Below are 57671 nucleotides of genomic sequence, written 5' to 3' on the forward strand. Positions count from 1 at the left end.
ATATTCAGTATTATAACAAAGAAAGAATTAAACTTAATCTAAAAGGAATGAGCCCCATACAATACCGAGCGCATCATTCTAAAACTTAATAATAATTTTGTCCAAAATTTGGGGTGCAGTCCAATTATTTCCGAGTTCCTGCCACTCAAGCAGCAGTGGAAAAGGTGACCGATACGGTGGGAACCTTTTTGAATGAGGACAGCAATGTTTAAAAGTTCCTGTCACTAAAGCAGAATCGGAAAAGGTGACCGATACGGTGGGAACCTTTCTGAATGAGGACAGCAATAGTTCCTAGATTATCAAAGTATTACTAAGGCGGTAGTTTCGGACATCAAAGCTTTCTAAAACTACCAGCTTAAACTTTGGTCGAACAAATTCTTAATAAAACCCTCATTTTATCTCTTTAAATTAATATAAAAATAATATGTCTATACAGGTCTTTAAGTTTTCTTCATAAAATTTAAAACGTTTTTGATTTTATCAAAAAGTCTTCGTAATTTTGCACCCCGAAATGGAATCCTATTTTAGCTTGGATAAAAGTTTCTAAACAAAATTGTCTGGTAATCAGACTTTTAAACATTTTGATAAAAATATAAAACAATGGCACGCGATTTAAAATTTACAAGAAACATCGGTATTGCTGCCCACATTGACGCAGGTAAGACTACTACCACTGAGCGTATCCTTTATTATGCTGGCGTGAGCCACAAAATTGGTGAGGTACACGATGGCGCTGCTACGATGGACTGGATGGAGCAAGAACAGGAGAGAGGTATTACCATCACATCTGCAGCAACAACCGTTGACTGGAATTATAGAAATGATAAATATCACATCAATATCATTGACACACCTGGTCACGTGGACTTTACCGTAGAGGTAAACCGTTCGTTACGTGTACTAGATGGTCTTGTATTCTTGTTTAGTGCGGTTGATGGTGTTGAGCCTCAGTCAGAAACTAACTGGCGTCTGGCAAACAACTACCATGTTGCCCGTCTGGGTTTTGTAAATAAAATGGACCGCTCAGGTGCCGATTTCCTTAATGTGTGTAAACAAGTAAAGGAAATGTTGGGTAGCTACGCTGTACCTCTTCAATTACCAATCGGTTCTGAAGATAATTTCAAAGGTGTGGTTGACCTAGTAAACTTCCGTGGTATCGTATGGAACGAAGAAGATAAAGGTATGACCTTTACTGAAGTTCCGATTCCTGCTGATATGATGGATGAAGCAACTGAATACCGTGAGAAATTATTAGAAGCAGTAGCTGAGTTTGATGAGACTTTGATGGAGAAATACTTCGAAGATCCGAATTCAATCACTGAAGATGAAATTTTAGCGGCGCTTCGCGCTGCAGTTGTTTCGATGAAAATCGTTCCTATGCTTTGCGGTTCATCTTTCAAAAACAAAGGTGTTCAAACCATGCTTGACTATGTGATGGCTCTGTTGCCTTCACCACTAGACAAAAAGGCGATTATTGGTACAAACCCTGAAACTGGTGCTGAAGTAACCCGTAAACCTTCTGAAGATGAGCCTTTTGCAGCTTTAGCGTTTAAAATCGCAACTGACCCTTACGTAGGTCGTTTGTGTTTCATCCGTGCTTATTCAGGTGGTCTTGATGCAGGTTCTTATATTCTGAACAACCGTTCAGGTAATAAAGAGCGTATCTCTCGTATCTTCCAGATGCACGCCAACAAACAAAACTCAATCCCGAGATTGGGTGCTGGTGATATTGGTGCGGTTGTAGGATTTAAAGATATCAAAACTGGCGATACGTTGTCAGATGAGAAAAACCCTATCGTTCTTGAATCAATGGTATTCCCTGATCCGGTTATCGGGTATGCAATTGAGCCTAAGAAAACAGCTGACCAGGATAACTTCTCTAAAGCAATCACTAAGTTGATTGAGGAAGATCCAACATTGACAGTTGAATCGAACGAAGAAACAGGTCAGACTATCATCCGTGGTATGGGTGAGCTTCACTTGGAAATCATCATCGACCGTATGCGTCGTGAGTTCAAAGTAGAAGTAAACCAGGGTGCACCACAGGTAGCATATAAAGAAACTATCACCAAAACTGTTGAACACCGCGAGGTTTACAAGAAACAGTCAGGTGGTCGTGGTAAATTTGCCGATATCGTGTTCGAACTAGGACCACGTGAAGATGGCAAAACTGGTTTAGAGTTCGTAAACAACATCGTGGGTGGTATTATTCCAAAAGAGTTTATCCCTGCGGTACAGAAAGGTTTCGAATCAGCTATGTCAAATGGCCCATTAGCAGGTTTCCCTGTAGATTCAATGAAAGTTCGTTTATTCCACGGTTCTTACCACGATGTCGATTCAGATTCATTGTCTTTCGAGATGGCTGGTCGTTTAGGCTTTAAAGAAGCTGCACGTCAGGCTGGTCCTAAGATTCTTGAACCAATCATGGCTGTAGAAGTTATTACTCCTGACGAATATACAGGTCCTATCACCGGTGACTTAAACCGTCGTCGTGGTATGATGAAAGGTATGGACACAAAAGCTGGTTCACAAGTAATCAAAGCTGATGTACCTCTTTCTGAACTATTCGGTTATGTAACTGACCTTCGTACAATGTCATCAGGTCGTGCCACTGCAAACTTGACGTTCTCTCACTACGAGATTGTTCCTCAAAACATTGCAGACGGTGTAATTGCAAAATCGAAATAATAAGATTTAGCTTATTAGTTTATATTAAAAGCACCTGCTTCGGTTTCGAGGCAGGTGCTTTTGTTTTAGAACCAATATCTATTTATCTATCTTATATACAACCAGATATAAAATCCATTCAGACATAAAGATGCCAGCAGGTTGAGCCACATGACATGCCGAAAATCGGCCTGTCCATTATCCTTTAATACCTGTAAAAACCACCAGCTAAAATAGGCCAGGGTTGGCAGGTTAAACAGGAGAAGTAATATAAAATCTGATTCTGGAAAATAGAGAAAGAACAAGCCAAAAGCTAGGGTAAAAACAGTTGCTGTAAAAACAAAAGTACCTCTTATACCCAGCAGCATGCTCATTGTGCGGTCTCCCCTCCTGCGGTCTTCGTCATGCTGATACACCTGTGTAATCGGGTAAATGGCCCATAGCATTAATGTACTGATAATCGCAGGCAATAGATGGTGTTGTAAAGGTTCGTCGTTATCGCTAACTGCAAGTACAATGGTATAATAGGTGAATGCTCCCTGAAACAAGCCCACGATGAACCAACTCAGAACAGCGTATTTTTTCAAACGTACTTTATCATCACTATAGGCTTTTGATACCATACTATAGACAAAAATCAACAAGGCAAAAAGCGGATTAACAAATAAGAAACCCAGAATAACCGCAATGGTATCAATACCCCAAGCCACCCAGAAGAGTTTGTCATCTACCGCAGGAGGGTTTTCTAGCCCACCAATGCTGCCCTCATCTTTATCAAAATAACTATTATAGGCATTGCTGGCAGTATAAATAAGTAAATGCAGAATAACAAAAACCCAGATGGCTTTGGTCTTATCGACGATGGTTGACTGACTTATGGCAAACCAATAGACAGGCATCAGAAAAAAAGAAAAGGGAATGCGCAGGTGTAAGAGAATATCTTTAGCGGTCATGGGTCTATCTTTTTTTGTAAAGATATTAAAATCTATCCTGGATTTGTACTTTGCGAAAGATTTATTAGAATCAATACAAACGATTTTACTTCATTTTGCAGCCAAAGTAGTATAAGTTTTATAAAATCGCTTTGCTGAATATTTGTTTCATAGCCTCAAAATTTGTTTTTTTGACTCTATTTTTAGAACTGGATTGTGTTTTACTTTCAACCTTGATGATTTATGAAAGCCAAAATTCTTATTTTATGCTTGCTATATGCATCTGTTTTAGCATATGGGCAGAAAAACAACAAAACTACTGATAAGCTATCTGACGAAGCGCTACTAGACCTGGTACAAAAGCAAACCATACGTTATTTCTGGGATTTTGGGCATCCTAAAAGTGGACTGGCCCGTGAGCGCAGCAATGTTACTTTCGGTTACGGGCACGAGACCTGTACCATTGGTGGAACCGGATTTGGTGTAATGGCTATTATTGTTGGCGTTGAGCGAGGCTGGATAAAACGTGAAGAAGGTGCCGAAAGAATCAGAAAAATTGTCAATTTCCTTTTTAAAGCACAGAGTTATCATGGCGCATTTGCGCATTGGATGGATGGTGAAACAGGTAAAACTATTCCGTTTGGGCGTAAAGACGATGGCGCTGATCTGGTGGAAACGGCTTACCTTTTTCAGGGTCTTTTATGTGCCAGAGAGTACTTTACTAAAGATAATAACACAGAAAGAGATATACGCCAGAAAACCACTTGGATGTGGGATGAACTGGAGTTTGACTGGTTTACCCGTGAGTCTGTCAACCAATTATACTGGCATTGGAGCCCGAATAATGGATGGGCGATGAACTTTGAATTGCGTGGCTGGAATGAAACCCTGATTACTTATATTCTGGGAGCTTCCTCTAAGCGTTATCCTATCACACGTGAGCATTATATCAAATGCTGGGCACAAAGCGACCATTTTAAAAATGGCAAAGAGTTTTACGGAATCAAATTACCTTTAGGCTTTGATTATGGTGGGCCGTTGTTTTTCTCGCAATATTCGTTTCTGGGTTTGGACCCTCGCGGTTTAAAAGACCAATATGCCGACTACTGGCAGCAAAACCTGAATCATACGCTCATTAACTATAAGCATTGCGTAATTAACCCGAATAAGTTTAAAGGTTATGGTCCAAATTGCTGGGGATTAACAGCTAGTGATAATCATGAGGGCTATAATGCACATGCGCCTGATAACGATTTAGGCGTTATCACCCCTACAGCTGCCTTATCGGCATTCCCTTATACACCAAAAGAATCAATGGCCGCTTTGCGCTACTTTTACGAAGAAAAAGGTGATAAATTGTGGGGAGAATATGGCTTTAAAGATGCCATGAACGAATCAAAAAACTGGGTTGCAGAATCGTATCTTGCCATTGACCAGGGTCCGATAGTGGTAATGATTGAGAATCATAGAACCGGCTTATTCTGGAAGTTATTTATGGGTATACCTGAAATTCAGCAGGGGTTGAAGAAATTAGGATTTGAAAGCCCGCAGATGAAATGAAGCATGGAGCAGAGAGCATAGGGCAAAGCGTTTGCTAGCCCTATACCTCTTGCCAAGCTCTACTTTAATAACTTTATAATGCTCTTTGTAAAATCCTCCACCCTTTGCAAAGTTTCAGTATGAGTAATCTCTCCCTGCTCGTTAATCTTTCCTTTGATACCGCTGATTAATAGTAAAGTATCCTCATTAAAATCAGCACCCAAGGTTTGCATAATTAATTGCAATTGCTCATGTCCTTTTTCGCCAGATGCTGAGGCAGTAATAATGCCTAAAGGCTTATCTGTGAAGACTATTGTTGAGACTGTCCATTCCAGAGCATTTTTCAAACTTCCCGGAATACTGAAAACGTATTCGGGCGTACAAATCAAAACTCCATCAGCCTCTGTAATTTGCTGTCTGAAATTGGTTACAATAGAAGCTACCTCCTCATTATCCAAATCCGGATTGAAATGTGGGAATTCGGCTATCTGATTAAAAATAGTCAGGTCTATATGCTCTTGCATTAACTCGCCTATTTTCTTCAATAATCGCTCATTATTTGAGTTCGCTTTAGTACTACCTAAAATACCCAATACTTTCTTTTTTGCTGGTATCATTACATTTTATCTCCTTTTACCAGAAGCATTGACTGAACCGAGTCATTTTTTAAATGAATAAATTTCAGACGGCCATCATCTTTCATATATGCCTGCAAATCACTTTCTGATTCAAACGTCACAAAGTGTATTTCATAGGGTTTTTCTCCATCAGCCATTATATAAGCTGAATCATCGGGGCGAACTCTATATAATAGCTTCCCATTGAATTTCTCTATCAAAGGAATTACGTTATCTTCAAACTCATGAAAAATGGCTTCTTTGCCTTCTTTTACAAAAATCAGTTGGGTAATGTAAATCATAGTTTTATGTTAGTTCAAATTATTAATAATGAATATTACTATTATTTCACCACAAACTCATGCCTCCCCCCTTCTCCCTCAATCCAGGTATCTTTTACCGCACCTACTCCCTCAAAACGGTATTGTAGTCCCACTATTCCGGTAGGATTATGCGGAAATTTGAATGAATGCGCTTTCTTGTCATTTACAAAGAAAGTCATTTCTTTGTTTTTAGTTTCCACTCTTAGTTTTGTCCATTGAGTTAAATCGCAACCGAAGCCGGATAAATCTGCTGCAGAACTTTCTGCATTTGCGCCACAAGCGTACAAACTGATATTGCCAACACAAGTTTTAGCACTCAGTGGTATAATAATAATATCGTCTTTACACTGAATCAATACCTGTACTTTCTGGCAAGTGCCTGTTCCTTCCGAAAAATCATTTTTTAGCATGGTTTCAAAAGTAAAATTATCGTTCATCAATTCTCCCAAATCAGTCTGATTAAAAAACCTGATTCTTGGCGCTTCCGGATGAAGTGGGAGACTGTATTTTTTCAGTAGACCTCTGTCCACGCTTATTTCATTGCCTTTCAGCACTTCCGGTTTAGCAAAGTACAAAGGCATTTTCGCATCATTTCTGGGTTCGACCAAAGCCAGCCAGTTATCGGTTTTAATCTGCAAATCATGTGTTTTTACTACTTCCTGATTCACAAGCAGCTTTGTTCTGAAATAACCCGGATAATAATAGATTGCAGAATGATTATGCAGATTTTTATCTACTTTCTTTTTCCGTCTGCTATCCCATGTTTGTATGATAAACACTGAATCCCTTAGATTAGCAGCCGTAGCATCATAGGTAAATACAACCGAATTAGGTAAACCCTCTGTAACCACTTTATCTGCTTTAAAAGCAAATTTGGAATAGTCTAAGTTCGGCCGTTCCTTTTTCTGCGCCATAAAGGCAATTAAGCTAATAATAAACAATGTACTTATGATACCATAGATAAAATATTGTCGCTGGTTCGTATTAACCGATAAGGGTTCATTATTAGTAACGGGAGGCTTTGGAAGGTCTTGGGCAGTTGACTGAGGAACAATACTTTTGGCAAAATCCCGCCAGTTTGCAAAACCAATAAACTGAGCTAATGTATTAAGGGTGGTTAGTGATGGTGAGCTATTATAACTTGCTTTACCAAATATTCTTTTCAGGGTAGAAACACTTATCTGCACATTGGTCTCGGCAAATATCTGTTCATTAAGCCTTTCAAAATCATAATTCAACCATGCCGCACTACTGCCCCAATTGAGTTTATCTTCAATCGCTTTTTTGCATTTTTCAAGGTTTTCTACTTCTGAATGCTCCATTTTATGAGTCGTTATAGGGCTTGTACCAAAATGAACCTGTTTTGACATAGGTTTGGACAAGCCTTAGCTTTTTCTTTTCTACAAATTTGCCAAAAAAAATCAATCTATCACAAATCCTTTCAAGACAATTATTATCTATTTAAAACCTCAAAAATTATGAAAAACTTTTTGATCCTGCTCCTGCTTATTATTGGAGACTATAGCTTCGGGCAAACTAAAACACTAAAAGTAGATTTGAAAAATCCTGGCTTATGGACAGTCTATAGAAGGCTGAGTCCTGCCTGGAAAGATACCATTGTGCTCAACAAAACCGAAGATGAGGGCATGATGGTTCTGAATAATTTTGAAATGGGCAATGGTATTATAGAATTTGATTTAAAGGGAGAGAATATTCCTCAGCAAAGCTTTATTGGTATTGTGTTTAATGTTCAGAATGATAGTACATTCAAAAACATCTACTTCCGTCCTTTCAACTTTATCAATCCTGATACCGCTCGCCGAAGCAGGGCTGTGCAATATGCCAGTTTGCCTACTCATACTTGGTTTAAATTGCGCGACAACTTTCCGGGTAAATATGAAAACAAAGTAAAACCTGTACCCGACCCTAATGGCTGGTTTCATACCAGAATAGTAGTTAATAAGCCTTTCATAAAAGTATTTGTAAATAATAGTGACGAACCTTGTATGGTAGTAGAAAGTCTGGCGGCTAATTCAACAGGTAAAATAGGCTTGTGGACCGGGCCAATGACTAGAGGAAGTTTCACAAACCTGACCGTAACACCAACCGCCAAATGACTTGTAAGTTTTTAATCGCAAACATAAGTCGGTTAGTCAATTTAACAAATTTTAACAGATGCAGATCCCATCATTTGTGCAACATTGCGCCAACAGTCTTTGTCTTTGCTTTAAAACCTTACAAAAATTCTATGAAAAAACTATTACTAATTGGGTTATATCTCTTAACACATCTTTTACATGCACAGGACTTTAATAATTTTTCAAAAGATATTCAAACTTATACCCAACTACTAAAAATACCAGCCATGGCCATTGGTGTAGCTAAGGGCGATAGCTTGATTTACTTCAAGGGAATCGGCTTTGCCAATCCGGATACGAAAGAGCCTGTTACAGCCGACCATATATTTGTCATTTCTTCGCTCACCAAGAGCATGACCTCGGTAATGATGCAGCAAATGGAAGCGGAGGGCAAACTCAGGCTGAATAATTTAGTAAATGATTACCCGAATCAATATTTTACAAAAGAGCGCTGGGATAACAAAACTACCTTGGCACATATCTTAAGCCATACCTCAGAAAGCAAACCTGTAGGGCAAGGCTTTGTATATAATGGCGGTAAATATAATGTGGTTTTTAATGCTATTAAGGGCATTAATAAAATTGATGTGCCTAATGATATGACCAGAGCCTTTACTTATGAAGTAGAAAAACGCCTGATTGAGCCTTTTAATCTTACGCATACCATTGCCCGATATGATTCGGTGAAACACAAAAAATTAAGTAGCAGCGTAGCAACATTATATAAGTTTAATAAGGATCAGAAGTTATACACCAATTCCAGGCTTAATTTACCTAATATGCAAAGTGGGCCTGCCTATGGTATGATGAGCAGTGTACATGATTTAATAAAATACAGTGCGGCACTTGATAAAGGGGTTATTATTTCAAAAGAACGTTATCAGAAAATAACCACCCCTTTCTACAAGGGCAGCCCGCAGGGAATGGGATGGTTTGTTACTACATTTGAAGGTGTTGAGATTCATTGGGCTTACGGATACGGCGATGATGCTTCTATCTTATTGAAAGTTCCGGCTAAGAATCTTACTTTTGCCATGCTGTCTTCAACAGATATGGCATCGGCTACTACTCGTCTGGGTTTTGGTAACCCATTCAATTCTCCTTTGATTTGTGCTTTTCTAAAAGCTTTTGTGCTGAATAAAAAAGAGGGCATCTCTTTTGGCACAGATATTTCAGCCATCGAAAATCAGATAAAAAGCAAAAAATCAACTTTCAATTTTGAAGAGCTTTTTGCTTATGCAACTGTGATGAGATTTGCGCCTGAATCATTAACTGAGAGCTATCCATCCAGTGATGATTTATTAAAATTATTGATTAAATATTATCCGGTCCAAGCTAAATGGGATACGCCAACTGCTTATGAGATAATCGCCAAATCAAACGATAAAACAGTTTTAGACTTTGGCAAAAACCTTATAGTAAAGTTCAAACAAAGCCCGCAGCAACACCCGGGTAAGTTATACTTTGGAGGATTGATTCTGGATCAGACTCAACAAACTGCAGAATCTATTGCTATATGGAAAAACCTCGCCGATGGTGATGACTACCAGGAACAAGGTTATAAATTTGACGCAATGATGAAACTGGCTAAATATTATTTGCCTACCAATGCTACTTTAGCCAAGCAATACCTAAGCCGATTGATTAAGTACAAAGAATATATGGGTGGCAAAGACAGACTATATAATGAGGCAAAAGAGTTGTTGGAAAAGAAGTGAGTAATTATTAATCACATACGCTATAATTTACCCATCTATCCTTTTCCCATCCAGAAACTGGAATCTGGTTATAATCACTAATACAGATGGTAGAGAAATTGTTTTTGTAACATAGCAGGTATACCAGCTTAGGATTATGGCTGATGTTTAAGTTAGTCAGATAATTAGAGGAGCAGTTTAAATAAAATAAATTCTGGTTTTTATATAAACTCAAATTCGTAAGGTTATTTGATTGGCAGTACAGATACAATAGCTTCGTGTTTTTGCTTATATCCAGGTTTCCCAAAGAGTTTTTAGAACATTGCAGATGAGCTAATTCAGTATTCCGGCTTATATCTAATGCCATTAGCAGATTAGACTGGCAAAATAGCGAATTGAGTATTGTGCTTTTGCTTAAATCCAAAGCACTTATCAAATTATCGGAACAGTATAGATATTGCAATTGTGTATTTTTACTTAAATCCAATGTTGTAAGTTTATTAAATGAGCAAGACAATTCAGTGAGAAAAATGTTTTTACTCACATCTATACTGTTTAGTTGGTTATAAGCAACACTTAGTTTCTTTAGATGTATGATTTTACTTATATCTAAATATCCTAACGCGTTTGAGAAACACCATACTTCTGTCAGAGCCATGTTTTTTGTAATATCTAATCTACCTAATTTATTAATCTGGCAATACAATTCCTCCAAGCCAGCGCATTGGTCTATTTGCAAGTCCGAAATTTCATTACTATGGCAGTCTAAGTATTTTAATGCCGTATTACTATTTAAATGAAGTGCAGTTAAACGATTCCCCTGGCAATCCAGATAAGTTAGATTCGTGAAAGCTTCTATACCACTCAGATTTCTGATTAGCTTGCCTGCCACTACTAATTCGGTCACTCTTAATGTGGCACTTCTGGCTATTTGTCCATCTTTTTTATCATCAATTTTCTGTCTGATTAATTCGTTTTCAAAAGCAGAATCAGGAATAGCAATATAACCTGAAGCAGTTTGTGTGATAAATTTAGTTGTGGAACTCCCTCCCTTGCCGTCCTGTGCAATTACGCTGCCCTCAATATTACTATCAAATGGCAGATTCTTTAATAAATATTGGGTGTTTTTGATTCCTTCAATGTGTTTTCCCCGATAAGCTACAGTATAACTTATTTCATCATTGTCAGGGTCTTGGGCGGGTGACCAACTCAAAAGGACTGTCTTACCATCACTTTGCAAAGCAGTATTCACTACGAAATCACCTGGTGCATGATTCGGCGCTAAATCCTGTTCTTGTTGGCAGGCAGTTGTTATTAGTAATATTATCAGCAGACAATAAATAAATCTCATCAGTCATTGATTTTTATTTCTGACTGACATTGAGTTTTTCAGGTTGGATAGTTTTGGATGCTTAAGGGCAGAATAGTTATTATACGGCAAGTTTTTTTCACTCTTAAGCCACCATACTCTGTATCATATCTCGGCGGCGGCGAGATACTCCAATCACTGTTCCATCTGAAAGATATATGTTTGAACTGGACGAATCATAATGGTGAATATGATTACGGTTAATCAGATAGCTTCTGTGAACTCTCAGGAAATTTTCCTGCTCGAAGAAATCCTCATACTTCTTTAAAGTAAAACCGGAGAGCAGGGTTCGGCCACAACTTAAGAAAATTTGGGTATAATTGATATCGGCTTGGAGAAAGAGAATTTGCTCTAAAGGAATGTTAGCAATTAGTTTCATACGCTAATTCGTAGACATAAGTTTTCAACAGAAATTTCTGCACAAACTATTTTCTACTGATGAAATTTTATAATTTATTTCCTGACTTAAGTCGAAATTAACGACAAATCGAAGAAGTATATTGTTTTATCAGAATAAAATGCTTTCAAACGGTAGCATTACGAAGAGGAGAAACAGAAAAACAAGGAATGGTTTATTATGCTCATAAGCCATTCCTTATTTAGCAGTTTGACGGTTCTAGCCATTAGATAATTGCACGACAACACGAATTTGGCACAACCCAAATGCTGCCATGTCAGATTGTTAGACATGCCACAATCATATTTATTAGACGAACATAGAAGGTTGAGGTAACATACCTCTTTATATTTTTTATACTATGTTTTTAATAATAAACTCTTTTATCGTATCTATTATTTACTAAAAATCGTGGTATTCAATTATTGCGCCTCTCACTATTACAATAGGCCAGGTATTATCAGAAGATGTAACTTTAAGCGTATACAGATAGTTTTGATTGTCTAACTCTAAATTATTAATAGCTTGCTGCGCAACTACCGTCGGAGAATTAGTAGTGGGAGTTGTAAAACTAAAAATACTTTCTTCGTTTGAAGTATTGTCAATATGTGCTCTAATAATACTTATATTCAAAGTTCGGGATTGTGATAAAGTCAGAAAAGTTAGTTTGATAGAAGTTAGTTTGCTTTTGTGCGGTACCTGAATAGGAGCCAGCAATATACGCCCATTGCTAATGCTATAGAAAGTTAAGCCTCCCGCCGAATGAATCAAATAATCGTCTCCGGCAGGAAAGGGCAACAAATCTGTCTCATTTTCGTCATTGTAAAGTTGGTAATTTAAGACAAAAGCCGAACTTGGAATACTCAAATAACCCACTTTATAACCTGTAATTAAATCACCGGTTGCGTTTGCATATACTGGATATGCTAAGAAAGGATTACCCGTTGCCAAACCAGATGATTTTAAAGCACTCCCTTCTATTAAACCACTGGCTTTAATATTTCCTTTAACATCCTGTGTATTACTAGATGGGGTAATCGTTAAAGCATAAGAAGGAGGTGTTTGTGCTTGCAGACTGAATATGATAAAGTAGTACCAGAAAAAGAATGAGACATATTTCATAGCTTTAAGAATAGGTTTAGAAGAATAAAATAATTACCTGTTCTTACAAATTAATACAATAATCAACTATCTGTAAATAGCATAAAAGTGTTACTTTTTCCGAATGAAAATAGTATTTCTTACATACAATATACACTATTTTCATCTGGAAAAATATCAGGTAGAGACAATTTAATACTTGTGATTTTGATGGGTATAGCTTTACCTTTTTCCTGTTACTTGCAAAAATTTGAAGAAGGGCTCTTAGGGCAATATTAATTTAAGGGATTCTAACATTGCAGATTGTATTATTATGCAAAAAACTTTATTAGTCAAGTAGAAAATGCTAAAATCTCATTTTTTAACACAAAAAGCCCTTGTTTAAAGGGCTTTTTATCCTAAAATCTCTATTGATTTCGTTTTGTGTGAATTTTTATTGGTTTTTACGAATAAAAATTGTAAAATTTGTTGTCGATCTAGGGCATGTAGATTGACAAGCAAAAGTTATATTAAACTCAGAAAATCGTAGGATTCTATCTTACGATTTTTTTATATTAGCATATACGGAGATTCTGCAGCCTTGGATTTAATTTTTTTACATTTCTTTTGAAATTTTTTTTGGCTCCAAAAAATTCCTCCAATTAACTATTACTTACAAAATCACGGCAAACCGTGATTGATTCCTCTCTCAGTATCTGATACATTTACGGGCTCACCAGAGACAATTTTTAGCTATGAAATACTCTTTTATTTTTTTATTCCTGATAGCCTGCAAAACCTTTGCGCAATCTACCACGCTATTGCCCAATGCTACCAAAATAGGCAATGTAGCATCTTTAGGCACTTGTAATTCTGCTGCCAGAGGAACACAGGTTTTCAATACCACCGATGGCAAAATGTATTTCTGTAATGGTGCTGGCTGGGTAGATATGACAGGTGGTGGCGGAGGTAGTGGCTTTACTTTGCCCTATAGTGGAAGTGGCGCAACTTCAGGAAACCTATTTACGCTAACCAATACTGGTTCTGGGAGAGGAATATCTGTTACAACAGGCCTTGGTCGGGCAATTTTTGGAGAAAGCGATGGTAATGCAGGCATTTATGGGGTCAGTAATACAGGCGTTGGGGTATTTGGCTATGCCAATAGCAATTTTTCAGGATTCTTTAATAATAAAGCCAAAGTTGGGTTCAATCTGGCTGTAGGGCAACTTACTTATGAAGAGACTATTGCAAGATTACATATTAAAGCAGATGGTAATGGAGGTTGGGGGCAGCATATCAGAATGGAAAATGGAACAGATACAGGTTATGGTGAAATTTTACATGATACTGATGGCATGAAATTCAGAAATTTTCAGGCAAGTGAAAGTTTCATTTTCAGAAATTCACTTAATAATACTATTGCTTCCTTGAGCAGTAATGGTACTTTCTACCTGGAGGGTCCGGCTGTTATTTCAAGTGGTGCTACTATAGCAGGAACTGTAAATGTCAATAATAATTTATATGTAGAGGGTGTAGCTTCGATTTCGGGCAAATTAACCGCTGACGGACAAGGGATTGTTCAAAACCCCACAGCATCCACATATATTATCCGGCATGAAACCGAGGGATACTCATTTTCTAACCTGGCTGCAGGAGCAAGTATTATAAGTACATTGGGTTATCCTGATTTCTCAGGTGTACCAGCCGTATCAGTTGCTCAGGTCGAGAATGGAACAGGCGGTTGGGATAAAGTTTTAGTTACTCCATATAATGTTACTGCCGCTTCTTGCAGTGTGCGGCTTACCAATGTAAGCAATAGTGCAATTGATGTATCCGGTACCTGGCATTTTACTGTGATTGGCCCTAAATAAGACACCATTTGTATTATTCTAATAAATATCAAAATAGTGCTATATCCAAAAATGGCATGGCTATACGCTCAGCTGGCTTATTTTCCAATCATCATAACCTATAAAACATTCATCGGGAAATATGCTATGTTCATCAGCCTAAATCTTACACTTATCCTTTTTCGATTTCAGGATTTAGCTTTCTAACGCAAATTTGTATCGTTAAAAACTAAATCATGAAAAAAGGTACACTAATTATTATTTTATTTGCTTCTATTTTTACTTCATTAGCGCCCGCTATGGCGCAGTTCCCTATGGGTGGCGGTAGCTCTACTCAAAAAGCATTACCGGGCACAGCAGGCGACCAGACTCCGAAAGGAAATAGTAAAATTACAGGAACGATTGTTGACTCAACAACCAGCAAAACTGTTGAATTTGCAGGGGTAGCTTTGCTTGATAAAACCACAAGCAAGCCAATTGACGGAACAATGGCTGACGAAAAAGGTAAATTTACCATGAGCAAAGTAGCCGCAGGTACATTCAAACTACAGGTTACTTTCATCGGATATAATACTAAAACCATTGATGTTACACTTGCCAAAGGTCAGGAATTAGACTTAGGTAATGTGGTTATCACGAGCAGTGCTAAAATGCTGAACGAGGTAACTGTAACCGGACAAGCGGCTTTGATTGAAGAGAAAGTTGACCGTCTGGTATATAACGCTGAAAAAGATATTACAGCCAAAGGTGGCGATGCCGCAGATGTATTGCGCAAAGTGCCTTTATTGACTGTTGACCTTGATGGTAACGTATCATTAAGAGGTAGTCAGAATATTAAGGTTTTAATCAATAACAAACCAAGTACCATCATTGCCAGCAGTGTAGCTGATGCCTTGAAACAAATTCCTGCCGACCAGATTAAGACTGTTGAGGTAATTACCAGCCCATCGGCTAAATATGATGCTGAAGGTTCAGGTGGTATTATCAATATTATTACTAAAAAGAACAACTTACAAGGCTTGAGTCTGAATATTGACGGTGGTATTGGTAATAGGGGTTCGATGTTAGGATTGAATGGCAGCTATAGAAAAGGTAAAGGTGGTGTAACCTTAGGTGGTTTCGGCCGTGGTATTTACAATACTATTACCAAGACTACACTAGACCAGACAAGTATTGTTAATGGTGTTTCTACTTTGACAAAACAAGCAGGTGATGGCTCTAGCGAGGGTTTATTCGGACAATATAACTTAGGTTTTGACTACGATTTAGCTAAAAATCAAAGCTTAACAGCAGGTGTACGTTACGGTGTACGTAACTTTACTACCCAACAAGACTTTACTACGAATATCTATAATAATGGTATTCTCAATTCTGATGCCAGTTCGAGAAGAGATGTAGATGCTAAGAACTTATCGGGAACAGTTGATGTGAATCTGGATTATTTGCATACATTCAAAAAACCTCAACAAGAATGGAGCATCTCAACCTTATATAGCCGTAATGACCTGACCAATAACTTTGATGCAAACTTGTTAAATCCTGCTGGTGACCCATTGAGTCGTCAACGTAACTTGAATAGCAATCTTAATCAGGAGTTTACTGTGCAAAGTGATTATCAGACACCGATCAAGAAAAACCAGATGTTAGAATTTGGTGCAAAAGGTATCTTACGTGAGGTAACCAGTGATTACAAATTCTTGTTTGCAGGCCCAACCGGTAATTTCTCGACTGAAATCAATCAACCACAAGGAGAATTGACTTATCATCAGAACATCGCAGCGGCTTATAGCTCTTATACCTATACTACCAAAAAACGCTATACGTTAAAAGGAGGCTTACGTTATGAGCATACATTTATTGATGCCAGCACAAAAGAAGGCGGCCCGATTGGTGTAGGTGATTATGGGGTGTTAGTACCAAGTATCAATGCTTCAAAAACCATTAAAGGTACTACTTTCAAATTAGCTTATAACAAACGTATTCAACGTCCTGGCTTGCAACAGTTGAACCCAAACTTCAACTCTGCCAACCCTCAGAATATCACTGTAGGTGACCCGTCTCTGAAACCTGAGATTACTGATAACTTTGAATTGACATTGAGCAAAAACATCAAGAAAACGTTTATCAATGCCTCATTCTTCGGACGTATCACAAACAACGCTATCTCGCAAGTACGTATTCCGTCTGATACTTTAGAAGGTGCGATTATTACCACTTATAAAAACATTGGTAAACAACATGCTTATGGTACTAATATTTTTGCTAACATTGCAGTTACCTCGAAGATGAATGTGGGTATATTTGCTAACATCATCCACAATACCTTAACAGGACAAGTAATTGGTGTGGATAATTTAACGCAAGACCTTACCAACTCTGGCTTTACTGTAAGCGGTGGTTTGTTTTCGCAGGCAACATTTAAAAATGGTTGGGGTGCACAAGCCTTTGGTTTCATGCAAGGAAATCAGGTTCAATTACAAGGTAACCAGGGTGGATTTGCCTTCTATACTGTGGGTATTAAGAAAGACTTTAAAAACAAAAAGGGTAGCATAGGCCTTGCCGGAGAAAACTTCTTCAACAAACGATTCAATATCAGTTCAGAATTGAAATCGGCTCAGTTTAATCAGGTAAGCAATGTATACATGTACAATAGAGGTGTTCGTTTGACATTTAGCTATAAAATCGGTAAAATGACAGTTGACGCTCCTAAGAAAAAAGCCCGCTCAGTAAACAACGATGACGTGAAGAGTGATGGTCAAGGTGGTGGTCAACAAGGCGGCGGACAACAAGGTGGTGGTACACCAAGATAATACTAAAATCTTATCTCTATCGTTGATACCCTCAGCGATAGGGTATTAAAAAAGAACCTTAATAAACTTAGAATAAACTTTAATTCAATCTCAAATGAAAACGAACAAACTTTTTGCTACCGCAGTAGCGGCATTTATCTCGGTTAGTAGTTTTGCTCAGACTGTAGACGAAATTGTTGACAAACACATTGCAGCTTTAGGCGGGGCCGATAAACTAAAATCTGTAAACACAATTGTTGCGGAACGCTCGCTGTCGGTACAAGGCATGGATATTCCGACCGTAAGTACCTTAGTTGTTAATAAGGCTGTACGTTCAGAATCAACAGTAATGGGTAACTCAATGGTACAAGCTTATGATGGTACTAATGCCTGGATGATTCGCCCGACGATGATGGGTGGTACAGGTGAACCTGAAAATATGCCTGCCGACCAATTGAAACAATTAAAAAGCCAGCTTGATCCATTCGGCCCACTTTTCAACTACAAAGAAAAAGGCAACAAAGTGGAGTTGATAGGTAAAGAAAAAGTTGATAAAAAAGATACTTATCACTTGAAAGTGACAACTGCGGGTGGCGAGGTATCAGACCAATATATTGATGCTACTACTTATTTGTTAACGAAGACAAAAGCATCTGCGAACGGACAAGACGTTGAAATCAATTTCTCTGATTACAAAGATGTAGACGGCATTAAATTTGCCTATGCTATGGATCTTTCTAACCAGATGGGTAACTTAGCCTTCCTTACCAGCAAAATCAAAATTAATGGCCCTGTTGATGAGAAAGTATTTAAAAAACCTTGATAATTAGCAGCAGGAATATAAAAGCAAATGAGGCGAATCTGGAGATTCGCCTTATTTGCTTTTATATATTATGGTGATTTACGGACAGGAAACATTCTGAATACCAGCAGTAAAAACTTCATTCACTCCGGCCTGAAAACCGGGGGTAAGTATAATCGACTTACCTGCATAATAACTAGTGCCAATTGCTACGTTGGCTGCACTCATAATAGTTTGTGACGTGCTGTAGATACCCGCCGATTGTGAGATATTACCAAAACTCAAGCTTCCTGTCGCTACTATATTGGCCAATACAGGTGTTCTATCAACCGAACAAGCTCCTGCGGCACAAGCTACATAATAAGTAACAGGCACCGAAAGGCCTGGAGTAGTAAATGTACCCCCAGTAGTAAAAGCGTTGCCACCAACGGCATTGATATACCACCCAATACTACTGTTTGTGCAGCCCGTTGCATTTAATGTAACGCTGCCACTACCACAGCGTTTAACATCTGTTACCGATGCAATACTATCGCAGGTAATGTTGATTAAATAATCCCCTGTTTCTCCATATCCTTGAGAATTTTCTGTTAAGTCACAGGGATCGGTGGGTGTGCTATCATAGGCTATCCGAAATCTCATTCTTGATGAACCTTTGCTTGCATTAAGCGGGACAGTAAAATCGCTTGAAACATTGGTCCAGTTTGCATAAGTTTTTGTAAATACCACTTCATTATTATCAAAGTTACCGTTTCTATTAAAGTCAATCCAAACGCTTGCGCCTTCCGGGTAGCTACTGCTATTGGCCATTGATAGGCTGTATGTATGACCCGTCGCAAGCTCAATTACAGTAGAATTATCTAAAGAATAGCCTCCTGATTTACATGATGGGGTACGATTCAAAAGTACCATTGCTCCTTTTTTGAGGGTGAAATTTGTAAGGGAGTCTCCATCTTCACATCTCATGGGAGGTGGAGTACAATAACAATCAGCACCAGAGTTGAATACTATCTGGGATATACCGCTATAACTGGCATTTGAATTGGCTGCAACTACACGATAATAATAAGTAGAGCCAGGGATTAAATTTTGAGTATCACTGAAAAATGTAACATTTTTTGCCACACTACCGACAGCTACAAAAGGTCCTGTCGGGCTTAAAGAAGATTCAATGATATAACCCATATCGTTATTCGCATTGTCTGTCCAGTTAATATTTATACTACAGCCAACCCGCGAAAGATTAAGATTAGTTGGGGCTAAAGCGGTAACGCCACTACAAGTCATTGTATAAGTAAAGCTATTCATATAGCTGGTTCTCAATGCATATCCCTCCTCTATTCGTGTATACTGCTCTGCTGTGAAAATATCATGACAAAGCAAGTAATAAGACATCAGGTTATTTACCATAGGATTATAACTTTGCCCATTCGCATCAACCGCATGACCAGTATAGGTGCAGGTATTGGAATTATAACTTCCTTTTGGATCAGCAGGTGTATCACAAACGAAGTCACCGGCTATTTCACAGTTACTACCATTCACTAATTCTTTTCCCAGAAAATTCTCGTGCGTGTGAAAGAGATTCCAGTAATGTCCCATTTCGTGCGACAATGCACCTTTGCTATTGGTCGCATCATTCGACATAATAATACGGTTCTCAGCTTTATCAGCGCTTGGGAATGCCGCAATACCACTTAATGTTGCGGAATTTGTAACAAGTGAACCGACAAAATATATATTAAGTGCATCGTTTACATTATTCTGTACCAATTTATTGTTCTCATAATCTACATTGAGGGTATATAGCTCATCACTATCAATATAATGCACATTACTGCATAACGAGAAACTCATATTGATACTGGCATATTTGGTATTCATAACAGCAATAGCCGAAGCAATTGAATCAATGGAAATCCCTCCGGAGCCATCACTCTTCCTAACAATATGAGCTTTGATAGGAATAACCACCGGAGAAGCCAGATTTGTACCCCTCTGGGCCAACTGTTTCATTAACTTTTCATGTTGCTCAACAACTTTCTGAGAAGGTACAGATGTACCACACTCTATTGGATTGTTTCCATTAACAGGCAGATTAGTTTGATTGTTTCTCTGAGCTATCGAAGTAAGTGTAGTGAATAGAAGAACAGGTAATAGTAAACGAATAGTATTCATTATTGAGAACTGTAAGTTAGGGGATATTTTGCAGTCAAATATAAATAAATATACTTACAGTTACTCGTTGAAAATAAACTTTAAATGTACCCAATATAAAATGTAATAAGGGTNTCCTTTCCCGAATACAAAGGCATCCCCCTCAATAATAAACGTAAGTTCATTTTCTCCTTTTTTCATATCCAGCACAATACAGTTTTCATAATTATTCAGTCGATCCAATTTGTACTTGGCATAATTAAAGACTTCTTTTCCATTCAGAAAAATCTGTAGTTTACCTGTAAAATCGAAATATAATAATTGCGGTTTATCTGCTTCTGCATTAACAGTTCTTTTAGCAAAGACTGTTCCGTTAGGATATTCGAAATAGCGTTTCAGATTCACCATCTCATCATTTTTCTGGTTGATTTTATTCCAGGTTTTCATCTTTTTCACATCTGGATACTCATATGTTTTATCACGCGGCAATTGCTCAGAGATACTCCAGTCAGTTAATGCCTTCGGAATTTCCTGAATGTACACATTAGCAAAGTAGGCTTCGCCAAACATACTTCTCAATAAAATATTACCACTATCAGTATCAGTGTCCAGAAGCGTCAGCGTCATATCTGCTTCTTTTTTATTGTTCACAAATACACGCATGATTTTATTTCTGACTTCAATAGCGGCATGAAACCATTCCATTGCCGCAATATCCGTCTTAGCTTCATGAATTGGGTAATGATACAATACCCAGCTTAGGCCACCATTATAGATAGGAATATACTGAATGGCTTCTTGTGTACCACCATAGCCAGGTCTGAAATACAAAAACTGGTAGTTTTGTTCGTTTTTTACATGAAAGCCAACCCCTGCCATCACTTTTGCAGCTACATCAAACTCGATTCTGAAATCCTGATAGTTTTTATTTTTATTGATAACTATTGCCTCTTTTTTACCGTCCAATTTTACACAGACTTTTTCTTTGTATGTTTGTTCTGTCAAAGTAACAGGTTCATTGTTTTCAGAAAAAGCCTGCCAGTCTTTGAGGGTATTTTGTGCTACGAGGTTAAAAGAAAAAAGGGTTAGCGAGCTGATAATAAATGATTTGATTTTGCGCATTTTCATAATAAATTGATTAAATTTTGAGTAATAATTTTTATGCTGCAAGATGATAGGCTTCGCTAAAAATTATGGTTACAATATTGAATTGTTTTACAACTGTTTTACGATTATTTTGATAAAAGCCTGGATATGAGCGATATAAACGCATTAGATGAAGAACTCTTAGAAACGCTAAAAAAGGAAGTAGCACAAAAAGCAGGACTTGGCCGGGTTGAAAACTGGACACAGAAAGACTATGAGTTTCTGATATTTTTTATTGAGGAGAAATCAGGCGTAAAGATCAGTCTTACTACAATTAAGCGCATCTGGCGTAATGAGTATAACCGGCTGCCTCATATCGCTACTTTAGACGCCCTTAGCCAGATTGCTCATAACAAAGATTGGCTATCTTTAAAATTAGAATCTACAAGATTAGTCGATGAAAAAAATTCGGTTCATCCAGCCAAAAACAATCATAATGATTCCAGTCAATTCATTGGAAAGCTAAAGCAGAATTTTACCTATGCATGGATAATAGCAGGAGTGGCATTAATTTTATCTGTTGGATTCTTTGCTTTTAAAGACAGACTTCTAAAAAAACAGGCTAATCTTTCTGCCATTCAGTTTTCAGCCAAAACATCGGTTAATAATTCAGTACCCAATACAGTAGTTTTTACTTATAATGTAGATTCGGTAGATGCCAGAAAATTCTATATTCAACAATCATGGGATAGAAGACGGAGAGTTGAGGTAGATAAGAGTAACCATCAATTAACAGATATTTATTATCTACCGGGTTATTATATGGCAAAGTTAATAGCAGATGATTCTACCATCAGAGAAATTCCGGTGCATATTAAAACTAACGATTGGGTAGTTGCCGCACATCAGAATACGATTGAGAATAAAATACTCCCAACACAAGAATGGCTCCCAGGTGGTATTGTTGGTGTGGGGAAAGAGGTTTTAATCAACAATAAAATTGAGGTAACAGAACCCTTTATGCTTACTTTTCATAATAGCAGGGATTTTGAAATTGATGGCAATAACTTTGAATTCTCTTCTGATATTAAAATGGATTCAACAGGCATTGTTTGCCCTGCAGCAGCCTTACTTATCAAAGGCAAACATGAGTATATGTATATTAATCTCGGAGCAAAAGGCTGCGAAAGCGAAATTAAAATGAGTATCGCCGAAAGAAAGTTCGATGGTAAAAATATGGATTTAACCACCTTTGGCACACAAATATATACCTGGCAGAATGTCAGGGTTACCAATAAAAATCAAGCGATAAGCATTGAGTTGAACGGCAAAGAAATATTTAAAACCACTTATACCAAACCCTTGGGCGAATTGAAAGAAGTAGGCTTCATTTTTAAAGGTAACGGCATTATCAAACAAACTAAAGTCGATAAACTTTAATCCCTGTTAACTACAGAACAAGTTAATTATTCGCTAATTCACTGCAGCGGCGGCCGCTCAATCACTAACTAATTACACCCCCCCGTTTCGGCTTTAAATATTGTTCCTTTTTCTGCCTTAAAGCCTGGTGATAAATTGATAGCTGCTGATTGATAAGTTGCCATTGTACCTGTCCCATCAATTTGGTTCTTAGCATTTATTGTTCCTCCTACAGCTAATGCCTGTATAGTCTGCCCACCAGCAACAATATTATTTACAGGATTATAAAGAGAAAGAATTGTCGGACAATTACCTTCAATGTTTATTAAGTAATCTTCTGTTTCGCCTGATACATAGTTTCCACAAGGAGCTAAAGGTTTGTCATCCATAGTAAGCATTATCCTCATACGGGTATATTTCTGTGCAACAACTGTATCAGGAATAGTAAATGAGCCTGAGATTGGGGCATCATTCGTTGAATCCTGCGTAATAAAGACTCTGTCTGTCGTTTCAAAAATTCCATTTTTATTAAAATCTATCCAGATAGATGCATGCACAAAAGGCCCTCCTACACTACCGGGATGAATAACAAAATTTTGTACTTGCCCTTTAGTAAAAGTACGGATAGGTGTAAAATTAAATACTTGTTGTCCTGCTGGAAGACATTGATAGTCCAGACTAAAGAAAACATTATTAAATTCAACAGCAATCATCTTAATTGGCCAGTTTTCACAAGGATAAGTATAAGTTGTCTTACAATACTCAACTGGTGGTTGATTATTTGTAGTAAAGTTGGAATTAGTAAAAACTGAGCAATCGACCTTTACGCGCCAATCGTATGAAGTATTTGCTATAAGGCCTGTGATAATAAGGCCCTCTTTTTTAGTCGTTTTAGTTATCCAGGTACTTGACGAAGTGGGTTTGTACTCAACCACATAATCACCCTCACCAACCGGATGAGCCCATAAAAGATGTGCAGTATTTCTATATATATTAATAGCCGTCAGATCAACAACAGGTTTTGTATTACCCATGCAAGCCTGTACCTTTCTTCTTATCAGATTACCGGGCAAGACCCCAAAACCATTATACAAATTAAAACTACCGCCTCCTATATCACAATAACTCATGATAGTTCCCCCCAATTCTGGAAATGGGTTCAAACCACAAGACCCTCCGTTTTGTGGCCCACTCTCAACTGTCCAGCAATTATCAAGAGCACCACAAGGCCATAGACAACTATTTGTGTGTGGGGAACCTAAATTATGCCCTAGCTCATGAGCAATCACCTTAACGGCCCTGGAATACGTAGGTACTTCTACTACTGTATCACCTACACCCGTAGCTACTGACCAACCTTTACTACACAATACATCGATTGCACCCATGCCCCCTCCAAAAGGTTTGCTTGACAATAAGTGAGCGATATGCCCATTAAAATTTCCACCTAAAGTATCAGTTAAATAAGCGCCAAAGGCATGGTAAAGTTGGTAAAAGTTAACTGTATAGGGTGACATAAAAGGCTCATCCTTATCCCAGATTTTGAGTTCAGAAATCTGCATATCTATCCATTCCCGGTCATATAAGACTATCACTTGCGCAAATAAATGAGTGACAAAATTAGTGGCTGTCACCATACTCGAATCCTGGTCTTTAAATATCTGGTAGTCGGCTTCCAGATGAATCAGTACCGGATTACAGGCTTGCGCACTATCGCGGACAGGAGCAGTACTACAGGAACCCGCATCGGCCACTTGTCTGATTTTTTCTTCACTTACCCCACAATCCAAAGGCTTCTTGTTTAGCAGGTCTTTATCATTGTACAATATATAATTTTCAGATTTTCTGATTTTACCTAAAACATGATTGCCATCTTTATTGGAGATAAAGCCACTTACTTCTCCATCGCTGATGCTAATGGCTACCAGAGAATTCGGGTCACCTTTAATAATACCCTTATAATGAGTAGATTTAACAAAAGGCACTTCTTTATTGGCAGCATTGAGTAATCGAAACTTCGGACCGTATATATTAATCGGAATTAATTCTAGTTCAAAAGCTCTTCCGTTAGAAGAGGGAACAGCCAGATTCAGAAACGGAACTTGTTTTTGTGCTAATCTGGCTAATTCAGTTTTATTTACTGAAAACTCTATGGCTGAACTGTTGGCAGCCAAACCCAAACTGGTTCTTCGAAGAGATGATTTAGGCGAATAAAAAAGTTTCGAAGATTTTAATAGAGTTGATTGTTTTTTTGCATCGTTAACCTCTTCATATATTTTATGTTGTGCATGGCTGCAAAAAACAAGTAATAAAAAACCTATCAGTAAATATCCTGTTTTTTTCATAATAATAGGTTGTTAATAAATGAATTAATACATTCAATCAATGCTCAATAATAACAATAATCCATTTAAGCAATAGGTAGAAGTGGTACTGTGTATTAATAATCAGGTAACCCCTGAATATTAATTACAACCACCTGTCTCTGCTTTAAATATTGTACCCTTCTCAGCTTTAAATCCGGGTATCAGATTAATAATACCTGATTGATAGCTAGCCGTTGTTCCTGTACCCTCTATATGATTGGCAGCATTGATACTGCCTCCTGTTGCAAATATTTGTATCAACTGTTCGCCGGCTACAATATCATTAAATGGGTGAGTAAGGTTTAGCGTTTGCTGGCAATTACCAGTTATATTAATCATATAATCTTCTGTTTCGCCTGCAACGTAAGTACCACAGGAAGCTGATGCCATTTCGTCCCTGGTCAAAATTACTCTCATACGGGTATATGACTGAGTAACAACTGTATCAGGTATTATAAATGACCCGGAAATTGGCGCTCCAGGCACTAAAGTCGGTGTCATAAAAACTCTATCCTGCGTTTCAAAAATACCATTCTTATTAAAATCTATCCAGATAGAGACACTGATATTAGGATCTCCTCCATGACCAGGATGAATAGTAAAATTTTGTAGCTGTCCCTTACTAAAATTACGAATTGGTTTAAAATAAAATTTTTGTCCTCCCGAGGGTGGGCACTCTGACATCAATGTAAAAAAAACGTTATTAAAACTAACTGTCTGAATTTTTATATGCCAGGTTTCACATGGATAAGTATAATTTACCTTGCAATATTCAACCGGAGGTTGGTTATTGGTTGTAAAAGTAGAAGTGGTAAAAACAGAGCAGTCAACCTTTACACGCCAGTTATATGCAGTATTTGCCTGGAGTCCTGTAATTATAAGCCCTTCCTCGGTCGTTGTTTTACTTATCCATGTATTAGATGAAGCAGGCTTATACTCGACTGTATAATCACCCTCTCCTACCGGATGCTCCCATAAAAGATGTGCTGTATTTCTATATACATTAATAGCCGTAAGATTGACTGTAGGCCTTGTATTACCCAAACAAGCCTGTACCCTTTTTCTTATCATATTACCAGGCAAGATTCCAAAACCATTATACAGATTAATACTGGCTCCTCCTATATCGCAATAACTCATGATAGTGCCTCTGACTTCAGGAAATGGGCTTAAACCACAAGTCCCGCCGGTGGGTCCGCGCTCAATTGTCCAGCAATTATCAAGTGCACCACAAGGCCAATAGCAACTATTCGTGTGCCTTGAACCCAGATTGTGCCCTATTTCATGTGTAATCACTTTGACAGGTCTTGAATAATCTGGTAATTCTACTACTGTATTTCCTACTTCTGTAGTTATAGACCATCCTTTACTGCATAATACATCTATTCCTCCCATACCCCCACCTAAAGGCTTACCTGACAATAAGTGGGCAATTTGCCCATTAAAATTCCCCCCTAAACTGTCAGTTAAATATTGACCAAAAGCATGATATACTTGTTGAAATGTAGCAGTCCATGGAGTCATAAAAGGCTCAGGCCTATTCCATACTTTAAGCTCCGAAATCTCCACGGCTATCAATTCACGATCATATAAAACTACTACCTGTGCAAATAAATGTGTGACAAAATTAGTTGCTGATACCATGCTCGAATCCTGATCTTTAAATATCTGGTAGTCGGCTTCTAAATGAATTTGTACTGGATTACAGGCTTCGAACTCCTCACAGACAGGAGCGGTACTACAAGAATTATTAACATCAGCTACCTGGCTGATACTTTCTTCACTGACACCACACTTATACTTAGCGTTTTGAAGCAGGTCTTTGTCGTTATATAATATGTAATTTTCCGATTTCTTAACTTTACCTAAAACATAATTGCCGTCTTTATTGGAAATAAAGCCACTTATCTCTCCCTTACTGATACTTATAGCTACTAAGGAATTCTGATCTCCTTTAATAATACCCTTATAATGTGTAGATTTAATAAAGGGCACCTCCTGATTTGCGGCATTGAGTAATCTGAACTGTGGACCATATATATTAACGGGAATTAATTCTAACTCAAAAGCATTTCCTATATAAGAAGGAATAACCAGATTTAAAAAGGGAACTTGTTTTTGTGATAGTTTAGCTAATTCAGTTTTATTTATTGAAAACTCTATGGCCGAATTGTTTGCTACAAATCTATTTTGTCTGACAGAGGCCGCAGCAGAGTAAAAAAGTGTAGAAGATTTTAATGGAGCCAATTGTTTTTTTGCCAAGCTAACTTCTTTATAAATTTTATGTTGTGCGTGACTGCAAAAAACAAATACTAAAAAGCTTATCAATAAAGACCCTGTCTTTTTCATTAAAATTAGGTTGTTAAATAAATGAATTAAAATAATAATACATTCACTAATGGATTCATCGTTAAGAACAAGTCACCTGAACTATACGCAGAAGAAATACTGTGGGAAATAATAGCCTAAGAAATTACAGTACTAAGAAACCGCTTATTTTACTATGTGCTGCACTTAAAACACTTTAAATCACTAAGTTATGACATATCATCTATTCTTTCAACTATTCATCAAAATATTATTTTAGGGTATTTATTTTATTCTGATTTTTGAAATTTTTACTTACCTATGATATATATACCTACCCCAGAGGAATTCAGTTATAAAGAGTTACTTAAGTTCTTATCGCGTAATGAAAAAGAGTGCCTGCATAGCATTATAGACGATGTCATATTTAAGGTTTTAGAGATTGATAACGAATTAGTTTTATTCTCAATCTCGTTTAATAATGGGCTAGTAGCTACTATTCATACTGATAATCAATCGCAGGTTATTCAAGAGAAAGTCAGAACTTATATTGAAGATTGGTTTGATTTAACAGCAGATTTGAAAGCATTTTATGATATAGCTCAACAAGACCTAATCTTATTCCAGCTTTGCCAGAAATATCATGGGCTTAGAATGGTTGGTATGCCAAATCTTTTTGAGTCACTGGTATGGTCGGTTATCGGGCAGCAGATTAACCTCAATTTTGCTTATTCCTTAAAACAACGCCTGGTGCATACCTTTGGCAAAAGCTTTACCTTTCAGGGCGAAACTTTCTACGCTTTACCAACCCCGGAAACCCTGGCAGGTTTACAGATTGAAGATTTTCAACCCTATCAATTCAGCAGAGGGAAAGCACAATACATTATCAATATTTCCAAAGCATTTGTAGAAGGTATTTTGTCGCAACAAAAACTGGCTTTGCTCAGCTATGACGAAATCAAGAAACAATTGGTAGCTATTAAAGGCATAGGTAACTGGACAGCCAACTACTCGATGATGAAGAGTCTGAAAAGTTATGATGCCTTTCCCGTAGAAGATGTGGGGTTACACAATGCCGTAAAAACGCAATATGGTCTGGCAGGTAAGCCAAGCATTGCCGAGCTACACCAGATGTCAGCTAACTGGTCTGGTTGGCGTGGATACGCTACTTTTTACTTCTGGCATTCATTATTGGGATAAAAAAATAGCAGATGCCCAACACATCTGCTATCGCACTAAATTATATTCTCAACGGTTTAATTACAAAATTGAAATATCTATACTAATTCAACAGGTTGAATTTCTTTCTTTTCTTCTGGGAATATGAAATTCATTGCTTTTTCTACTTTTTCAGGCAGTAAAGCTATATCTAATACTTCCTGCACATAATCTACATAATGGAAAGTCAAACCCTCGGTATAAGCTGCTCCTATTTCTTCAACATCCTTACGGTTTTTATAGCATATCACAATTTCTTTGATACCTGCACGCTTAGCAGCCAGAATTTTCTCCTTTATTCCACCTACTGGTAATACTTTGCCTCTTAGCGTAATTTCACCTGTCATAGCCAGATTTGGTTTCAGTTTTCTTTGGGTGAAAATAGAAGCCATTGAGGTAACCATGGTGATACCTGCAGATGGGCCATCTTTTGGAACAGCCCCTTGCGGCACGTGTACGTGCAAATCATAATTCTGGAAGATTCGATAGTCTATCCCAATTTCCTCAGCATGAGATTTCAGATAAGATAAGGCAGTTACTGCCGATTCTTTCATCACATCTCCTAATTGTCCTGAGAGCGTTAATTGTCCCCTACCGCGGCTTAGGCTTGATTCAATGAATAGAATGTCTCCTCCTACCGATGTCCAGGCTAAACCTGTTACTACACCAGCCGTTTCGTTACCCTCATATAAATCATGATCAAATATGGGAGCACCTAACATTTTTTCTACGTGGTCTGCTTTCACTAGTTTAGGATACTCTTCCTGCATGGCAATAGCCTTAGCTATTTTTCTTACCAGCGTACCTATCTGTTGTTCCAGACGTCTCACACCTGATTCTCTGGTATATCCCTCAACCACTTTCTGAATAGCTTTATCATCTATTTTTAAATCTTTTACCTTGATACCATGTTGTTCCAATTGCTTAGGTACGAGGTGTTTCTTGGCAATTTCGATTTTCTCTTCTACTGTATAACCCGAAATCTCAATAATTTCCATTCTGTCTCGCAATGGTGGCTGAATGGTATCTAAGGAGTTGGCTGTTGCAATGAACAAAATCTTAGAGAGGTCATAATCAACCTCCAAATAATTATCCTTAAATGATGAATTTTGTTCAGGGTCTAATACCTCTAGCAAGGCAGACGAAGGGTCGCCACGAAAATCACGTGACACTTTATCGATTTCATCTAGTACAAATACAGGGTTCGATGCCTTAGCTTTTTGCAGGTTTTGAATCACCTTTCCGGGCATAGCACCGATATATGTTTTTCTATGTCCACGTATCTCAGCTTCATCATGTAAGCCACCTAAAGCCATACGCACATAATTACGACCCAATGATTTAGCAATAGATTTACCTAACGAGGTTTTTCCTACACCCGGAGGTCCATATAAACATAGAATAGGCGCTTTCATATCACTCCGCAATTTCAATACGGCCAGATACTCAATGATACGCTCTTTTACTTTATCCAGACCTGAATGGTCAGCATCTAATATTTTCTTCGCACGTTTCAGGTCGAAATTATCCTTGGTATATTCATTCCACGGAAGTTCTATCATGGTTTCAGCATAGGTAAGCGAAACGCCATACTCAGGTGCCATTGAGTTCATTCTAAGAATCTTGTTCAATTCCTTATTAAAATGCTCATTGGCTTCTTTGCCCCACTTCTTTTTCGCTCCTTTAGCTCTTAATTTTTCAACTTCCTGGTCTGGGGTTTCAAGACCCAGTTCTTCCTGTAATACCTTTATTTGCTGACGCAGATAGTATTCTCTTTGTTGCTGGTCTATGTCAAGGCTGGCTTTGCTTTGAATATCACGTTTGATTTCTAATACCTGAATCTCTTTCATCATGTGTTCAAGCAATTTATGTGCTTGTTCACTCCCATCAAAAGTCTCTAACAACAATTGTTTTTCGCTGATTTCAATGTTCAGATTAGAAGACAAGAAGTGTGTCAGAAAGCTCGGACTATCAATATTACTGATAGCCATCTGCGCATCTTTCGGAATATCAGGGTTCAGATTCAGAATCTTGTAAGCAGCCTCTTTCAGACTTTGAATCAAAGCCTTTACTTCTTTCTTACGAACACTCGGAAAATTATCAGGAATATATTTCACCGAAGCAGTTAAATGCGGTTCTGTCTGATTATACTGTAATATTTCAAAACGACGACGCCCCTGAATAATAACCGTTACGTTACCATCAGGTAATACAATCATTTTTAAAATAGTGGCAATTGTACCCACTTTATATAAATCTTCCGGAGTCGGCTCATTAGGGGTGTGGCGTATCTGTGCTACCACACCGATAGTTTTATCGGTACGATAAGCCTTTTTAACCATTTTGATGAATTTTGCTCGGGTAACCGTAACAGGTATAACAATACCGGGGAACAAAACAGTGTTTCTTAAGGAAAGAAGTGCCAGGTCAGTTGGCAAATTATTTTCATTTTCCATCACTTCATCAGGTGAAGCGATTTCAATCATTTCTACGTTTTCTACGTCTTGGCGTGCCATTACTAGGCTAGAGATTAGTTCACGATTCATGTACCACAAATTTAGATTCGTCTATACGATTTCTTTTATACAAAGAAACCTTTTACTATACAGCAAATATTGATTATTATAAAAAAACTAATCCCTCTGAATACTTTCAAATGGCTGATAATAGTTAAAATATATCTGCCAGATTGTCAGAGTGAAAGTACAAAACGTTTTTAATAATAAAAAAAAATATTCGTTTTTTTTATAGCTCAAACCTGATGCCAAGCCAGGCAGTATGGCATTGTGGCAGGCAAATCCATTAAATCTTCTCGGGTTTCAAAAACCTTGCAGGATTATTGGCAATTTTTGATTTATTTTGACTTCTATTCTGACAAAATTGTAAACTCATGAAAAAAGTATTGTTGCTCGTTTTCTTACTTATCAGCACCTTATCCTCATTTGCACAAAAAACTCCAGACTTTCTTACTAACTATAACCAACGTTGGGTAGATTCTGTTTTCAATACCCTTACATTAGAAGAAAAAATTGGTCAGCTATTGATGCCCCGTGGGAATACCTCGGGACAAGGATATAATTTTGATAAGCTCAAAAAATGGGTGCAAGAATATAAACTGGGCGGGCTGGTATTTTTTGCAGGCCAGCCAACCACACAAGCCCGAATTGTGAATGAGCTACAAAAAATGTCTAAAGTACCTATGCTGATAGGTATGGATCTGGAATGGGGCTTAGCTATGCGTCTGGACAGTACTGTGCGTTTTCCTTATCAGATGACTCTGGGTGCTATGCGTGGCAGAGAGTCAGACATCAGAGAAATGGGCATTGAAATTGGCCGCCAATGCCGTAGAATGGGTGTGCATATTAATTATGCACCTGTGGTAGATGTCAACAATAATCCGAATAACCCGGTTATCAACTTCCGCTCTTTTGGTGAAAATAAATATGATGTAGCTGGTAAAGCCTTAGCTTATATGACGGGAATGAATAGCGAACGCATTCTTACTTCTGCCAAACACTTCCCGGGTCATGGTGATACAGGTGTAGACTCACATTACGACTTACCGCTAATTGCCCACGATAAAAAACGTCTGAATGATATTGAGTTATATCCGTACAAGACTTTGATTAATAGTGGTTTGAGTGGGATAATGACCGCCCATTTAAGTATTCCTGCACTAGACTCAACCAAAAATTTAGCCTCTACCCTATCAAAAAATATAGTGACAGACTTACTGCGCAAAGATTTGAGTTTTAAAGGATTAGTATTTACCGATGCAATGGATATGCAGGGGGCAGTAAAATACTTCCCGAATGGCCAAGCCAATGTGAAAGCCATTTTGTCAGGTAATGATGTACTGGAAACTTTTGAAGATGTACCTGCTGCGATAGACGCTATTAAAAAAGCGATTGAGAATAAGGAAATTTCAATGGAAGAGATTGATTTCAGAGTGAAAAGAATCTTGATGGCAAAATCATGGGTAGGTCTTGACCATTACAAACCGATTCAGATTGAAAACCTGATTAAAGATTTGAATACCACTAATTCTGATGTATTAAACCGCCAGTTTGCAGAGGCTTCTGTTACTTTGGTGAAAAATGAGGACGGTATTCTACCTGTAAAAGACCTAACCAAAAAAATTGCCGTAGTATCCATAGATGCCAGCCAGCAAACAGTTTTCCAGAAAATGGCAGCGAATTATACGGCTGTTGATAATTTCCTGATTCCTGCGAATGCCGCTGATTCAACTATTAACAGAGTGGTGGAACAAACTAAGAATTATGATTTGATAGTGGTTGGTGTACATCTGAATAATATTCGTCCGGCAGCAAAATATGGAGTGACCGATGCCAACAAAAAAGCAGTAAAAGCATTCACCAATACTGGCAAAGCCGTAGTTACTTTATTCGGCAACCCTTATGCCCTGGATAAATTTGAAGAATTAGAAAAAGCGAAAGCGATTGTGATGGCTTATCAACTGACCAATTACATGGAAGATGCTTCGGCACAGGCCATTTTCGGAGCTATTCCGTTCGTAGGCAAGTTGCCTGTTACGGTCAATGAGCGTTATCCTTTAGAGCTGAGCATTCAAACCAAGGCGATAGGCCGACTGGCTTATGGTGTACCCGAAATGGTAGGTTTGAACAGCGAAGTCTTTAATGCTAAAATGGACTCGGTAGTGAATTTAGGTCTGAGAGAAAAAGCCTATCCAGGTGCGGTATTGGAAGTAGCCAAAGAGGGTCGTGTGATTTATCATAAAGCCTTTGGGTATCATACCTATGAAGCAGCCAAAGCAGGTGGAAATAACCTTAATGATTTAGTGTTACGCGCAGATAATAAGAATGATGTAATGGACGAGAAAGTAAAAAATACTAGCTCTAACTTAGTATTGAGTGCTCCAACGAATACTATATCAAACGGAAAGGTAAAACTCACTGACTTATACGATTTAGCCTCGGTAACGAAAGTAAGTACGTCTTTACTGGCTGTTATGCAATTAATGAGCGTTGGCAAGTTTGATTTAGACAAAACGTTTAAAGATTATTATGTCGAGTTTTATAATTCAAACAAGGCTAACTTACGATTCCGAGATATGCTCACGCATAAATCCGGCTTAAAGGCCTGGATCCCTTTCTGGATGGACGCTATTGATTCGGTGAAGAGTGTTAGAAATAGCCCAGTGTTTAAAGAGAAGTATGCGCAAAAATATAAGAAGAAGTTTTTGATGGGTAAGAAGAAATACAATGCTATGCTCATGAAAGCTATTAAAGAAGATAAAAATTTATGGAAAGAGACTCTCTCTTCTAATACCTTAGTATTGAAGAAGAATACACTTTCTAATAAACAATCAGCCGAATATCCTGTCCAAGTAAGTGATAGCTTATGGTTGCATAAAGATTGGAGGGAAAAGATTTTCCAGGCCATTGAAGATTCTCCTGTAAAACTTGAGCAAGGCTATGTATACAGCGATTTGCATTATTATACCTACCCTACTTTTATGCCTCGCATCACAGGTGTACCTTGGGAAGAATATCTGAAACAAACCTACAAACAATTAGGCGCCAATTCGCTTACTTATAATCCGTTGCGCTTCTATCCTAAATCGCAGATAGTACCAACAGAAAGAGATACTTTATTCAGAAAAACTTTGATTCATGGCCGTGTGCATGACGAAGGTGCTGGTATGTTGGATGGTATTTCAGGTCATGCAGGTTTGTTTGGGAATGCAAATGACTTAATGAAACTCATGCAGATGTACCTGCAAAAAGGTAGCTATGGTGGCACACAATTCGTCAAACCAGAGGTGATTGAAGAAAGCACCAAATATCAATTCCCTGAACTGAAAAATCGCAGGGCCATCGCCTTTGATAAAATAGATTTCAATCCGAAAGTAGCCAATGGCCCTACCTTGGCTACACCTGAAAGCTATGGCCATTCAGGTTTTACAGGTACGTTCGTATGGGTTGACCCTAAGTATAACTTTGCTTATGTATTCTTATCGAACCGAGTGTATCCGACCCGCGATAATGTAAAAATCAGTACTTTAAATATCAGAACAGCTATCGGCGACGAAATTTATAAAATAGTGAAGTGATAAGGCAGACCTTACTTTAGAGCTATACGTAAGGGATTATTTCTTAGAAAAATGCAATATCTTAAATATAGGAAATTTGCCGATGTAGAGCTCTTCCGATTTGGTTATGCTCCTATCGGCAAGCCCTGGTTTAATGTGTACTGTTTTATTGTAGATAATGTATTAATTGATACCGCACAGGCACATTGCCAGGAAAAAGTGAGTGCCACTTTTCAGGGCAAAAACATTGAAAAGATTTTGCTGACGCATTTCCATGAAGATCATTCCGGAAATGTAACCAGTCTGGCGCACGCGCATCAGGCTGAGGTATTTGCTCACCCGCTTACACAAGAGAAAGTAAAGCAGGGTTTTGATTTATATTTGTATGAAAAGGTACTGTTCGGACAGGTAAAGCCTTATACCAAACAGATACACGATTTTCCGGTAATTATTGAGACTCCACACCATAAACTATTGCCCATTTATACACCCGGGCATGCTGACGATCATACCATTTTCTTAGAACCAGACAAAGGCTGGCTTTTTTCGGGCGATTTATTTGTAGGCATAAGAATCAGGATATTCAGAAAAGGGGAGAAATTCTGGCAACAGGTAGAATCTTTTAAAAAGGTGCTTCAATATGATTTTGATGTGCTTTTTTGCGGGCATCACCCCAGATTAAAGGACGGGAAGCAGCAATTACAAGCCAAATTGCAGTACTTTGAAGACTTTGGTGGCAATGTAAGGAATCTGCATCAAAAAGGACTTTCAGTCAAAGAAATCATTAAAGCTATGCATTTGCGCGAAAATCATCTGGTAAGAATCCTGGTATCAAATGATGTTTCCGTGAGATATATGGTGGAGGCGGCAATAGCCATTGAGTGATTTTTCTTATTTAGTGATTTAGTGAATGAGCGATTGGGTGATTATTGTCTTAAACTTTGATTTAGCTGATTTAATGATTTCGCTGATGATTATTGACGAATCATATTTCACGTTTTCAAATCAATTATCTCAATTTCTCAAAAATAATAAACCAAAATCAGTTTAATCATATCAATCAGCTAAATCAAAGTTAAAGACAATAATCATCAAATCAGGTAAATCCATTAATCACTAATTCACCGTGCGACGGCCGCTCAATCATCCATTCACTAAATAAATATTGCAACCTGTAAACTTAATCATCAAAAAACATGAATCGTAGAAATTTTGTACACACTACGGGCTTAACATTGGGTGCCCTCACTTTATCAAGCAAAGAATTATTGGCCAATCTATTTGCGCAAGACCCTTTTAAATTGAAAGATTTGCGTGGCGGCGTGGGCGTTTTTACTGAAAGAGGCGGTACTATTGCCTACTTAATTACTCCTTCAGGTATTGCTGTAGTAGACTCACAATTCCCTGAGCAATCTACTCACCTGATTGGCGAATTAAAAAAGAAGTCTGATAAGCCTATTCAATTACTCATCAATACCCACCACCATGGCGACCACTCTGGCGGTAATATCTCTTTTAAAGGCATTGTAGAACAGGTAGTTGCACATGCAAACTCATTGAAAAACCAGAAGGTAGTTGCAGAAAAAAATAAAACCGAAGACAAACAACTGTACCCTGACATGACTTTTACCGATACCTGGAAGCAAAAGGTTGGTAAAGAGACTATTAAGGCACATTATTTTGGTGCAGGCCATACCAATGGCGATAGCTTAATCCATTTTGAAAACGCCAATATCGTGCATATGGGTGATTTGCTTTTCAATCGTCGCTATCCATTTGTTGATCGTTCGGCAGGTGCTTCTGTAAAAAACTGGATTACGGTATTGGATAAAGCATTAAAAACTTTCGATAACCAGACCCTATTTGTATTCGGTCACGCCTTTGACCCTGAGAAAATAACAGGGAATAAAGACGATATCAAGGTGTTTCAGGATTACCTTTCTAAACTATGGAATTTTGTGGAGGCAGAGGTAAAAGCGGGTAAATCAAAAGATGAAATCCTAAAGATAGCAGCCATTCCTGGCGTAACAGAAATGCAGGGAGATGGTATCCAGAGAAGCATACAAGCCACTTATGAAGAGATAACAGGGGCATAGAAGATTCTTAGAATTAACACAAAGAAACCTTAGAAAAGTACAAAAAAGTATGATTTTCAAAATTTTATTCTAAAAAATTTGGTTTTAAAAAATGGTTTCGCTTACATTTGTATAGAAATGATTCGCATTTAGCGAATATTCGCAAATAGAGAAATTTATTCATGAGCCAAAATAAAGTCATTATCGTGCCAATTATTCTCCTGCTAAACAAGTAGGTGAAGAAGGACGCGCGAACATAGCTTAGGCCTTCTTCACAGAGTGGAGAAGGTTTTTTTATGAAAAAATATTATTTACGACTTAAATACAACAGCAATAATCACAATGACCGCTCTTAACAAATTCAGCCGAACACTTACGCAAGAAGTAACAAATCCTGCTGCCCAAGCCATGCTTTATGCCATTGGCCTGACAGAAGAAGATATGGCAAAGCCACAAATTGGTATCGCCAGCACAGGTTATGAAGGAAATCCTTGTAATATCCATCTGAATGGTCTTTCAGTACATGTAAAAAAAGGTGTTCAGGAAAATGATATGGTGGGGCTGATTTTTAATACTATCGGGGTATCTGATGGGATGACCAACGGAAACGATGGGATGAGTTATTCGTTGCCAAGCCGCGATATTATCGCAGATTCGATTGAAGATGTGGTTTCGGCGCAGTGGTACGACGGTGTAATTACCGTAGTAGGTTGTGATAAAAATATGCCGGGTGCTATGATGGCTATTGCTCGCCTGAATCGCCCAGCTATATTAGTATATGGAGGTACAGTAAAATCAGGACATTATCATGGACAGAAATTAGATATTGTTTCAGCTTTTGAAGCACTAGGTAAAAAGTTTGCCAATAATATTTCTGACGAAGATTATAAAGGAGTCATACAAAACTCAATTCCGGGTCAGGGAGCTTGTGGTGGTATGTACACTGCTAATACGATGGCTTCTTCTATTGAAGCTATGGGCATGAGCTTACCCAACAGCTCTTCTTACCCTGCGACACACGAAGGCAAAAAAGCTGAATGCGTGGCTATAGGAGCAGCCATGAAAAACCTGTTAGAAAAACAGATTCTACCCCGCGACATCATGACCCGCAAGGCTTTCGAAAATGCGATGACTGTTGTAATAGCGTTAGGAGGTTCTACTAATGCCGTATTGCATTATATAGCTATTGCTTCTTCTGCAGGTATACAATTTACTTTGGATGATATTCAGGCTATTTCAGACCGTACACCATTATTAGGTGACCTGAAACCATCGGGTAAATACTATATGGAAGATATATTGGCCATAGGTGGAGTACCGGCAGTAATGAAATATCTATTGAAAGTTGGCTTGATTCATGGCGATTGCATGACAATTACGGGTAAAACTGTTGCTGAAAACCTTGAAGAAGTTGTTGATTTAGATTTCAGCACACAAAATATGATTAGGCCTATCTCTGACCCGATTAAAGCAACAGGTCACCTACAGATTCTATACGGTAATCTGGCTGAAAAAGGGGCAGTAGCCAAAATCACCGGAAAAGAAGGTGAACGATTTGAAGGTATTGCCAAAGTATGTGAGCGTGAAGAAGAAGTAATTGAATTTTTGAGTAAAGGTGAAATCAAACCCGGCCATGTATTGGTAATTCGAAATGAAGGGCCTAAAGGCGGACCAGGAATGCCTGAAATGCTAAAACCAACTTCAGCAGTAATGGGTGCAGGCTTGGGCAATTCAGTCGCTATGATTACGGATGGTCGTTTCTCAGGAGGTACACATGGTTTTGTAGTAGGTCACGTAACACCGGAAGCTTTCGATGGTGGTACAATTGCACTGGTTAAAGACGGCGATAAAATTACAATTGATGCAGTTGATAACAAACTGATTCTCCATGTATCTGACGAAGAATTAGCAGCCCGCAGAGCAGCATGGCAACCGAAAGAGTCGCCATTTACGAGAGGAGTATTAAGAAAATATATCAAGAATGTAAGTTCAGCCAGCGAAGGTTGCGTAACGGACTTATAACCAATAATCTATGGACAATTTTATAAAGAAATTTGCCCGGAAGTACTTAAATATGGAGGTTCGTCGCTTCAATGTCATGAACTCTCCTTTTGCCTTAATCAAACATTTATTGGAATCACATAAGGTTGATTTATTGCTTGATGTAGGCGGATTTATCGGGACTTATGGCGAAGAGGCGAGAGAAATGGGGTATAAAGGCGAAATCGTATCCTTTGAACCGATTAAAGCCAGTTTTGAACAACTTAAAGCCAAAGCAGATAAAGACCCTAAGTGGATTTGCCATAATATAGGTTTCGGCACAAAAAGTGAAGAATTGGCTATCAATATTGCCGGAAATTTTGCCAGTAGTTCGTTGCTAGGTATGCACAAAAATCATACAGATTTAGCACCAGACACTGCTTATCAGGCAACCGAGACGATACAGATTAAACGATTAGATGAGGTAATTACACCCAAAATAGCTGAACAATATCAATCGATATACTTAAAAATTGATGTACAAGGCTATGAATTGAATGTATTGGCAGGTGCTACTGCTCTATTGCCATATATTAAGGTGATTCAGGCTGAGATTTCATTTGTGCCTTTATATGAACAAGGCCCTTTATATAACGAGGTAATCAGCAAATTAGATGAATTAGGTTTTGAACTATTTACGATTCTACCCGAACTGAAAGACCCTAAAAATGGACGATTGATGCAGGGAGAAGGAATCTTCGTAAAAAAGAAAAACCATAAATAACGGACTTACAACAATCAATGATACTTTAAAAACCATTCTGACATGGGAAATTTATTAGAAGTGGAAGCCAAACAAGAAACGTTTTCTATCAATCTTGAGCAGCCTCAAAAGAAAGATTTTCTTACAGGAGCCCAGGCAATGATGGAGTGTTTGTTAGCCGAAGGAGTAGAAACCATTTTTGGTTATCCCGGTGGCGCTATCATGCCAACTTATGATGCCCTTTATGATTATATTGACCGACTGAATCATATTCTGGTTCGTCATGAGCAAGGAGCAGGGCATGCCGCACAAGGCTACGCACGTGTCAGTGGAAAAACAGGGATTTGTCTGGTAACTTCCGGCCCTGGAGGTACTAACCTTATTACACCTATTGCAGATGCTATCATTGATTGTACCCCATTGGTTTGTATTGTAGGTCAGGTTAAGTCAACATTGCTAGGTACAGATGCTTTTCAGGAAACGGATATGATTGGCGTTACTACGCCAGTTTGTAAATGGAATTACCAGATTACGAGTCCTGATGAAGTACCTGAAATCATGGCTAAGGCCTTTTATATTGCCCAAAGCGGAAAGCCAGGTCCTGTAGTAATTGATTTTACCCGTGATGCACAGGCAAGCAAAATGACTGAGAAATTTGAATATAAGAAAGTTAATAAACTGGTTACTTATCGTCCGCGTATTGTTCCTAAACAAGAGCAGATAGAAAAAGCTGCCGAGTTGATAAGCAAAGCTAAACGTCCTTATATATTATTTGGACATGGCGTATTGATTGCCGATGCCATGCAGGAACTATTAGAATTTGTTGAAAAAACTGATATTCCTTGCGCAAGTACCTTATTAGGGCTTTCAGCTATGCCAATTGATCACCCGAATTATATGGGTTGGCTGGGTATGCATGGCATGTATGCACCTAATGTAATGACCGACCAATGTGACGTGCTAATTGCGATTGGTATGCGTTTCGATGACCGTGTAACGGGTGATTCTTCCAAATTTGCCAAGCAAGCCAGGATTGTTCATATAGAAATTGACCCTTCTGAAATTGAAAAAATCAAGAAGACCGAAGCACCTGTAGTGGGCGATGCGAAAGAAGCCTTGAAAATGTTGATGCCTCTGGTAAACAAAGGTGACTTCACAGGGTGGAAAAACGAATTCAGAAAACTGGATTTGAAAGAACATCAGAAAGTAACGCTTCGTGATTTGAAAGGAGAAGGCAAAATCAAAATGGCTGAAGTAGTAGCGATGCTTTCGGATAAAACTAATGGTGAAGCTTGTATTGTAGTTGACGTTGGTCAACACCAGATGGTGACTGCTCGTTATTATCAGTTCCGTAAGCCACACTCTTATATTGCCTCGGGTGGTTTAGGTACCATGGGTTTTGCGATTCCGGCTTCGTTTGGGGCTAAGATGGGAGCACCTGACCGGGAGGTGGTAGGTATTATTGGTGACGGTTGTTTCCAGATGACGATTCAGGAGTTAGGCACTATTGCACAGAGTGGTCTCGCAGTGAAAATGATCATTCTGAATAATAACTATCTGGGTATGGTTCGCCAGTGGCAACAATTATTCTTCGATAACCGCTATTCGTTTGTAGAGCTAAAGAACCCTGATTTCATTACTATTGCTAAAGGTTTTGGTATTGAAGGACATACGTGCGAAGAACGTGAGAACTTAAGCGATTCATTAGATAGAATGCTCAAGTCTGACAAAGCCTATCTTTTAGAAGTATTAGTAGAAAAAGAAGAAAACGTATTCCCAATGGTTCCAGCAGGAACAAGTGTAGCGGAGATACGCTTGGAATAATTGAGTGATTGAGCGATTTAGTGAATGAGCGGCCGACGCCCGGTGATTATTCTAAATCATTCATTCACTAAATCAATCACTCAATCACTAATTCTCTCAATCACTCAATAGACAATTTTCATGACAACATACACTATTTGCGTATTTACCGAAAATAGCATCGGATTACTCAACAAAATCACAATCATATTTACCAGGCGAAGAATCAATATTGAGTCTTTGACCGTCTCGGAAACTGAAAGAAAAGGCATCTCTCGTTTTACCATTGTAATTAAACACGATAAGAGAGAAGAAGTAGAAAAACTAGTTCGCCAGATTCGGAAAGTTGTCGAAGTATTAGCTGTTTTCGGTTATCTTAACGAAGACATCGTTTACAACGAAATTGCTCTATTCAAAATTTCAACTCCTATTGAAGGCAAGGTAATCGATGTAGAAAATATCAATAAAGTGCATAAAGCATGGGTAGTTTATTGGGGGCTTGACTATGTGGTTATTGAAAAAACAGGTACTGAAAGAGAGATTTTCGACTTTTTCAAGTACATCAAGCCGCATGGTATCATTGAGTTCGTTCGCTCAGGCAGAGTAGCCGTTGGTAAAACGCCACAAGGTCTGATAGAATATCTACCTGAGGAAATTGCTGAATGGGAGTATTATTTATAGTTGAATCATTTTTTTCGCATAAACACAAAACAAAACAATAAAATGGCAAAGTTAAATTTTGGCGGTGTTGAAGAAGAAGTAGTAACCCGCGAAGAGTACCCTCTCGAAAAAGCAAGAGAGTTTTTGGGAAAACAAACCATCGCTGTGATTGGCTACGGTGTACAGGGTCCTGGTCAGGCAATGAACATGCGTGACAACGGATTCAATGTAATTGTTGGACAACGTCCTGGCAAAACCTACGACAAAGCAGTAGCTGATGGTTGGGTACCGGGCAAAACACTTTTCAACATTGAAGATGCATTGAAAAAAGGTACTATTATTTGTTTCCTTTTGTCTGATGCAGCTCAAATCGCTTTGTGGCCAACTGTTAAAAAATACCTTAAAAAAGGTAAAACTTTGTATTTCTCACACGGTTTCGGTATTACTTATAGCAAAAAAACTGGTATCAAACCTCCTAAAACTGTAGACGTAGTATTAGTTGCACCAAAAGGTTCTGGTACTTCTCTTCGTCGTTTGTTCGTAGAGGGTAAAGGCTTAAACTCAAGTTTTGCAGTGTATCAGGATGCTTCAGGCCATGCACGTGAAACAGCTATCGCTATGGGTATCGGTGTAGGTTCAGGGTACTTGTTCGAAACTGATTTCTACCGTGAAGTAACTTCTGACCTTACAGGCGAAAGAGGTACTTTGATGGGTGCTATTCAGGGTATTTTTGCTGCTCAATACGAAGTATTACGCGAAAACGGTCACTCTCCATCAGAAGCTTTCAACGAAACTGTAGAAGAGTTAACACAATCGTTGATGCCATTAGTAGCAGAAAACGGTATGGACTGGATGTATGCTAACTGTTCTACTACTGCTCAACGCGGTGCGCTAGACTGGTGGAAACCTTTCCATGATGCAACTAAACCGGTATTCAAGAAATTATATCAAAGCGTAAAATCACAAAAAGAAGCTGCGCAATCTATCTCTCGTAACTCTCAACCAGATTACCGCGAGAAATTAGAAGTTGAATTAGCCGAATTACGTGAATCAGAAATGTGGCAGGCAGGTGCAACTGTACGTAGCTTGAGACCAGAAAGAAACTAATTTTTCGTTTAATAAGAATACATGTGGAATGAGTAGGTAAAAAATACCTACTCATTTTATTTTTTATTACATTTGGCAAAAATTCTTGCACGTAAATGTGCGTTACCTGTTAGTTTACTATCAATTAAAATCGGTTAAACCATCATTTAACCAATGACCACCATCAACAAAACCGTGTCAGAAAAACCATTAATCTTTCCGGATATCGACAATATGTATGTCGCAGCAGAAAGGCTTGAAGACGTAGCTACACATACGCCATTAATGCACAATCTGAATCTTTCAGAGCGCTATGGAGCTGATATTTACCTTAAACGCGAAGATTTACAGGTAGTGCGTTCTTATAAAATCAGAGGAGCCTACAACAAAATGGCTAGCCTCTCAACAGAGCAGTTAGCTAAAGGAGTGGTGTGCGCCAGTGCAGGGAACCATGCGCAGGGCCTAGCTTATGCTTGCAAAAAAATGGGTGTAACAGGCACTATTTTTATGCCTACTACCACGCCCGCACAGAAAATAAAACAAGTGGGTATGTTCGGTAAGGAGTTTGTGAAGATTGAATTAGTGGGCGATACTTACGATGACGCTTATTTTGCAGCTAAAGCTTTCTGCGAGCAACAGGATGCTACCTTTATTCACCCGTTTGATGATTTACAGGTAATTGAAGGACAAGGCACAGTAGGGCTCGAAATCTTTAAAGACTCAAACTTCAAAATAGATTATCTCATTTTTGCGATAGGCGGCGGTGGTTTAGCCTCAGGCGTTTCCACTGTTTTCAAACAATTATCACCTAAGACTAAATTGGTAGCGGTTGAGCCATTGGGTTCGCCGACAATGAAAAAGTCTTTGGAAACAGGCCACGTAGTAACTTTAGACGAAATCAATAAGTTTGTGGATGGAGCAGCAGTGAAACGTGCCGGAGATTTAACTTTTGAAGTCTGTAAACAAAATCTTAATCACGATATTCTTTTAATTCCGGAAGGAAAGGTATGCACTACTATTCTGGAATTATATAATGAGGAAGCCATTGTAGCCGAGCCTGCAGGTGCTTTATCGGTCTCTGCTTTAGAATTTCTGAAAGATGAAATCAAGGGTAAAAACGTAGTCTGCATCATAGGTGGTGGGAATAATGATATTACGCGCACCGAAGAAATCAAAGAACGTTCTTTATTATATGAGGGACTGAAACATTACTTCATTATCCGTTTTCCACAACGTGCCGGAGCATTTAAGGAGTTCTTGAATGATGTTTTAGGACCTACTGATGATATTGTACTTTTTGAATATAACAAAAAGACATCTCGTGAACGTGGCCCTGCTTTAGTGGGAATTGAGTTAAAAAATAAAGCCGATTATCAGCCGCTGGTTCAGCGAATGAAAGACCATAATATCCAGTTTGAATACATTAATAAAAAACCCGATTTATTTGAGTTTTTAGTATAATACCCCTTTAAACAGGTTCATAGTGTAGGACGGAACATTATTCCGTCTTACCTTTGCAATTCAAGAAGCCCTTATTATTTAATGTATTGGATATTCCTGCTACTCTTTTTACTCTTCATCTGGCAAATCCACCGAAATGCAGCTTACATTTCTGAAAGCCTGAGCGATTATGGTCTCAAATGGTTTCTTGGTCTGGTTTCTTGTATCATTCCAACCGGGTTTCTATTGTCTAAATTAAACCTGATTAATCAGCCTGTTTATTGGGGTGCTTCGGTCAATGTGATAGCGACTTTATTTCATGTTCTTTTCCGACAGATTGCTAATAATCACCATTTTCATTTAAAGACGGGTTTTCAGGGCTTACAAAATAAATTCATAGCTAATTGGCAAAATCAGCCTGTTCTCAATAAGATTTCGTTAGGTATTCTTTTCTTAGGTGTATTTATCACAGCTACGCTAAATCTGATTATCTCGTTTGTTACCTTTCCGAACGAGTGGGATAGCATGACGGGTCACCTGGTAAAATGTGCCTATTACCTACAAAATGGCAATATGAATCGCCTGCAAGGCACTACCTGGACAATTGATTTTTACCCGAATTCATTGCCCACTTTACAGATGTTCTTTTATCATGTATTGGGTGAAAAAGGATTTAAGGTAATTCATTATCTGTCTTATTGGGCTTTTGCTTTATCAAGCTATGGTATTGCATATAAAATCTCTAAAAATTTTATCGCTTCGCTTTTTGTCGGGCTTATCACGCTTTTGTTGCCAACGGCTTTGGTGCAGGCTACTACTACCGAAACAGATATAGTATTAAGCGCTTATCTGGGTATTCTGGCTTATACTTTATTTTCGTTCAAACAAAAACCTACGCCACTTAATATTATCCTGATCGCCTTAATATCAGGCGTTTGGATTGGGCACAAGATTACCTTTTTATTGATTGCTCCGGCGGCTTTTGTCGTAGCTATCTATACTGTTTTAAGGAAAAAAGAATTTTATAAAAATATCAATCTCGCTATTAGTAGCTTCATGATTAGCATTGCTATATATGTACTACCAACAGGCTATATCGGCAATATAAAAGAAGTAGGAAAATTCACTTTAGGCAGTCTTTCAGCGCCACCGATGGTGATGAAATGGCATGGGGTTGAAGAGTTTACAGGAAAAGAAAAAATAAAGAATATTGCTCTTAATGTTGGACGTTATTCATCCGATTTCTTAAATCTTGATGGTATCCGTAGCACAGAAGTTGGTAAAAAACTCAATGACGCTTTCAGATATATACCTGATAAACTTTTAGGCAGTTTAAATATGGAAGGAAGTAAATTTACAGTGGTGTCTTCTTTCTCATTCGACCATCCTATTCGTTTTTACGTTGAAAGGCCTTATTGGGGTATTATCAGTTTTGGAATGGTATTTCCTGTTACTCTGATACTCTTCTACCATTTTATCAGGAATTATCGGACAACTAATGCTACTCAAAAAAGTATGTTAATATTGCTACTGGCAGCTTTATTACATTTCCTCTCATTGAGTTATTCAGCACCTTATGACCCTATCAAAGCGCGATATTTCCTCAATATGGCTGTTTGGTGTATGCCTATATTGGTTTCACTTTACATTTTATCTGAAAAACATAAAATATGGCAATACTGGCAATTGCTTTGCTGTTTAATTGTAAGTGTTTCGGCGTTTTGCAGTATTTCGTTTACGCGTGTTCACCCAATATTTGCTCAAAAGAACATCTTCAATATGTCGCGCATGGAACAAATCACCCTTGCTCGTCCTGACATTTATGAGGCTTATCAAAAGTTTGATGAAATGGTTCCGAAAAATGCGATTGTTGCTTTGGGTACACAACAAGAGCATGAAGATTTTGAATATCCGCTTTGGGGGGCAGGATTTAAGCGCCGATTGATTCCTATACATCCATTCCGGAGCAGGGTAAAACCTATTCCTGCCGAAGCTGAATATTTGTTCTATTCTAAGGGCGTCCTCCCCTATCAAGAAGGAGATATTGCTTTGGGACTAGGTGATGCACATAAAGATACCCCAGTAGAAGAAAGCGCCTTCTTCTTACGCAAATTGAATCCTCAAACTGTAAAAAAATAATAAATTATGACTATCGGAATCATGCAACCATACATTTTTCCCTATGTTGGTTATTTTCAACTAATCAATGCAGTGGATAAATTTATAGTTTATGATGATGTAGCCTACATCAATAAAGGCTGGATTAACAGGAATAATATTCTAATTAGCGGAAAAGCTTCTATGTTCACGCTCCCTCTAATCAGTGCCAGTCAGAACCGATTAATCAGAGATATTGAAGTAGATAATCTTGAAGCATGGAGTAAAAAGTTTTTTAAAACAATTGAACAATCTTATAAGAAAGCCCCTTTTTATCAGGAGACTCTGACGATTCTCACACAGGTTTTTCAATCAAACCCTGCTAATATAGGAGATCTTTGTACGACAAGCTTAAAAGCTACCTGCCAGTATTTAGGTATTGATACCGAATTTGTTGATAGTTCAACAATTTATAACAATCAACATCTGAAAGCACAGGAGCGCATTTTAGATATTTGTCTGCAGGAAAAAGCAGACCATTATATAAATCCCATCGGCGGAATGGCTATCTATGATAAACAACTTTTTGCCGATAATAAAATCTTACTTAATTTTATCAAATCGAAACCTGTTCAATACAAGCAATTCAACAATGAATTTGTACCATGGCTTTCGATGATTGACCTATTAATGTTTTGCCCGGTTGCGGCAATTCATGTATATTTAAAAGAGTTTGAATTGGTTTAAACAAAAATCCCAATGGCAAAAGTAGTAGTTTTCGGTACTGAATTAGTGGCAGAATTAGCCCATTATTACCTCACGAATGACTCGGAGCATGAGATTGTAGCATTCACAAAAAACAGAGCATATATCAAGGAAGGCGAAACTTCATTCTGTGGCATACAATTGGTAGCCTTTGAAGATGTCCTCGAACTTTTTCCTCCAGCAGAATATAAATTTTTTGCCCCATTGAGTGAGCGCAAGATGAACCAGATTAGGGCAAAAGTATATGGCGAAATCAAGGAGTTGGGTTATGATTGCATTTCTTACATCAGTTCAAAAGCTACCGTTTTAACCGACCAGATTGGCGAAAACTGTTTTATTCTAGAAGATAATACGATTCAGCCATTTGTAAAAATCGGCAATAATGTTGTATTATGGAGTGGTAACCATATCGGGCATCATGGCGAAATAAAAGATCATGTATACTTTACTTCTCATGTAGTGCTATCAGGCCGTTGTGTAGTAGGTGAGTATTCTTTCTTTGGTGTGAATGCTACTATCCGCGATGGCTGCACTTTAGGAGAAGGCACGTTAATTGCTATGGGAGCCAACCTTACCAAGACTAAAACCGAGCCCTGGAGCATCTGGAAAGGGAATCCGGCCGTAAAATCTGATGTTTCCAGTAAGGATATTAATTTGTAGGAATATCTAATTAAGTAAGAGAGGAAATCCTCTCTTTTTTTATAATTCTATCATTTACTGTATAGAATGAAATCTGGCTATTATTAACTTATTAAATAAACTCTGGTTGTTAAATTCAAAGAACTTATTCTCAAATAAACAAATATGAGAATCATTAGTATATTACTATTAATAATAGCTTTCCAAAGTTGTGTTCCAAGTTTCGACTCAACTGAGAAAGACAGATTATATTTAAAAGAAATAAATGACTCAAAAATAAAATTAGAATGGTTCTTTTACTCTACTATATCTACTACTACACCTGATTACATCTTACTTACTAAAAAAAATAGTGATAATATAAATATAGATACTATATGTGTAGCAAACAATGTAGCAGATTTAAGCTTAAATGGAAATGAAATTTTAATCGGATTTAGCGGCACGCCTCAAAGATATACAGAAACAATTAAACTTCCCGAAACCGTATTGGGTTATAAGGTGGTTATAGATACTACCCAATTTTTTGATAGGATGAAGCCAAGAAAGACTTATCAAAAGGTTAATGATTAGTGTAGAATATAAAACAAGTTAAGCAAATAGATAAAATTAATTAACACTACTAACATAAAGCCTTATAAAGACACATATCATTTATAGATTAAACTTTATAAACTTTGATGGAAACATAAGTTCTTTTAAAACAATAGAGTACCAGAGTATTGATATAGAGAATGTAAGAGAACAAAGCCCGCCTGTAGAATATAGCTTTTTCCTATGGTTTTTTCAGCAAAAATCTTGAACTTTGACGCTTTAACATAGATATAGACCAAATAATGACGCAATTTTTTGACCAATTGATTTGCCCTAAAACCAGAACTAAATTGGTTCTATCGGCCGACGGCAAAACTCTTCATAATACCTCTCAGGAAGAACCCATCTCTTATGATATAAACAACATTGTAGATTTAGTTTATCCAAAAGAATTGTTCGAGCAAGACCGTAAGGAACAGGTAGCTTATAACGATGCGCACTTGCGCTACGATCGTGGAGTATCGTGGGTATTTGAGTCTCTACATGCCAACGAAGCTGCTACACGCAAAACCATGATTGGGATGTTGAAGCTAAAACCGGGTATGAAGGTATTAGAAGTAGGTGCGGGCACAGGAAAAGATTCAGCTTATATTATTGAGAAAGTTACCCCAGGTGGTCATGCCGTATTATCTGATTTATCACCTGCGATGTTGGGTCATGCGAAAGAGAAATTTGCGGATAAGAAAGATGTAACGATAGATTATTTCATTGGTAATGGTGCTTATTTACCATTTGAAGACAATTATTTCGATGCTGTTTTCCATTTCGGTGGTATCAATACGTTTTCAGAAAGAGCTAAAGCTTTTGAAGAGTTTAACCGTGTGGTAAAAGTGGGCGGCAGAGTAGTAGTTGGAGACGAAAGTGTAGGCGCTTGGCTAAGAGACCAGAAAACCTATCAGATATTGATGGATGCCAACCCCATGTTTGCCGACCAGGTGCCTTTGCAGGATTTACCTAAAAACATAAAAGATGTAAAACTGCAATGGATTTTTGGTAACGGTTATTATGTATTAGAATTTAAGAAAACTAAAAAGGCTCCTACGGTGAATGTTAATTTGCAGATTCCAGGGAAAGACTTTAAGGATAATTGGAGAATACGTGCGGAACGCAACCGTAAGGCTAAGAAATAATGAATAAGAGAACTATTAATATTATCCAAAACTATTTTCGTAATAAACCAGTACGAAAGGCGTACATTTTTGGTTCTTATGCCAGAAATGAACAAACAAAAAATAGTGACCTGGATATATTGGTAGATATTGATTCAAGTGAGAATGTAAGTCTTTTTGAATTTGGACGAATGCTTGAAGACTTAAAAGAGTTGCTTAAAGTTGATATTGATTTTGTAGCAGAAGATGGAATCTCAAAACATATCAGACCTTTTATTGAGAAAGATAAAGTACTAATTTATGAAAGGTAGATTTGGAGATTTACAAAGAGCTCAACATATTCTTGAGGCTATTGAAGAAATAGAAAATTTCGTTGGAACTCTTACTTATGAAAACTTTGAATCCAATTCATTGTTCGTTCAGCCACGGAACGTCAATTAATTACAGTTGGGGAGGCTTCTTTACATTTATCCGAGGAAATCAAAGAGAAATACTATGAGATTGACTGGAGGGGTATAAAAGGTTTTAGAAATATAATGACACATGAGTATTTCGGTATTTCAGTTAAAATGGTTTGGGTGGTTGTAATTAACGAATTGCCTAAGCTTAAAAAAGTGGCCGAAAAGATAATAAAAGAACTTGAGTAGAAAATATGAGCAATTCAGGAATTTGGCAAAAAAAAGGAGTAATTTATAAACCAGATGGAACCCTAGCACATAGCCGTTCACATGCACAGGTGCCTTATGCTTATAAACATAAAGATTTTTTAAGAGTATACTTTTCATCAAGAGATGACCAAGGACAATCTCGTCCGACATTTATTGATGTGGATTATGACGACCCGACTAAAATCCTTTATATACACGATACTTTCGTATTAGATTTAGGTGGGCCGGGGGAGTATGATGAAACGGGGGCCATGCCTTCATGGTTTGTACCGCAATCAAATGGAGACATCTGGTTGTATTATACAGGCTGGAACCGTACGCATAATTCTTACCGTCTGTCGATGGGCTTGTCCATTAGTACTGATGGGGGTATCACATTTAAGAAAATGTTTCGTGGGCCTATTATGGACAGATCAATCCATAATCCTATCTGGGCAGCGCAGCCATCGGTGATGTATGTCAATGGTCGTTGGATGATGTGGTATATTTCAGGTCAGAAATGTGAGTACATTCACGGGTATCCTGAACCGTATTACGATTGCCGCGTAGCCGTATCAGAAGATGGTATCAAGTGGGAACCAACCGGTGATGTGGCACTTCCATTTGATGATTTCTTGCATGCAGTCGGTCGCCCGAGCGTGTTTTTTGAAGATGGCATTTTCAAGATGTATTATTCGTATCGCCATACCAGAGATTACCGTACAGACCGCAACCAGAGCTATCGTCTAGGTTATGCCGAATCGAAAGACGGTTTTAAATGGGAGCGTAAAGATAACTTGGTAGGTATTCATAAATCTGATAATCCGAACGATTTTGATTACGAAATGATAGATTATGCCTATTGTTATGAACATAACGACAAAAAATATCTGTTATATAATGGCAATGGGTTTGGAAGAGCAGGCTTTGGCTATGCTATTTTAGAGAAATAAAAGCATTCATGAGAAATATCATTTTTATGGAGTGCTTACAGCTTTAGTTTTGCCCTATTATTTAATGTTTTGAATAGATTATAAGTTATGGGAACAATGAAAGAACAATTCAATAAAGACGGTTATATTATTCTGAAAAATTTCTTTAGTAAAGAAGAAATCAATCAGATATACACCGAGGCGCGTAAACTTTTTGCTCTGCAAATTGAGAGAGTATTGGGCAAGACTGTGGATATTGACAACAAAGACGAATTTGAGCAGGCAATGTTTGATTTGTTCGAGGCTGATTTCGATACCTTTGTCAGTACAGGTAAACAAGCACAGCACTTGATATCACTACACCGTTTAGGTACAGAACCTAAATTGATTAACTTATTAAAGTCGTTAGGTTATGATTTCCCGATGATTGGCGTGCGTCCTTCTATGCAGTTCAATAGCCGCCACTTGTCAAAAGGTGGTAGCCACTGGAAATTAGGCGCTCATCAGGACTGGCGTACAGGTCAGGGTTCATTAGATAGTATCGTGATGTGGTTCCCAATGGTAGATTGCGGTGAAGCCTTGGGTTCGTTACAAATTTTACCTGCCAGCCACAAAGATGGATTGATGAAAGCTGATACTTCAGGCTATTTAGGGAGTATTCAGGAAGATTTGCCTGAAGATGCCTTTATTCAGACTGAATTTGAGGTGGGTGACTTACTGGTTTTCTCAGCATTCCTGGTACATCGTTCAGGTGATAATGTCACAAAGAATATTCGTTGGTCTATTCAGTTGCGTTACAACAATATGGCTGAGCAAACCTTCCAGGAAAGAGGCTTCCCGATGCCTTATATTTACAAACCTGAAGCTGACCTTGTAACGCCGGATTTCCCTCAGAAACAACAATTGGAAGCGGTTTTTTCGTAAAAATTAGTGAATTAGTGATTGAGCCTACGCGGCCCGGTGTTTAGTGAATAAATATTTAATTATCAATGCATTAAAGTAAAACATTCACTCTTAAGCTCATATTAAACTAAGTATTGAATAAATTAACGAAGTTAATAAGAATACCTCAAAAAAATCGTTCTTTCCATAAGGGCGATTTTTTTGTTTCAAGATGATTGAGTGGCATTAAATTTACAAAAAAATTGCGGGACTTTTGAGGGAATTAGGAGATAATTCATACATTTGTTTTACAATCGTGCTTTAATAATAAACATAAAACATCTATCGGAATGGCTACAAATACTTTCCGCCACCGTTCTGCACCTGCTGTGCCCAAGGCGCCCAAAAAGGCCGGGCTTTTTGAACGCATCAACACATGGCTTTCTAATCGATTTAATTTAGGTGATTCTCTCCCTACCGAAACGCTCAAACGCATTGTCTGGTTAGGTGTTCTTTGTATCTTCTACATTTATATTCAGCATAGTTACGAAGGGTTTATCAAAAAAATTGATAAGTCTCGTAATGATCTGGAAGAAAGACGTGCAGAATATATCTCGCAGAAATCGCGCTATATGTTTGCCAGTAAACAATCTGAAATTGCTAAAAAGCTGACAGACAAAGGGCTGGAAGAAAACATTACCCCTCCTAATAAAATAGTCGTGAAAGAAAAAGAATAAGTCCTAAAATCCAGCAAATTTTATATAATCATGTCAGCGAAGCCCTCTATCCGTGAAGAAATTCAATGGCGAGCCAAACTTACCTTTGGTTTGATATTTCTGATAGGCTCTCTTATAGCTGCACAGATATTTGTTGTGCAGGTATTCCAGAAAAAGAAATGGATGAATAAGGTTGCGAAAGTACAGCGCAAACCTATGCAAATAAAAGCAACCCGTGGCAATATTTATGCGGCCGACGGTAGTAGCTTATTGGCTACCTCGGTGCCTCGTTATCGGGCTGGTTTAGATGTAACCAGAGCTAAAACCAAATATTTTGATAAACACATAGACTCGTTATCTGCGCTACTATCCGACTTCTTTCAGGATCGATCGGCTAATCAATACAAAGAAATGATTCTGAATGCCCGAAAAAGCAGAAAAGTAAAATTTGTAGCCTTTGGCGACCGACTGGTTGATTTTCAGGAAATGGAACAAATTAAAAACTTTCCGTTTTTCCGTGAGGGAAAGATGAAAGGGGGTGGTAAGTTTGAGCAACTCAATCGTCGGGTTATGCCTTTCGATGATATGGCTTTGCGTTCTATCGGAAAGTTAGATAGGGATACCCAAACTAAAGGAGACTTTGGTATTGAATTCAGTTTCAATAATTATCTGGCTGGAAAAGACGGTGTAGGACTTTTCCAACGCCTAGCTGGAGGTGTCTGGAAACCTGTGGAAGATACACCGGAGGTTCGTCCGGAAGCAGGCCAGGACGTAGTAACCACGATTGATGTTAACTTTCAAGATATTGTTGAAAGCTCTCTGCGTAATCAGGTAATCAGCACCAATGCCAAGTATGGCTCTGCTATTGTGATGGAAGTGGCTACAGGCCAGATTAAAGCCATTACCAATCTTTCGCGCAGAACTAAAAATGGTGAGACGTACTATACAGAAGACTTTAATTATGCAGTAAAAGGAGGTACTGACCCGGGCTCTACCTTTAAGCTGGCAAGTATGGTGGCTATATTGGAGAAAAGCAAATTAGGCTTAGATTCTCCTGCTGCCTTTTGTGGTGGATCTATCATGCATAATAATATAGAAATGAAATGTTCGGAAAGCCATGGGAACCAAACCTTGAGGCAGGTATTCGAGCACTCATGTAATGTAGGTATTTATGCCTTGGTTAAAGAGCATTTCGGGTTTTCGAGAGCCGATAACTTTGTTACTTACCTAAGCAATTTCAAATTAGATAAGCCTGTCGGTTTTCAATTGAGAGGAGAAACTGATCCTATTATTAAAACTGGAAAAAGCTCCACCTTTAGCTCAACTACCGTACCCTGGATGTCGATAGGCTATGAGACACGTCTGACACCTTTGCAGATGCTTACTTTCTATAACGCTATTGCCAATGGCGGGCACTGGGTACAACCTTTTATTGTAAAAGAAATACGCGAAGCCGATAGAGTGATAGAAAAATTTGAAGGACGCAAAGAAGACGGACAGATATGCTCCGACCGTACTATTAAGTTAGTTCACGAAATGATGAAAGGTGTAGTTGAAAATGGTACCGCTAAAAATATCAATACAGGTTTTTGCAAGGTAGCCGGAAAAACGGGCACCTCTCAGAAAAGAGAAAACGGTTATGTACAAGGGCAATATTATACAGCTTTTATGGGCTTCTTCCCTGCTGACAATCCAAAGTATAGTTGTGCGGTTATTATCGACGAACCGCAAGGATCAAATCTTTATGCGCGCGATGTAGCCGCTCCAGTTTTCCGTACCATTGCTGACAAGGTATTTGCTTACGATGTAGCCATACATCCTGCTAAAAACAAAAACAGCAATGTGCAGAAAATTGAAACGCATGAGCAAAGCGGTTATGCCGAAGATTTCAGGTCTGTAAGTGAAGCTTTAGGCTTGCAGAATGTACCGAGCAATGCCGGTTGGGCAAAAGCAGTGAGGAATGGCAACAGTATAGCCTGGCGTAAAGTGAATGATAATACCGATATGCCTAATGTAGAGGGCATGACGTTGCGAGATGCGATATATTTGTTGGAGAATAAAGGCTACAAAGTAAAGTATTCGGGTATAGGGAAAGTGGCTGATGTTGCTTTACAGGATACGAAGACGGTTTCTTTAACACTTCAATAAGTAAAAACCCCGCAATTAAACCAATTGTGGGGTTTTTAATATCTTCTGTACAATTTTCTCAGCGTGTACGCGTGAGTTTTCAATAAACAAGCTATGGGTATCCATACCGCCACAAATCACGCCTGCCAGATACACATTCTTCATATTAGTTTCCATTGTATCATCATTATATTCCGGTTTCATAATTTCATCTGCTGATAAGTTAATACCTATCTTTTTCAGAAATGGCAGATTAGGCTGATAGCCTGTCATTGAAATTACCCAATCGTTTTCGATGGTTATAATGCCCTCAGGTGTTTGTATATCTACTTCGTTTTCTCGTATTTCTGCAATTTCAGCATTAAAAAACGCCTTGATAGACCCCTCTTTAATTCTATTCTCAATATCGGGTTTAGCCCAGTATTTTACCCGTCTGCCAACCTCACCTCCTCTGATAACCATCGTAACCTCAGCGCCTTTACGCCAGGTTTCCAAAGCGGCATCTACTGCCGAGTTATTGGCTCCTACTACCAATACCTTCTGAAAAGCATAAAAATGCGGGTCTTTGTAATAGTGGGTTACATTTGGTAAATCTTCCCCATTTACTTTCAATTGCTGCGGAATATCATAAAAGCCTGATGCTATAATGATATGGTCGGTTTCATAGGTATTCTTTTTACTGATTACCTCATACCCTTCTGATTCCTTTGGCATTACCTGTAGTACTTCTTCAAAAAGCCTTACGTTCAGATGTTTGTGGGCAGCAACTCTACGATAATACTCCAGCGCTTCGCTACGGGTAGGCTTGGCATTATTTGAAACGAAAGGTACCTCCCCTATCTCTAGCCGTTCAGAAGTACTGAAAAAAGTCATGTTAGCAGGATAATTATATAAAGAATTAACCAGACAACCTTTTTCTAAAATTACATACTTTAAGCCCGCTTTCTGGGCTTCCAGACCACACGCAAGCCCTATGGGGCCTCCGCCAATAATAATTACATCGTACTTTACTGAATTCATTGAGCTATTGAAATATGATACTCTTGATTTGTTAACAAACTTTTCGTCAAAAAACGTTCTTTTCATTAATAAGTATGCTAATTTTGAATGTATTTTCGTTAGTAGTGGCATAGATTATGCAGGCCGAAAGGTGGAATTAACGGAAATGGAACGAACACCCAGGTATTTACGTTTCAAGAGAGGATATTTTATGGCTAAATAACCTACATATTATCTTAAAATTTATTCAATTTTCTAATGGCAGTATTAACAATGATTGGGCAACTTTTGCTTGCCTTAACAATTCTGGTCGGGTTACATGAGTTTGGACACTTCATCTTTGCTCGTATCTTCGGTATTCGGGTAAATAAATTTTATATATTCTTCGACTTCCTCTTCCCTCTTCCTAATGTTTTGAATTTTGCCTTGTGGAAAAAGAAAGCAGGTGATACAGAATACGGTTTAGGTTGGTTTCCACTAGGTGGTTATGTAGATATTGCAGGTATGATTGACGAAACCAAAGATGCTTCTCAGCTTGCATCCGAACCACAACCTGATGAATTCCGTTCGAAACCAGCCTGGCAGCGTTTGTTTGTGATGTTGGGGGGTATTATTGTCAATATTATTCTGGGTGTGTTGATATTCTGGGGTGTGAAATTTGTATGGGGTGATGAATATTACTCAAAAGCTGAAGTAAACAAAGCAGGTATCTATGCCTATCCATTAGCGCAGGAAATCGGATTAAAAAGTGGAGACAAAGTTTTAAAGGTGAATGGTGCAGATTATGGCGACTTTGGTGAAGTGCGTGCAGCTTTAATGCAGGAAAATACTGAATTTACGATTGAAAGAAATGGAGAAATCAAACAAATACCTGTTCCTAACGATTTAATTGACAAAGTAGCTACTAAAGTTCCTTTTATTGAACCGATTATGCCTTTTAAAGTAGGAGAAGTAACTAAAGACTCCCCTGCTGAGAAAGCCGGATTGAAAGAAGGCGATAAAATCGTTAAAATTGATAGCACACCTGTAGTCTACTTCCAACAGTTTCAGACTGAATTGGAAAAATTCAAAAATAAAAAAGTTGAATTATTGGTTGAAAGAGGCGGTCAGCAAGTGAAGCTCTATCCGGTTGTTACAAAAGAATCTAAATTGGGTTTCAGAGCACAATCAGAATTAATTTCAAGCACGCAAAAATACAATTTCGGAGAAGCTTTTGGTGTAGGTGCTAAAGAAGCATTATCGGTTATTCCTAATCAGATAAAAGGCTTCGGACGTATCTTTAAAGGACATATATCTGCCGGTAATGCTGTAAGTGGCCCGGTAGGTTTAGCACAATGGTTTGGTAGCTATTGGGATTGGGAAAGATTCTGGGGATTAACAGGTCTGCTTTCAATGGGTCTGGCCTTTATGAATGCTTTGCCGATTCCGGCATTAGACGGTGGGCACGTAGTAGTTTTATTGTATGAAATGATTACACGCCGCAAACCTTCTGAGAAATTTATGGAACGTACCCAACAAGTAGGTACTTTTA

43 protein-coding genes and 1 pseudogene (1 of these 44 running past the window's edge) are annotated in these 57671 nt (G+C 38.1%); 31 read left to right on the forward strand and 13 right to left on the reverse strand.

Annotated elements, in window-relative coordinates; translation table 11 throughout:
- The first annotated feature begins 2 nt into the window (after positions 1 to 2).
- On the forward strand, positions 3 to 89 hold the full coding sequence (locus D0T08_RS28280) for an IS3 family transposase (protein ID WP_409012909.1): 87 nt from the start codon (positions 3 to 5) through the stop codon (positions 87 to 89).
- Positions 90 to 600: 511 nt separating this feature from the next.
- Positions 601 to 2688, forward strand: coding sequence for an elongation factor G (gene fusA / locus D0T08_RS25735; protein WP_116985634.1), 2088 nt, complete (start codon positions 601 to 603; stop codon positions 2686 to 2688).
- 86 nt (positions 2689 to 2774) lie between these two features.
- Here fusA and D0T08_RS25740 read toward each other — a convergent pair whose 3' ends face one another.
- Positions 2775 to 3620, reverse strand: coding sequence for a UbiA family prenyltransferase (locus D0T08_RS25740; protein ID WP_116985635.1), 846 nt, complete (start codon positions 3618 to 3620; stop codon positions 2775 to 2777).
- 222 nt (positions 3621 to 3842) lie between these two features.
- Here D0T08_RS25740 and D0T08_RS25745 point away from each other — a divergent pair, with 222 nt between their 5' ends.
- A complete protein-coding gene (locus D0T08_RS25745; protein ID WP_116985636.1) occupies positions 3843 to 5159 on the forward strand; it encodes a glucoamylase family protein in 1317 nt (438 codons plus the stop codon).
- 59 nt (positions 5160 to 5218) lie between these two features.
- Here the strand turns inward: D0T08_RS25745 and D0T08_RS25750 are convergent, their stop codons facing one another.
- From D0T08_RS25750 to D0T08_RS25760, 3 genes are read right to left on the reverse strand one after another with little or no spacing between them, the layout of a single operon-like run.
- Positions 5219 to 5755: an NADPH-dependent FMN reductase gene (locus D0T08_RS25750; protein ID WP_116985637.1), complete on the reverse strand. Its 537-nt coding sequence runs from the start codon at positions 5753 to 5755 to the stop codon at positions 5219 to 5221.
- Complete coding sequence (locus D0T08_RS25755) at positions 5755 to 6057, reverse strand: DUF1330 domain-containing protein (protein WP_116985638.1); 303 nt, start codon at positions 6055 to 6057, stop codon at positions 5755 to 5757. The genes D0T08_RS25750 and D0T08_RS25755 overlap by 1 nt, the downstream gene beginning before the upstream one ends.
- A 41-nt stretch (positions 6058 to 6098) precedes the next feature.
- Positions 6099 to 7448 carry a hypothetical protein gene (locus tag D0T08_RS25760; protein ID WP_229239057.1) on the reverse strand — a complete coding sequence of 450 codons (1350 nt, stop codon included), beginning with the start codon at positions 7446 to 7448 and terminating at the stop codon, positions 6099 to 6101.
- A 108-nt stretch (positions 7449 to 7556) separates the two neighbouring features.
- Here D0T08_RS25760 and D0T08_RS25765 point away from each other — a divergent pair, with 108 nt between their 5' ends.
- Both D0T08_RS25765 and D0T08_RS25770 read left to right on the forward strand, forming a co-directional pair.
- Positions 7557 to 8195 (forward strand): hypothetical protein, encoded by a 639-nt coding sequence (locus D0T08_RS25765; RefSeq protein ID WP_116985639.1) that lies wholly within the window; start codon positions 7557 to 7559, stop codon positions 8193 to 8195.
- A 131-nt stretch (positions 8196 to 8326) separates the two neighbouring features.
- Positions 8327 to 9934 (forward strand): serine hydrolase, encoded by a 1608-nt coding sequence (locus D0T08_RS25770; protein WP_158561353.1) that lies wholly within the window; start codon positions 8327 to 8329, stop codon positions 9932 to 9934.
- A 7-nt stretch (positions 9935 to 9941) separates the two neighbouring features.
- Here D0T08_RS25770 and D0T08_RS25775 read toward each other — a convergent pair whose 3' ends face one another.
- From D0T08_RS25775 to D0T08_RS25785, 3 genes are all read right to left on the reverse strand, one after another.
- Positions 9942 to 11264 (reverse strand): hypothetical protein, encoded by a 1323-nt coding sequence (locus tag D0T08_RS25775; protein WP_116985641.1) that lies wholly within the window; start codon positions 11262 to 11264, stop codon positions 9942 to 9944.
- 103 nt (positions 11265 to 11367) lie between these two features.
- Positions 11368 to 11661: a LytTR family DNA-binding domain-containing protein gene (locus D0T08_RS25780; protein ID WP_116985642.1), complete on the reverse strand. Its 294-nt coding sequence runs from the start codon at positions 11659 to 11661 to the stop codon at positions 11368 to 11370.
- A gap of 420 nt (positions 11662 to 12081) precedes the next feature.
- The gene (locus tag D0T08_RS25785) at positions 12082 to 12801 is read right to left on the reverse strand and encodes a hypothetical protein (RefSeq protein ID WP_116985643.1); all 720 of its coding nucleotides are present in this window, start codon (positions 12799 to 12801) and stop codon (positions 12082 to 12084) included.
- A 713-nt stretch (positions 12802 to 13514) separates the two neighbouring features.
- Between D0T08_RS25785 and D0T08_RS25790 the strand changes: the two genes are divergently transcribed.
- The 3 genes from D0T08_RS25790 to D0T08_RS25800 all read left to right on the forward strand — a co-directional run bounded on the left by D0T08_RS25790 (position 13515) and on the right by D0T08_RS25800 (position 18221).
- Positions 13515 to 14630 carry a hypothetical protein gene (locus tag D0T08_RS25790; protein ID WP_116985644.1) on the forward strand — a complete coding sequence of 372 codons (1116 nt, stop codon included), beginning with the start codon at positions 13515 to 13517 and terminating at the stop codon, positions 14628 to 14630.
- 215 nt (positions 14631 to 14845) lie between these two features.
- Entirely contained in the window at positions 14846 to 17419 is a 2574-nt protein-coding gene (locus D0T08_RS25795; RefSeq protein ID WP_116985645.1) for a TonB-dependent receptor domain-containing protein, read from the forward strand.
- A 94-nt stretch (positions 17420 to 17513) separates the two neighbouring features.
- Positions 17514 to 18221, forward strand: coding sequence for an outer membrane lipoprotein-sorting protein (locus tag D0T08_RS25800; RefSeq protein ID WP_116985646.1), 708 nt, complete (start codon positions 17514 to 17516; stop codon positions 18219 to 18221).
- Positions 18222 to 18299: 78 nt separating this feature from the next.
- On the opposite strand, the gene D0T08_RS25805 is transcribed toward D0T08_RS25800, so the two are convergent.
- Both D0T08_RS25805 and D0T08_RS28285 read right to left on the reverse strand, forming a co-directional pair.
- Positions 18300 to 20378 (reverse strand): GEVED domain-containing protein, encoded by a 2079-nt coding sequence (locus D0T08_RS25805; protein WP_116985647.1) that lies wholly within the window; start codon positions 20376 to 20378, stop codon positions 18300 to 18302.
- A 114-nt stretch (positions 20379 to 20492) separates the two neighbouring features.
- Positions 20493 to 21485: pseudogene (locus tag D0T08_RS28285) on the reverse strand (family 16 glycoside hydrolase); the annotation flags it as partial.
- A gap of 126 nt (positions 21486 to 21611) precedes the next feature.
- Here D0T08_RS28285 and D0T08_RS25815 point away from each other — a divergent pair.
- Entirely contained in the window at positions 21612 to 22883 is a 1272-nt protein-coding gene (locus D0T08_RS25815) for a hypothetical protein (protein ID WP_116985649.1), read from the forward strand.
- A 68-nt stretch (positions 22884 to 22951) separates the two neighbouring features.
- On the opposite strand, the gene D0T08_RS25820 is transcribed toward D0T08_RS25815, so the two are convergent.
- Both D0T08_RS25820 and D0T08_RS25825 read right to left on the reverse strand, forming a co-directional pair.
- Positions 22952 to 25207 carry a GEVED domain-containing protein gene (locus D0T08_RS25820; RefSeq protein ID WP_116985650.1) on the reverse strand — a complete coding sequence of 752 codons (2256 nt, stop codon included), beginning with the start codon at positions 25205 to 25207 and terminating at the stop codon, positions 22952 to 22954.
- Positions 25208 to 25327: 120 nt separating this feature from the next.
- On the reverse strand, positions 25328 to 27577 hold the full coding sequence (locus D0T08_RS25825; RefSeq protein ID WP_116985651.1) for a GEVED domain-containing protein: 2250 nt from the start codon (positions 27575 to 27577) through the stop codon (positions 25328 to 25330).
- A 279-nt stretch (positions 27578 to 27856) separates the two neighbouring features.
- Between D0T08_RS25825 and D0T08_RS25830 the strand changes: the two genes are divergently transcribed.
- A complete protein-coding gene (locus D0T08_RS25830; protein WP_116985652.1) occupies positions 27857 to 28735 on the forward strand; it encodes a DNA-3-methyladenine glycosylase in 879 nt (292 codons plus the stop codon).
- A gap of 77 nt (positions 28736 to 28812) precedes the next feature.
- Here D0T08_RS25830 and lon read toward each other — a convergent pair whose 3' ends face one another.
- Entirely contained in the window at positions 28813 to 31269 is a 2457-nt protein-coding gene (gene lon, locus D0T08_RS25835; RefSeq protein WP_229239058.1) for an endopeptidase La, read from the reverse strand.
- A gap of 374 nt (positions 31270 to 31643) precedes the next feature.
- Between lon and D0T08_RS25840 the strand changes: the two genes are divergently transcribed.
- The 20 genes from D0T08_RS25840 (at position 31644) to D0T08_RS25935 (ending at position 55162) form a co-directional block, all read left to right on the forward strand.
- Entirely contained in the window at positions 31644 to 34847 is a 3204-nt protein-coding gene (locus D0T08_RS25840; RefSeq protein ID WP_116985654.1) for a glycoside hydrolase family 3 N-terminal domain-containing protein, read from the forward strand.
- Positions 34848 to 34898: 51 nt separating this feature from the next.
- Positions 34899 to 35711, forward strand: a complete 813-nt coding sequence (locus tag D0T08_RS25845; protein ID WP_116985655.1) for an MBL fold metallo-hydrolase — start codon at positions 34899 to 34901, stop codon at positions 35709 to 35711.
- 311 nt (positions 35712 to 36022) lie between these two features.
- Positions 36023 to 36922 (forward strand): MBL fold metallo-hydrolase, encoded by a 900-nt coding sequence (locus tag D0T08_RS25850; RefSeq protein ID WP_116985656.1) that lies wholly within the window; start codon positions 36023 to 36025, stop codon positions 36920 to 36922.
- A 321-nt stretch (positions 36923 to 37243) separates the two neighbouring features.
- Positions 37244 to 38923, forward strand: a complete 1680-nt coding sequence (gene ilvD / locus D0T08_RS25855; protein WP_116985657.1) for a dihydroxy-acid dehydratase — start codon at positions 37244 to 37246, stop codon at positions 38921 to 38923.
- A 10-nt stretch (positions 38924 to 38933) separates the two neighbouring features.
- Positions 38934 to 39665: an FkbM family methyltransferase gene (locus D0T08_RS25860; RefSeq protein WP_116985658.1), complete on the forward strand. Its 732-nt coding sequence runs from the start codon at positions 38934 to 38936 to the stop codon at positions 39663 to 39665.
- Positions 39666 to 39707: 42 nt separating this feature from the next.
- A complete protein-coding gene (gene ilvB, locus D0T08_RS25865) occupies positions 39708 to 41468 on the forward strand; it encodes a biosynthetic-type acetolactate synthase large subunit (RefSeq protein WP_116985659.1) in 1761 nt (586 codons plus the stop codon).
- 120 nt (positions 41469 to 41588) lie between these two features.
- Positions 41589 to 42128, forward strand: coding sequence for an acetolactate synthase small subunit (gene ilvN, locus D0T08_RS25870; protein WP_116985660.1), 540 nt, complete (start codon positions 41589 to 41591; stop codon positions 42126 to 42128).
- A 42-nt stretch (positions 42129 to 42170) separates the two neighbouring features.
- Positions 42171 to 43214, forward strand: coding sequence for a ketol-acid reductoisomerase (gene ilvC / locus D0T08_RS25875; protein WP_116985661.1), 1044 nt, complete (start codon positions 42171 to 42173; stop codon positions 43212 to 43214).
- Positions 43215 to 43367: 153 nt separating this feature from the next.
- Complete coding sequence (gene ilvA, locus D0T08_RS25880; RefSeq protein WP_116985662.1) at positions 43368 to 44654, forward strand: threonine ammonia-lyase; 1287 nt, start codon at positions 43368 to 43370, stop codon at positions 44652 to 44654.
- 81 nt (positions 44655 to 44735) lie between these two features.
- Positions 44736 to 46772, forward strand: a complete 2037-nt coding sequence (locus D0T08_RS25885; RefSeq protein ID WP_116985663.1) for a hypothetical protein — start codon at positions 44736 to 44738, stop codon at positions 46770 to 46772.
- Between the two features lie 6 nt (positions 46773 to 46778).
- Positions 46779 to 47477, forward strand: a complete 699-nt coding sequence (locus D0T08_RS25890; RefSeq protein ID WP_116985664.1) for a WbqC family protein — start codon at positions 46779 to 46781, stop codon at positions 47475 to 47477.
- 12 nt (positions 47478 to 47489) lie between these two features.
- Positions 47490 to 48155 (forward strand): acetyltransferase, encoded by a 666-nt coding sequence (locus D0T08_RS25895; protein WP_116985665.1) that lies wholly within the window; start codon positions 47490 to 47492, stop codon positions 48153 to 48155.
- A 144-nt stretch (positions 48156 to 48299) separates the two neighbouring features.
- Positions 48300 to 48707 (forward strand): hypothetical protein, encoded by a 408-nt coding sequence (locus D0T08_RS25900; RefSeq protein WP_116985666.1) that lies wholly within the window; start codon positions 48300 to 48302, stop codon positions 48705 to 48707.
- Between the two features lie 263 nt (positions 48708 to 48970).
- Positions 48971 to 49858, forward strand: a complete 888-nt coding sequence (locus D0T08_RS25905; RefSeq protein ID WP_116985667.1) for a class I SAM-dependent methyltransferase — start codon at positions 48971 to 48973, stop codon at positions 49856 to 49858.
- Positions 49858 to 50148, forward strand: a complete 291-nt coding sequence (locus D0T08_RS25910) for a nucleotidyltransferase family protein (RefSeq protein WP_116985668.1) — start codon at positions 49858 to 49860, stop codon at positions 50146 to 50148. The genes D0T08_RS25905 and D0T08_RS25910 overlap by 1 nt, the downstream gene beginning before the upstream one ends.
- A gap of 99 nt (positions 50149 to 50247) precedes the next feature.
- Positions 50248 to 50484: a DUF86 domain-containing protein gene (locus D0T08_RS28290; protein ID WP_409012965.1), complete on the forward strand. Its 237-nt coding sequence runs from the start codon at positions 50248 to 50250 to the stop codon at positions 50482 to 50484.
- A 20-nt stretch (positions 50485 to 50504) separates the two neighbouring features.
- Positions 50505 to 51437, forward strand: coding sequence for a hypothetical protein (locus tag D0T08_RS25920; RefSeq protein WP_116985681.1), 933 nt, complete (start codon positions 50505 to 50507; stop codon positions 51435 to 51437).
- A 96-nt stretch (positions 51438 to 51533) separates the two neighbouring features.
- Positions 51534 to 52340 (forward strand): phytanoyl-CoA dioxygenase family protein, encoded by an 807-nt coding sequence (locus tag D0T08_RS25925; RefSeq protein ID WP_229239059.1) that lies wholly within the window; start codon positions 51534 to 51536, stop codon positions 52338 to 52340.
- Between the two features lie 308 nt (positions 52341 to 52648).
- Entirely contained in the window at positions 52649 to 53035 is a 387-nt protein-coding gene (locus D0T08_RS25930) for an FtsL-like putative cell division protein (RefSeq protein WP_116985671.1), read from the forward strand.
- 30 nt (positions 53036 to 53065) lie between these two features.
- Entirely contained in the window at positions 53066 to 55162 is a 2097-nt protein-coding gene (locus D0T08_RS25935; protein WP_116985672.1) for a penicillin-binding transpeptidase domain-containing protein, read from the forward strand.
- Positions 55163 to 55177: 15 nt separating this feature from the next.
- Here D0T08_RS25935 and D0T08_RS25940 read toward each other — a convergent pair whose 3' ends face one another.
- The gene (locus tag D0T08_RS25940) at positions 55178 to 56161 is read right to left on the reverse strand and encodes a YpdA family putative bacillithiol disulfide reductase (RefSeq protein WP_116985673.1); all 984 of its coding nucleotides are present in this window, start codon (positions 56159 to 56161) and stop codon (positions 55178 to 55180) included.
- A 237-nt stretch (positions 56162 to 56398) separates the two neighbouring features.
- Between D0T08_RS25940 and rseP the strand changes: the two genes are divergently transcribed.
- Positions 56399 to 57671, forward strand: partial view of an RIP metalloprotease RseP gene (gene rseP, locus D0T08_RS25945; protein WP_116985674.1) — the 5' portion only. The gene runs 62 nt beyond the window's last position; 1273 of the gene's 1335 nt are visible here — the first part of the coding sequence; the start codon lies at positions 56399 to 56401; its stop codon lies off the right edge, out of view.

The organism is Emticicia sp. C21 (genome assembly GCF_003418935.1).
Classification (GTDB): domain Bacteria; phylum Bacteroidota; class Bacteroidia; order Cytophagales; family Spirosomataceae; genus Emticicia.

Coding starts and splice junctions, on each gene's coding strand:
- fusA (WP_116985634.1), top strand. CDS start 601: ATGGCACGCGATTTAAAATTTACAAGAAACATCGGTATTGCTGCCCAC.
- D0T08_RS25740 (WP_116985635.1), bottom strand. CDS start 3,620: ATGACCGCTAAAGATATTCTCTTACACCTGCGCATTCCCTTTTCTTTT.
- D0T08_RS25745 (WP_116985636.1), top strand. CDS start 3,843: ATGAAAGCCAAAATTCTTATTTTATGCTTGCTATATGCATCTGTTTTA.
- D0T08_RS25750 (WP_116985637.1), bottom strand. CDS start 5,755: ATGATACCAGCAAAAAAGAAAGTATTGGGTATTTTAGGTAGTACTAAA.
- D0T08_RS25755 (WP_116985638.1), bottom strand. CDS start 6,057: ATGATTTACATTACCCAACTGATTTTTGTAAAAGAAGGCAAAGAAGCC.
- D0T08_RS25760 (WP_229239057.1), bottom strand. CDS start 7,448: ATGTCAAAACAGGTTCATTTTGGTACAAGCCCTATAACGACTCATAAA.
- D0T08_RS25765 (WP_116985639.1), top strand. CDS start 7,557: ATGAAAAACTTTTTGATCCTGCTCCTGCTTATTATTGGAGACTATAGC.
- D0T08_RS25770 (WP_158561353.1), top strand. CDS start 8,327: ATGAAAAAACTATTACTAATTGGGTTATATCTCTTAACACATCTTTTA.
- D0T08_RS25775 (WP_116985641.1), bottom strand. CDS start 11,264: ATGAGATTTATTTATTGTCTGCTGATAATATTACTAATAACAACTGCC.
- D0T08_RS25780 (WP_116985642.1), bottom strand. CDS start 11,661: ATGAAACTAATTGCTAACATTCCTTTAGAGCAAATTCTCTTTCTCCAA.
- D0T08_RS25785 (WP_116985643.1), bottom strand. CDS start 12,801: ATGAAATATGTCTCATTCTTTTTCTGGTACTACTTTATCATATTCAGT.
- D0T08_RS25790 (WP_116985644.1), top strand. CDS start 13,515: ATGAAATACTCTTTTATTTTTTTATTCCTGATAGCCTGCAAAACCTTT.
- D0T08_RS25795 (WP_116985645.1), top strand. CDS start 14,846: ATGAAAAAAGGTACACTAATTATTATTTTATTTGCTTCTATTTTTACT.
- D0T08_RS25800 (WP_116985646.1), top strand. CDS start 17,514: ATGAAAACGAACAAACTTTTTGCTACCGCAGTAGCGGCATTTATCTCG.
- D0T08_RS25805 (WP_116985647.1), bottom strand. CDS start 20,378: ATGAATACTATTCGTTTACTATTACCTGTTCTTCTATTCACTACACTT.
- D0T08_RS25815 (WP_116985649.1), top strand. CDS start 21,612: ATGAGCGATATAAACGCATTAGATGAAGAACTCTTAGAAACGCTAAAA.
- D0T08_RS25820 (WP_116985650.1), bottom strand. CDS start 25,207: ATGAAAAAAACAGGATATTTACTGATAGGTTTTTTATTACTTGTTTTT.
- D0T08_RS25825 (WP_116985651.1), bottom strand. CDS start 27,577: ATGAAAAAGACAGGGTCTTTATTGATAAGCTTTTTAGTATTTGTTTTT.
- D0T08_RS25830 (WP_116985652.1), top strand. CDS start 27,857: ATGATATATATACCTACCCCAGAGGAATTCAGTTATAAAGAGTTACTT.
- lon (WP_229239058.1), bottom strand. CDS start 31,269: ATGGCACGCCAAGACGTAGAAAACGTAGAAATGATTGAAATCGCTTCA.
- D0T08_RS25840 (WP_116985654.1), top strand. CDS start 31,644: ATGAAAAAAGTATTGTTGCTCGTTTTCTTACTTATCAGCACCTTATCC.
- D0T08_RS25845 (WP_116985655.1), top strand. CDS start 34,899: ATGCAATATCTTAAATATAGGAAATTTGCCGATGTAGAGCTCTTCCGA.
- D0T08_RS25850 (WP_116985656.1), top strand. CDS start 36,023: ATGAATCGTAGAAATTTTGTACACACTACGGGCTTAACATTGGGTGCC.
- ilvD (WP_116985657.1), top strand. CDS start 37,244: ATGACCGCTCTTAACAAATTCAGCCGAACACTTACGCAAGAAGTAACA.
- D0T08_RS25860 (WP_116985658.1), top strand. CDS start 38,934: ATGGACAATTTTATAAAGAAATTTGCCCGGAAGTACTTAAATATGGAG.
- ilvB (WP_116985659.1), top strand. CDS start 39,708: ATGGGAAATTTATTAGAAGTGGAAGCCAAACAAGAAACGTTTTCTATC.
- ilvN (WP_116985660.1), top strand. CDS start 41,589: ATGACAACATACACTATTTGCGTATTTACCGAAAATAGCATCGGATTA.
- ilvC (WP_116985661.1), top strand. CDS start 42,171: ATGGCAAAGTTAAATTTTGGCGGTGTTGAAGAAGAAGTAGTAACCCGC.
- ilvA (WP_116985662.1), top strand. CDS start 43,368: ATGACCACCATCAACAAAACCGTGTCAGAAAAACCATTAATCTTTCCG.
- D0T08_RS25885 (WP_116985663.1), top strand. CDS start 44,736: ATGTATTGGATATTCCTGCTACTCTTTTTACTCTTCATCTGGCAAATC.
- D0T08_RS25890 (WP_116985664.1), top strand. CDS start 46,779: ATGACTATCGGAATCATGCAACCATACATTTTTCCCTATGTTGGTTAT.
- D0T08_RS25895 (WP_116985665.1), top strand. CDS start 47,490: ATGGCAAAAGTAGTAGTTTTCGGTACTGAATTAGTGGCAGAATTAGCC.
- D0T08_RS25900 (WP_116985666.1), top strand. CDS start 48,300: ATGAGAATCATTAGTATATTACTATTAATAATAGCTTTCCAAAGTTGT.
- D0T08_RS25905 (WP_116985667.1), top strand. CDS start 48,971: ATGACGCAATTTTTTGACCAATTGATTTGCCCTAAAACCAGAACTAAA.
- D0T08_RS25910 (WP_116985668.1), top strand. CDS start 49,858: ATGAATAAGAGAACTATTAATATTATCCAAAACTATTTTCGTAATAAA.
- D0T08_RS25925 (WP_229239059.1), top strand. CDS start 51,534: ATGAAAGAACAATTCAATAAAGACGGTTATATTATTCTGAAAAATTTC.
- D0T08_RS25930 (WP_116985671.1), top strand. CDS start 52,649: ATGGCTACAAATACTTTCCGCCACCGTTCTGCACCTGCTGTGCCCAAG.
- D0T08_RS25935 (WP_116985672.1), top strand. CDS start 53,066: ATGTCAGCGAAGCCCTCTATCCGTGAAGAAATTCAATGGCGAGCCAAA.
- D0T08_RS25940 (WP_116985673.1), bottom strand. CDS start 56,161: ATGAATTCAGTAAAGTACGATGTAATTATTATTGGCGGAGGCCCCATA.